This window comes from Bacteroides eggerthii (assembly GCF_025146565.1).
Taxonomy (GTDB): domain Bacteria; phylum Bacteroidota; class Bacteroidia; order Bacteroidales; family Bacteroidaceae; genus Bacteroides; species Bacteroides eggerthii.
In genome coordinates this window covers 2,536,443-2,594,113 of the sequence record NZ_CP102258.1, presented here as the reverse complement: position 1 = coordinate 2,594,113, position 57,671 = coordinate 2,536,443, and the positions used below count along the sequence as shown (strand labels likewise).

General features: G+C 47.8%; 37 protein-coding genes, 2 tRNA genes and 3 rRNA genes (2 of these 42 cut by a window edge). 21 read left to right on the top strand and 21 right to left on the bottom strand.

Annotated features, from left to right (window positions below):
• The 4 genes from carB to glmS all read right to left on the bottom strand — a co-directional run.
• A protein-coding gene (carB, locus tag NQ546_RS10625; RefSeq protein ID WP_004291160.1) for a carbamoyl-phosphate synthase large subunit crosses the window boundary here: on the bottom strand, window positions 1-3,259 show its 5' portion. Its footprint begins 47 nt before the window's first position; 3,259 of the gene's 3,306 nt are visible here — the first part of the coding sequence; the start codon lies at window positions 3,257-3,259; the stop codon falls past the left edge of the window.
• Window positions 3,260-3,302: 43 nt separating this feature from the next.
• Window positions 3,303-4,463, bottom strand: a complete 1,161-nt coding sequence (gene carA / locus NQ546_RS10620; protein WP_004291161.1) for a glutamine-hydrolyzing carbamoyl-phosphate synthase small subunit — start codon at window positions 4,461-4,463, stop codon at window positions 3,303-3,305.
• 117 nt (window positions 4,464-4,580) lie between these two features.
• Window positions 4,581-6,464: an amidophosphoribosyltransferase gene (locus NQ546_RS10615; RefSeq protein ID WP_004291162.1), complete on the bottom strand. Its 1,884-nt coding sequence runs from the start codon at window positions 6,462-6,464 to the stop codon at window positions 4,581-4,583.
• An 80-nt stretch (window positions 6,465-6,544) separates the two neighbouring features.
• On the bottom strand, window positions 6,545-8,389 hold the full coding sequence (gene glmS, locus NQ546_RS10610; RefSeq protein ID WP_004291163.1) for a glutamine--fructose-6-phosphate transaminase (isomerizing): 1,845 nt from the start codon (window positions 8,387-8,389) through the stop codon (window positions 6,545-6,547).
• A 364-nt stretch (window positions 8,390-8,753) separates the two neighbouring features.
• Between glmS and gltB the strand changes: the two genes are divergently transcribed.
• The 10 genes from gltB (at window position 8,754) to NQ546_RS10560 (ending at window position 25,006) form a co-directional block, all read left to right on the top strand.
• Complete coding sequence (gltB, locus tag NQ546_RS10605; protein WP_004291165.1) at window positions 8,754-13,307, top strand: glutamate synthase large subunit; 4,554 nt, start codon at window positions 8,754-8,756, stop codon at window positions 13,305-13,307.
• 59 nt (window positions 13,308-13,366) lie between these two features.
• Window positions 13,367-14,707: a glutamate synthase subunit beta gene (locus tag NQ546_RS10600; protein WP_004291166.1), complete on the top strand. Its 1,341-nt coding sequence runs from the start codon at window positions 13,367-13,369 to the stop codon at window positions 14,705-14,707.
• Window positions 14,708-14,917: 210 nt separating this feature from the next.
• A complete protein-coding gene (asnB, locus tag NQ546_RS10595) occupies window positions 14,918-16,648 on the top strand; it encodes an asparagine synthase B (RefSeq protein ID WP_004291168.1) in 1,731 nt (576 codons plus the stop codon).
• Between the two features lie 105 nt (window positions 16,649-16,753).
• Window positions 16,754-17,518 (top strand): glycerophosphodiester phosphodiesterase family protein, encoded by a 765-nt coding sequence (locus tag NQ546_RS10590; protein ID WP_004291169.1) that lies wholly within the window; start codon window positions 16,754-16,756, stop codon window positions 17,516-17,518.
• Between the two features lie 347 nt (window positions 17,519-17,865).
• Window positions 17,866-18,717: a diaminopimelate epimerase gene (gene dapF, locus NQ546_RS10585; RefSeq protein ID WP_004291170.1), complete on the top strand. Its 852-nt coding sequence runs from the start codon at window positions 17,866-17,868 to the stop codon at window positions 18,715-18,717.
• A 28-nt stretch (window positions 18,718-18,745) separates the two neighbouring features.
• Window positions 18,746-19,978, top strand: coding sequence for an LL-diaminopimelate aminotransferase (locus tag NQ546_RS10580; RefSeq protein WP_004291171.1), 1,233 nt, complete (start codon window positions 18,746-18,748; stop codon window positions 19,976-19,978).
• Window positions 19,979-20,075: 97 nt separating this feature from the next.
• On the top strand, window positions 20,076-20,789 hold the full coding sequence (locus NQ546_RS10575) for a TorF family putative porin (RefSeq protein ID WP_004291172.1): 714 nt from the start codon (window positions 20,076-20,078) through the stop codon (window positions 20,787-20,789).
• Between the two features lie 77 nt (window positions 20,790-20,866).
• Window positions 20,867-21,223 carry a P-II family nitrogen regulator gene (locus NQ546_RS10570; RefSeq protein ID WP_004291173.1) on the top strand — a complete coding sequence of 119 codons (357 nt, stop codon included), beginning with the start codon at window positions 20,867-20,869 and terminating at the stop codon, window positions 21,221-21,223.
• 88 nt (window positions 21,224-21,311) lie between these two features.
• Window positions 21,312-22,760: an ammonium transporter gene (locus tag NQ546_RS10565; protein ID WP_004291174.1), complete on the top strand. Its 1,449-nt coding sequence runs from the start codon at window positions 21,312-21,314 to the stop codon at window positions 22,758-22,760.
• Window positions 22,761-22,816: 56 nt separating this feature from the next.
• Window positions 22,817-25,006 (top strand): glutamine synthetase III family protein, encoded by a 2,190-nt coding sequence (locus tag NQ546_RS10560; RefSeq protein WP_004291175.1) that lies wholly within the window; start codon window positions 22,817-22,819, stop codon window positions 25,004-25,006.
• A 127-nt stretch (window positions 25,007-25,133) separates the two neighbouring features.
• Here the strand turns inward: NQ546_RS10560 and NQ546_RS10555 are convergent, their stop codons facing one another.
• Window positions 25,134-26,465, bottom strand: a complete 1,332-nt coding sequence (locus tag NQ546_RS10555) for a threonine/serine exporter family protein (protein ID WP_004291176.1) — start codon at window positions 26,463-26,465, stop codon at window positions 25,134-25,136.
• 190 nt (window positions 26,466-26,655) lie between these two features.
• Between NQ546_RS10555 and NQ546_RS10550 the strand changes: the two genes are divergently transcribed.
• On the top strand, window positions 26,656-27,438 hold the full coding sequence (locus tag NQ546_RS10550) for a DUF6064 family protein (protein ID WP_004291177.1): 783 nt from the start codon (window positions 26,656-26,658) through the stop codon (window positions 27,436-27,438).
• 63 nt (window positions 27,439-27,501) lie between these two features.
• On the opposite strand, the gene NQ546_RS10545 is transcribed toward NQ546_RS10550, so the two are convergent.
• From NQ546_RS10545 to NQ546_RS10475, 15 genes are all read right to left on the bottom strand, one after another.
• Entirely contained in the window at window positions 27,502-30,066 is a 2,565-nt protein-coding gene (locus tag NQ546_RS10545; protein ID WP_004295199.1) for a glycosyltransferase family 1 protein, read from the bottom strand.
• 35 nt (window positions 30,067-30,101) lie between these two features.
• Window positions 30,102-31,766, bottom strand: coding sequence for a glycogen/starch synthase (locus NQ546_RS10540; protein ID WP_004291179.1), 1,665 nt, complete (start codon window positions 31,764-31,766; stop codon window positions 30,102-30,104).
• Window positions 31,767-32,039: 273 nt separating this feature from the next.
• Window positions 32,040-32,504 carry a V-type ATP synthase subunit K gene (locus tag NQ546_RS10535; protein ID WP_004291181.1) on the bottom strand — a complete coding sequence of 155 codons (465 nt, stop codon included), beginning with the start codon at window positions 32,502-32,504 and terminating at the stop codon, window positions 32,040-32,042.
• A 101-nt stretch (window positions 32,505-32,605) separates the two neighbouring features.
• Window positions 32,606-34,420, bottom strand: coding sequence for a V-type ATP synthase subunit I (locus tag NQ546_RS10530; RefSeq protein ID WP_004291182.1), 1,815 nt, complete (start codon window positions 34,418-34,420; stop codon window positions 32,606-32,608).
• Complete coding sequence (locus NQ546_RS10525) at window positions 34,417-35,022, bottom strand: V-type ATP synthase subunit D (RefSeq protein WP_004291183.1); 606 nt, start codon at window positions 35,020-35,022, stop codon at window positions 34,417-34,419. Before NQ546_RS10525 ends, NQ546_RS10530 begins: the two co-directional genes overlap by 4 nt.
• Before the next feature lie 25 nt (window positions 35,023-35,047).
• A complete protein-coding gene (locus tag NQ546_RS10520) occupies window positions 35,048-36,376 on the bottom strand; it encodes a V-type ATP synthase subunit B (protein WP_004291184.1) in 1,329 nt (442 codons plus the stop codon).
• Between the two features lie 186 nt (window positions 36,377-36,562).
• The gene (locus NQ546_RS10515) at window positions 36,563-38,317 is read right to left on the bottom strand and encodes a V-type ATP synthase subunit A (RefSeq protein ID WP_004291185.1); all 1,755 of its coding nucleotides are present in this window, start codon (window positions 38,315-38,317) and stop codon (window positions 36,563-36,565) included.
• 18 nt (window positions 38,318-38,335) lie between these two features.
• Window positions 38,336-39,175 carry a DUF2764 domain-containing protein gene (locus NQ546_RS10510; RefSeq protein WP_004291186.1) on the bottom strand — a complete coding sequence of 280 codons (840 nt, stop codon included), beginning with the start codon at window positions 39,173-39,175 and terminating at the stop codon, window positions 38,336-38,338.
• A 14-nt stretch (window positions 39,176-39,189) separates the two neighbouring features.
• On the bottom strand, window positions 39,190-39,780 hold the full coding sequence (locus NQ546_RS10505; RefSeq protein ID WP_004291187.1) for a hypothetical protein: 591 nt from the start codon (window positions 39,778-39,780) through the stop codon (window positions 39,190-39,192).
• Between the two features lie 299 nt (window positions 39,781-40,079).
• Window positions 40,080-40,190, bottom strand: a 5S ribosomal RNA gene (rrf, locus tag NQ546_RS10500).
• 93 nt (window positions 40,191-40,283) lie between these two features.
• A 23S ribosomal RNA gene (locus NQ546_RS10495) occupies window positions 40,284-43,166 on the bottom strand.
• A 144-nt stretch (window positions 43,167-43,310) separates the two neighbouring features.
• Window positions 43,311-43,383, bottom strand: a tRNA-Ala gene (locus tag NQ546_RS10490).
• Window positions 43,384-43,396: 13 nt separating this feature from the next.
• Window positions 43,397-43,470, bottom strand: a tRNA-Ile gene (locus tag NQ546_RS10485).
• Window positions 43,471-43,605: 135 nt separating this feature from the next.
• Window positions 43,606-45,129, bottom strand: a 16S ribosomal RNA gene (locus tag NQ546_RS10480).
• Together the 16S, 23S and 5S rRNA genes with 2 tRNA genes alongside form the textbook arrangement of a ribosomal RNA operon.
• A 128-nt stretch (window positions 45,130-45,257) precedes the next feature.
• Complete coding sequence (locus NQ546_RS10475) at window positions 45,258-45,617, bottom strand: hypothetical protein (protein WP_259810575.1); 360 nt, start codon at window positions 45,615-45,617, stop codon at window positions 45,258-45,260.
• A 1,248-nt stretch (window positions 45,618-46,865) separates the two neighbouring features.
• Here NQ546_RS10475 and NQ546_RS10470 point away from each other — a divergent pair.
• Window positions 46,866-47,825: a DUF5106 domain-containing protein gene (locus tag NQ546_RS10470; protein WP_004290108.1), complete on the top strand. Its 960-nt coding sequence runs from the start codon at window positions 46,866-46,868 to the stop codon at window positions 47,823-47,825.
• A gap of 115 nt (window positions 47,826-47,940) precedes the next feature.
• On the opposite strand, the gene NQ546_RS10465 is transcribed toward NQ546_RS10470, so the two are convergent.
• A complete protein-coding gene (locus tag NQ546_RS10465; protein ID WP_004290107.1) occupies window positions 47,941-48,519 on the bottom strand; it encodes an HdeD family acid-resistance protein in 579 nt (192 codons plus the stop codon).
• A gap of 551 nt (window positions 48,520-49,070) precedes the next feature.
• Here NQ546_RS10465 and trpB point away from each other — a divergent pair.
• The 9 genes from trpB to NQ546_RS10420 all read left to right on the top strand — a co-directional run.
• Complete coding sequence (gene trpB / locus NQ546_RS10460) at window positions 49,071-50,252, top strand: tryptophan synthase subunit beta (protein WP_004290106.1); 1,182 nt, start codon at window positions 49,071-49,073, stop codon at window positions 50,250-50,252.
• Between the two features lie 9 nt (window positions 50,253-50,261).
• Window positions 50,262-51,662 (top strand): anthranilate synthase component I family protein, encoded by a 1,401-nt coding sequence (locus tag NQ546_RS10455; protein ID WP_039953181.1) that lies wholly within the window; start codon window positions 50,262-50,264, stop codon window positions 51,660-51,662.
• Window positions 51,663-51,688: 26 nt separating this feature from the next.
• On the top strand, window positions 51,689-52,279 hold the full coding sequence (locus NQ546_RS10450) for an anthranilate synthase component II (protein WP_004290103.1): 591 nt from the start codon (window positions 51,689-51,691) through the stop codon (window positions 52,277-52,279).
• Between the two features lie 8 nt (window positions 52,280-52,287).
• Window positions 52,288-53,283: an anthranilate phosphoribosyltransferase gene (gene trpD / locus NQ546_RS10445; protein WP_039953229.1), complete on the top strand. Its 996-nt coding sequence runs from the start codon at window positions 52,288-52,290 to the stop codon at window positions 53,281-53,283.
• 28 nt (window positions 53,284-53,311) lie between these two features.
• Window positions 53,312-54,154: an indole-3-glycerol phosphate synthase TrpC gene (gene trpC, locus NQ546_RS10440; protein ID WP_004290101.1), complete on the top strand. Its 843-nt coding sequence runs from the start codon at window positions 53,312-53,314 to the stop codon at window positions 54,152-54,154.
• Between the two features lie 27 nt (window positions 54,155-54,181).
• Entirely contained in the window at window positions 54,182-54,817 is a 636-nt protein-coding gene (locus NQ546_RS10435) for a phosphoribosylanthranilate isomerase (protein WP_004290100.1), read from the top strand.
• A 40-nt stretch (window positions 54,818-54,857) separates the two neighbouring features.
• Window positions 54,858-55,628, top strand: coding sequence for a tryptophan synthase subunit alpha (gene trpA / locus NQ546_RS10430; protein WP_004290099.1), 771 nt, complete (start codon window positions 54,858-54,860; stop codon window positions 55,626-55,628).
• A gap of 124 nt (window positions 55,629-55,752) precedes the next feature.
• On the top strand, window positions 55,753-56,793 hold the full coding sequence (locus tag NQ546_RS10425; protein ID WP_004290098.1) for an asparaginase: 1,041 nt from the start codon (window positions 55,753-55,755) through the stop codon (window positions 56,791-56,793).
• 231 nt (window positions 56,794-57,024) lie between these two features.
• Window positions 57,025-57,671, top strand: partial view of an LruC domain-containing protein gene (locus NQ546_RS10420; RefSeq protein ID WP_004290097.1) — the start only. 1,948 nt of this gene lie beyond the right edge of the window; the window shows 647 of its 2,595 coding nt (coding positions 1-647); the start codon lies at window positions 57,025-57,027; its stop codon lies beyond the right edge, outside the window.

Here is a 57,671-nt window from a genome sequence, read left to right as displayed (position 1 = left end):
TCGTGCAGAACGCATTGATAAAGGCACTTGCCAGCCGCGCATTCGTAATCAACGGGATGTTGAGGTCGATAGCTGCCCGGCGTATCTTATAGCCGTTGTCCAACTCGCCTGCGGTGAGGTTCTTCGGAATGTTCACCACCATATCAATCTCTTTTTTATGCAGCATATCGAGTGCCTGCGGCTGCATATCAGGTTCGCTCGGCCAGTAGACGCAGGTGTTCTCCACGCCATTCTCCGTAAGGAACTTACTTGATCCGCCGGTTGCAAACAACTTATACCCTTTCTTCTGAAGCATGCGAGCAGCGGAAAGCATGTCCACTTTCTGCTTCGGTGTACCGGTAGAAAGCAAGATGTTCTTCTGCGGAATACGGTAACCGACGGAAAGCATCGCCTTCAGAATGGCACAGGAAGTATCACTGCCTATGCACCCCACTTCACCCGTAGACGCCATATCCACTCCCAGCACAGGATCTGCCTTTTGCAGACGGTTGAAAGAGAACTGCGAAGCCTTGATTCCTACATAGTCGAGATCGAAAAGGTTCTTGTCCGGCTTCTGTACAGGAATTCCGAGCATCACCTTTGTGGCCAGTTCGATAAAGTTGATTTTAAGGACCTTGCTGACAAACGGGAACGAACGGCTGGCACGCAGATTACATTCGATGACCTTGATGTCGTTGTCCTTGGCAAGGTACTGGATGTTGAACGGACCGGAGATGTTCAGCTCGCGGGCAATCTCGCGACTGATGCGCTTGATGCGGCGTACCGTCTCCACATAGAGCTTCTGCGGCGGGAACTGGATTGTAGCGTCACCGGAATGTACACCGGCAAATTCAATATGCTCGCTGATGGCATACGCTACGATTTCACCGTTCTGTGCTACGGCATCCATTTCTACCTCCTTGGCATGTTCTATGAACTGGCTTACCACTACCGGATGCTTCTTGGATACGTTTGCCGCCAGTTGCAGGAAGCGTTCCAGTTCTTCCTGATTGGAACAGACGTTCATAGCCGCACCGGAAAGCACATAACTGGGACGAACCAGCACCGGAAATCCTACCTTCCCGACAAAATCATTGATGTCCTCCAACGAGGTAAGCGCACGCCATTCGGGTTGGTCCACACCGATACGGTCCAGCATAGCCGAGAACTTATCGCGGTCCTCGGCATTATCAATGCTCTTGGCACTCGTTCCAAGGATAGGCACATTCTGCGCGTCAAGGCGCAAGGCAAGGTTATTTGGAATCTGGCCGCCTGTAGACACGATTACGCCATGCGGATTTTCCAGTTCGAGAATGTCCATGACACGCTCGAAGGTGAGTTCGTCGAAATAGAGACGGTCGCACATGTCATAATCCGTAGATACGGTTTCGGGGTTGTAGTTAATCATGACGCTGCGATAACCTTCCTTGCGGATGGTGTTCAACGCCTGCACACCGCACCAGTCGAACTCTACCGAGGAGCCGATGCGGTATGCCCCCGAACCGAGTACAACGATAGATTTGCGGTCGCCCAGATAATGCACATCATTGGCAATGCCGCTGTATGTCAGATACAGATAATTGGTTCGGGCGGGATACTCGGCGGCGAGTGTATCTATTTGTTTCACTACGGGCAGCACCCCCATGCTCTTGCGCAACGCACGTATGGTAAGTATGCCGTCCTCGCTATCCATATAGCGTTCCAAACCAAGAGCGCGGGCTATCTGCAAATCGGAGAAGCCTTGTATCTTGGCTCTGCGCAACAATTCTTGCGCTGCCTTGTCATTCCGAACGAAGCGGATGATCTCTTCCCCTTGAACTTTCAAAGGAACGGATTCTTCGCTGCACTCCGAACCACAGACGGTTTCTGAATACTCGTGCAGCTCCTTACTGGTATTCATAATGTTCATCAGCTTCTCCAAGAACCAACGGTCTATCTTTGTCAGCTCATGTACCTGGTCTACGGTATATCCGGCACGAAAGGCTTTGGAGATGACAAAGATACGTTTATCCGTAGGCTCACGAAGTGCTTTGTCAATATCGGAGATGACAAGTTCCTTATTCTCCACAAAGCCATGCATCCCCTGTCCTATCATGCGCAGCCCTTTCTGAATGGCTTCCTCAAAGGTACGTCCGATAGCCATAACCTCTCCGACAGACTTCATGCTTGATCCCAACTCTTTGTCTACGCCATGGAACTTGCCCAAATCCCAACGGGGAATTTTACAGACTACGTAATCCAGGGCAGGTTCGAAGAAAGCGCTGGTGGTTTTGGTTACGGAGTTTTTCAAATCGAAAAGCCCATAGCCCAATCCGAGTTTTGCTGCAACAAAAGCCAGTGGATAACCCGTTGCTTTAGAGGCAAGTGCAGACGATCGGCTCAAGCGGGCGTTTACCTCGATGACACGATAATCTTCACTTTCCGGGTCGTAGGCATACTGCACATTGCACTCGCCCACAATACCGATGTGACGGATGATTCGGATGGCAAGTTCACGCAGTTTGTGATAGTCCGTATTACTTAATGTCTGCGACGGAGCAATGACAATGGACTCCCCTGTGTGAATGCCCAGCGGATCGAAGTTCTCCATATTGCAGACGGTGATGCAGTTGTCGAAGCGGTCGCGTACAACCTCGTACTCCACTTCTTTCCAGCCGCGCAATGACTTCTCCACCAATACTTGCGGAGAGAAAGAGAAAGCCTTTTCTACCAGAACATTCAGCTCTTCTTCGTTGTCGCAAAAGCCCGATCCCAGTCCGCCCAATGCATAGGCCGCACGTACAATGACCGGATAGCCCAACTCCGCAGCGGCACGACGGGCGTCTGCCGCATTTTCCACCGCCTCGCTTTTAATGGTCTGCACATTGATTTCATTCAGCTTCTGCACGAATATCTCACGATCCTCCGTATCTATGATGGCCTGTACGGGAGTGCCGAGCACCCTCACGCCGTACTTTTCAAAGATGCCTTCCTTGTAAAGCTCCACGCCACAGTTCAATGCCGTTTGTCCGCCAAAAGCAAGCATAATGCCGTCCGGGCGTTCTTTCTCAATGACTTTCTCCACAAAGTAAGGGGTTACGGGCAGGAAATATATCTGGTCGGCAACGCCTTCCGAAGTCTGTACCGTAGCTATGTTCGGGTTGATAAGGACGGTATGGATACCTTCTTCTTTCAACGCCTTGAGGGCCTGCGAACCGGAGTAGTCAAACTCTCCCGCCTCACCGATTTTCAGTGCGCCGGAGCCAAGCAGCAGGACTTTCTTTATATTGTTTTCTTTCATTTGTCTATCTGTTTATTGAAATGAGTGATAATAATAGAACTCCTTACTTCAGCAACTTCACAAACTCGTCAAACAAGAATTCCGTATCCGTCGGTCCGCTGGCTGCTTCAGGGTGAAACTGTGCAGAGAACCAAGGATTGTGCTTGTGACGGATGCCTTCGTTAGATCCATCGTTCATATTGATGAAAAGCGGTTCCCAATCCTCCGTCAGCGTATTGTTGTTCACTGCATATCCATGATTCTGCGAGGTAATGAAACAACGTTCCGTCCCTACCATGCGCACAGGCTGGTTATGGCTGCGGTGTCCGTATTTCAGTTTGTATATTTTAGCTCCTCCGGCTTTGGAAAGCAGCTGATTGCCCATGCAGATGCCGAAGATAGGGAGCTTCTCATTCTTCATCGCCTTACGGATGTTCTGAACGGCAGCATCACAGGTGTCGGGATCGCCGGGACCATTGGAGATAAACAGTCCGTCGAACTCCAGCCCGTTGAAATCATAGTTCCAGGGAACGCGGATGACTTCCACCCCCCGTCGCAACAAACAGCGGATGATGTTGGCCTTCACACCGCAATCCACAAGGACAACCTTCTTTAATGAAGAATGAGGAATGAGGAATGAAGAATGGGCTGAGCTACGGGTGGAAGTGCCGTCAGGAAGGTAATGTATGATTTCCTTGCAACTCACGCGATCCACGTAGTTTACGCCTTCGTACACCGCTGTCGGCAATTCTTCATCTACCTTTCCTGATTCTTCATTTTTCCCGTCTGATTCTTTATCAAACTCGATTCTCCCCAACATCACTCCATGCTCTCGCAGCACTTTTGTCAGTTCTCGGGTGTCGATACCCGTAATACCGGGCACTTGCTCACGCTTGAGCCAGTCGCCAAGACTTTCCGCGGAATTCCAATGGCTGTAATTTTCGGAATAATCACTTACGATAATGGCTTCGGCATGGATACGCTCGCTTTCCATGAATGTGGGCAATCCGTTCGGTTCAACAGTGAAAGGCGGTACACCATAGTTGCCCACCAACGGATAGGTGAGCGTCAGCAACTGTCCGGCGTACGAAGGGTCGGTCAGGCTTTCAGGATAGCCCGACATGGCTGTGTTAAAGACCACCTCTCCCGCCACCGGCTTTTCATAGCCAAACGACTTACCGCAAAAGCGGCTCCCGTCGTCGAGGAGTAATGTTACATTTCTCATATTTACTACTTGTAAGTGGTTAGCGATTAGTGATTGGCGTTTATCAATTTGAATCGATTGTATTCAGGCATGTATCGCTTTCTAATAAGCATTTCATTAATCACTAACCACTAATCACTAAAATTGATATACTTGTTCTATATAATTAATAAACGCAGTATTCAGCAGTTTCACGCCGCCCGGCGTAGGATAATCACCGCTGAAGTACCAATCGCCCCGGTGCTGCGGACAGGCCTCATGTAAGCCTTCAAGAGGCTGATACACAATCTGCACTTTTGCTCTCGTACCTTTCGGGGTGAGGAGTTCCACCATTTTGGCGGAAATTTCCTCATCGGTAAAGGGGGCATAGATTTCCTTCACGTAATTCACCATCTGCTCTTTGGGCAACCCCACCTGCTCTTTGGACTTGCGGTAAGCCGACTCAATGACATCCCGCATTTCACGTTCTTTCAGCAGCTCAATGGCGGCTTTGAAAGCTATGAACTCACTCATCTTCGCCATGTCAATTCCATAGTAGTCGGGATAGCGCACCTGCGGTGAAGAGCTCACAATCACTATCTTCTTCGGATTGAGACGATCGAGGATACCGATGATACTTTGCTTCAAAGTAGTGCCGCGCACAATGCTGTCGTCTATGATAACCAGACTGTCCACGCCGGGTACAAGACTGCCGTAAGTGATGTCGTACACATGGGCGGCAAGATCATTACGACTGTTACCTTCAGCAATGAAAGTACGCAGTTTGATATCCTTGATAGCCACCTTTTCACTTCGTATGCGACGGGATAAGATACGTTCCAGCTCATCATGGCTGGGATTATGTCCTAAGGCTGCAATCTGCCGGACTTTCTCCTCGTTGAGATAGTTATCCAGTCCCTGCAACATTCCGTAGAAAGCCACTTCCGCTGTATTCGGTATAAAGGAAAAGACAGTGTGGTCTATATCCTTATCAATGGCTTTCAGGATGTTAGGCACTAACTTCTCACCTAATAGTTTACGTTCCTTATAAATGTCGATATCACTGCCGCGGCTGAAATAGATACGCTCGAAAGAACAAGGCTTCACCTCGCGCGGCTTATTGATCTGTACCGTACGAATCTTTCCGAGTTTGTTGATAAGTATGGCCTGCCCCGGTTGCAGTTCCTTGATGCTGCCGGCGGAAACATTGAGTGCGGTCTGTATTACAGGACGTTCGCTGGCAAGTACGGCTATTTCATCATCCTGATACCAGAATGCGGGACGAATACCCCATGGGTCGCGGACGGCAAATGTCTCACCGCTTCCGGTAAGTCCGCACATCACGTAACCTCCGTCCCACTCTTTGCTTGAAGTACGCAATACATTGGCAAGGTCAATGTGGTCTTCTATATAATGCGTAATGCCCATGCCGGCAAGTCCTTCGGCTTCGGCAAGGTTGAAGAGACGTTCCACTTCGCGGTCGAGCCGGTGGCCTACCTGCTCCAGCATGATGTAGGTGTCGGCATACTTGCGCGGGTGCTGGCCGATAGCGGTAATGCGTGCAAAAATCTCATCCACGTTCGTCATGTTGAAATTACCGCAAAGGGCAAGGTTCTTGGCGCGCCAGTTGTTTCTCCTAAGAAACGGATGCACGTACGAGATGCCCGACTTGCCCGTAGTGGAGTAACGCAAATGCCCCATATATACTTCTCCCGCAAAAGGCAACACACGCTTTGCATAACCGGCATCGTGCAGTTGCTCTTTTGTCAGGTCCTTAAAGTTGCTTTGCACCGCATCGAAAATCTCGGTAATGGCTCCCGAACCCAGCGCCCGCTCGCGGAACATATATTCCTCACCGGGATTCGCTTCCAGCTTTACGCAAGCCAGTCCCGCTCCTTCCTGACCCCGGTTGTGCTGTTTTTCCATGAGAAGATAGAGCTTATTCAGCCCGTACATCCACGTACCGTACTTCTCTTCATAATACTCCAGCGGTTTCAGCAGTCGTATCATGGCAACGCCACATTCATGCTTCAGTTGTTCCATATGTATATTTACTAATGAGTAATTATTCCCTTAAAAAAACACATTATTTATCTTTTTAAAACGCATCAGCCGTTTTGTCCTCATTCTACCGTTACCGATTTGGCAAGGTTACGCGGCTGATCCACGTCCATACCTTTACATACGGCTATGTGATAGGCGAGCAACTGCAAAGGAACCGCAGTTATCAACGGATCAAGGCACTCCATTGTTCCGGGAAGTTCGATACAAGTATCGGCAATCTTACTGATAACCTCATCTCCCTTTGTGACAATGGCTATCACTCTGCCTTTACGCGCCTTGATTTCCTGTATGTTGCTCAGCACTTTTTCGTACAGCCCGTTTTGTGTGGCAATGACTACCACAGGCATCTCCGCATCTATCAGTGCAATAGGCCCATGCTTCATTTCGGCAGCAGGATAGCCTTCCGCATGGATATACGAAATTTCCTTCAACTTCAGCGCCCCTTCCAATGCTACGGGATAGCTGTAACCGCGTCCCAGATAGATAAAGTTGCGTGCATAGGTGAAGATTTTAGAAAGCTCCGCTATGCTGTCATTCAACTTCAGCACCTCTTTCATCTTCTCCGGAATCTGTCCGAGTTCCCTGACTATGGCGAGGTATTGCTCCTCATCGACAGTATGCTTCTCGCGTGCCAATGCCAGCGCCAGCATGGTGAGCACAGTCACCTGTCCCGTAAAGGCTTTCGTAGACGCCACACCGATTTCCGGACCTACGTGAATGTAAGAACCTGTATGCGTAGCACGCGGAATGCTCGAACCCACAGCGTTGCATATACCATATATAAATGCGCCGCGACTCTTGGCCAATTCTACGGCAGCCAGCGTGTCGGCCGTCTCACCGCTCTGTGAAATGGCAATCACCACATCACTGCCGTCAATCACCGGATCACGATAACGGAACTCCGAAGCATATTCCACTTCTACCGGAATACGGCAGAAACTTTCTATCAGATGTTTGCCTATGAGCGCAGCATGCCATGACGTACCGCAAGCTACAATTACAAAGCGTTTGGCCGCAAGCAGGCGTTCCTTATAATCGATAATGGCGGAAAGCACTACGTTAGTGCCTTCCAGATTGATGCGTCCGCGCATACAGTCGTAGATGCAACCGGGCTGCTCGAAGATTTCCTTCAGCATGAAATGCGGATACCCGCCTTTTTCCAACTGGCCGAGGTTGAGCGCCACCGTCTTTACTTCGTGCGGACACTCCACATTCTCCAGATTCACCACTTTCAGTTTCTCGCCGCGACGGATAACGGCTATCTCCCCATCCTCCAGATAGACCACCTTGTCCGTATATTCCACAATGGGGGTGGCATCGGATGCCAAGAAGAACTCATCCCGGCCGATACCTACTACCAACGGGCTGCTTTTGCGTGCAGCTATAATCTCGTCCGGATTCTCCCGATCGAGCACAGCAATGGCATACGCACCGATCACTTCCTGCAGAGCCAGTTGTACGGCAGTCAGCAAGTCAATGCGATTCGTAACCTGAATGTATTCGATGAGTTGTATCAGCACCTCGGTATCGGTACTACTTTTAAATGTATAGCCTTTGGCCTGAAGTTTATCTTTGAGGACGGTGTAATTTTCAATGATGCCGTTGTGGATGAGAGCGAGCCTTTCGGAAGAGGAATAATGAGGATGGGCGTTAATGGAACAAGGTTCCCCATGTGTAGCCCAGCGTGTATGTGCAATGCCAATGTTACCGGAAATATCTTTTTGAGTGACGAAAGTTTCCAAATCCGAGACCTTTCCTTTCGTCTTATAGACGTTCAGTTGCCGGTCGTCACTGATTAATGCTACCCCTGCACTATCATATCCGCGATACTCCAACCGCTTCAAGCCTTTGATAAGAATGGGGTAGGCTTTTCTTTGACCTATATAGCCTACTATTCCACACATAATATATCAGTATTTGATTTACGCTGCAAATATATATATTCTTTAGAACATAAAGTTCATCTTTTCCCGATTTATTTACTAAAAGGATAGAAAAATATTATTTCCTTATCAAAAAGACAATGAAAATAATATTTTAAAAGCAAAAGGTTCAATTTACAATCCTAAATCAAACGAATAGAATCTCATTTAAGATTAGAAGAAAACAAGGGGTATTTTCTATCAGATTATAACTTCATCCTCCTATGCAAGTATTTAGCAGGGTAAGAAGCTAAGCATATCTGTATCAAATTGAAATTAAATATCTATTTTTGCCAATCATTTTGTCACATCAACAAATATCATACAAAACTAAAGCAAACCAAAAATGAAGAAAGAAGAGCATTTTAACACCAGCAAAAAAAGGAAACCTGCACAACGACAGCCCATGCAATTGGGCTTGTACGATGCCGCCAACGAGCACGATGCTTGCGGTGTGGGGATGTTGGTAAACATTCATGGCGGTAAATCCCACGAACTGGTTGAAGCCGCATTGAAAGTTTTGGAGAATATGCGTCACCGCGGAGCGGAAGGTGCCGACAACAAGACCGGAGACGGTGCAGGCATCATGCTGCAAATACCGCACGAGTTCATCCTGCTGCAAGGCATCCCTGTTCCTGAAAAAGGGAAGTATGGAACGGGATTGCTTTTTCTTCCGAAAGATGAAAAAGACCGGGCAGCCATCCTGAGCATCATCATTGAAGAAATAGAGAAAGAAGGGCTGACACTGATGCACCTGCGCAATGTTCCTACCTGTCCGGAGATACTGGGTGAAGCCGCACTTGCCAACGAACCCGACATCAAGCAAATCTTCATCACCGGTTTCACAGACAGCGAAACTGCCGACCGCCGCCTTTATATAATAAGGAAAAGAATAGAAAACAGAATACGCCAATCGGATATAGCCTCACGCGGGGACTTCTACATCGTATCGTTGTCTACAAAGAACATCGTCTACAAAGGTATGCTCTCATCGCTGCAGCTGCGTAACTACTTCCCCGACCTGACCAACAGTTACTTCACCAGCGGACTGGCCCTTGTACATTCCCGTTTCAGCACCAACACTTTCCCTACGTGGGGACTGGCACAGCCCTTCCGCCTTCTGGCGCACAACGGCGAAATCAACACCATACGTGGCAACCGCAGTTGGATGGAAGCGCGTGAGAGCGTCCTGTCCTCTCCTGCCCTGGGCGACATCAAAGAGTTGCGCCCTATCATCCAGCCGAACATGAGCGACAGCGCTTCGCTGGACAACGTACTGGAATTCCTTGTCATGTCCGGGCTCAGCCTTCCGCATGCCATGGCGATGCTTGTGCCGGAATCCTTCAACGAGAAGAACCCTATCAGCGAGGAGCTCAAGGCTTTCTACGAATACCACTCCATCCTTATGGAGCCCTGGGACGGACCTGCCGCACTGCTCTTCAGCGACGGACGCTATGCAGGCGGCATGCTCGACCGCAACGGACTGCGCCCCGCCCGCTACCTCATTACACGCAACGACATCATGGTAGTGGCCAGCGAAGTGGGTGTAATGGATTTTGAACCGGATGATATCAAAGAGAAAGGCCGCCTGCAACCCGGAAAGATACTTCTGATAGACACAGAGAAAGGAGAGATATACTATGACGGGGAGCTGAAAAAGCAACTTGCCGAGGCAAAGCCCTACCGCACATGGCTCGCCAATAACCGCATCGAACTGAATGAACTGAAAAGCGGCCGCAAAGTGCCCCACAGCGTGGACAACTACAACAGTATGCTACGCACGTTCGGCTTCTCCAAAGAAGACATCGAGAAGATCATTCTGCCCATGGCATCCAACGGAGCCGAACCCGTCAGCGCAATGGGCAACGACACCCCGCTTGCCATACTTTCCGACAGACCGCAACTGCTCTACAACTACTTCCGCCAACAGTTTGCACAGGTCACTAACCCGCCCATCGATCCTATTCGTGAAGAGTTGGTGATGTCTCTCACAGAGTATATCGGCGCAGTGGGCATGAACATACTGACTCCCAACGAAAGCCATTGCAAAATGGTGCGGCTGCCCCACCCTATCCTGACAAATACACAATTGGATATTCTCTGCAACATCCGTTACAAGGGTTTCAAGACCGTAAAGCTGCCGATGCTGTTTGAAGCAGCCAAAGGACGCGCCGGATTGCAGGAAGCGCTTGCCCGTCTGTGCAAGGAGGCCGAAGAGTCCGTCACCGAAGGCGTGAACTACATTGTACTGACCGACCGCAACGTAGACGCCACGCACGCCGCCATACCTGCATTGCTTGCCGTATCGGCAGTGCACCACCATCTCATCTCGGTGGGAAAACGCGTGCAGACCGCATTGGTGGTGGAAAGCGGCGAGATACGCGAAGTGATGCACGCCGCACTGCTTCTTGGTTTCGGTGCAAGCGCACTGAACCCCTACATGGCATTTGCCGTACTCAACGAGCTGGTTAGCAAGAAGGAGATACAGTTGGACTATGCCACAGCCGAGAAAAACTACATCAAAGCCATTTGCAAAGGCCTGTTCAAGATTATGAGCAAAATGGGCATCAGCACAATCCGTTCCTACCGGGGCGCAAAGATATTCGAAGCTGTCGGACTGAGCGAAGAGCTGAGCAACGCTTACTTCGGCGGGCTGAAGTCGACTATCGGCGGTATCCGTCTGGATGAGGTGGCACGCGATGCCGTTATATTCCACGATGAGGGAGAAGCGATAAAGAATGAAGAAGCGCGGGCAGAGGGGCAGGAAACTCCCCTATTGCCGAACAAAGGGCTGTACGCATACCGCAAGGACGGTGAAAAGCACGCTTGGAATCCGGAGACCATCAGCACGCTGCAAATAGCCACCCGCCTGGGCAGTTACAAGAAATTCAAAGAGTTCACCCGGCTGGTCGATGAAAAAGAAAAGCCTATCTTCCTGCGCGACTTCTTTGACTTCCGCCGCAACCCGATTTCCATAGACAAAGTGGAGCCGGTGGAAAACATACTGAAACGTTTCGTTACGGGCGCCATGTCTTTCGGCGCTATCAGTCAGGAAGCGCATGAAGCAATGGCAGTTGCCATGAACAGGCTGCATGGGCGAAGCAATACGGGCGAAGGCGGTGAAGACTCCGCACGCTTCGGAACGGATATGCGCAGCGCCATTAAGCAGGTGGCATCCGGACGTTTCGGAGTCACTACGGAATATCTGGTGAATTCCGACGAGATACAGATAAAAGTGGCACAAGGCGCCAAGCCGGGTGAGGGCGGCCAGTTGCCGGGCTTCAAGGTGGACCGGATAATTGCCCGCACACGACATTCCATTCCGGGGATTTCATTGATTTCTCCTCCGCCCCACCACGACATCTATTCCATTGAGGACCTGGCACAACTCATCTTCGACCTGAAGAACGTCAACCCGAAAGCCAAGATCAGCGTGAAGCTGGTGGCCGAAAGCGGTGTGGGGACTATCGCCGCAGGCGTAGCGAAAGCCAAAGCCGACCTCATTGTCATCTCCGGTGCCGAAGGCGGCACAGGCGCATCGCCCGCCAGCTCTATCCGCTATGCCGGCATATCGCCCGAACTCGGACTGAGCGAGACACAACAGACGCTGGTGCTGAACGGGCTGCGCGGACAAGTGGTGTTGCAAGTGGACGGTCAACTGAAAACCGGACGCGACATAGTGCTCATGGCCATGCTCGGTGCAGAAGAATACGGTTTCGCCACCGCCGCCCTCATCGTACTGGGATGCGTGATGATGCGCAAATGCAACCAGAACACCTGCCCCGTAGGTGTAGCTACCCAGAACCCGGAGTTGCGCAGGCGTTTCACCGGCCGCAGCGAATACCTTGTGAATTACTTCACTTTCCTTGCCCGCGAAGTACGTGAATACCTGGCCGAAATAGGCGTGGAGAAAATGGACGACATCATCGGGCGTACCGACCTCATCATCCGCAAGCCGGACGACGGCATCAGGAAGCACCAGCTGATCAACTTCGACAAAGTGCTGGCGCGTGTGGACAACGAAGCGGCCCTCCGCCACGTCACCGACCAGCAACATGGCATAGAGCACGTGAAAGATGTGGAAATGCTGCATGCCGCCGCCGATGCCGTAAACGAACAGAAAGAAGTCTCGCTGGAATATACCATCGCCAACACCGACCGCGCCTGTGGCGCTATGCTTTCCGGCGCCATTGCCGCCAAGTATGGTGCAAAAGGCTTGCCCGAACATACGCTGAACGTCAAGTTCAAAGGTTCTGCCGGACAGAGTTTCGGAGCCTTCCTCGTGCCTGGCGTCAATTTCAAGCTGGAAGGTGAAGCCAACGACTACTTGGGCAAAGGACTGAGTGGTGGGCGCATCGCCGTTCTCCCTCCTGTGCGCAGCAACTTCGAGGCAGAGAAGAACACAATTGCCGGAAACACCCTCCTCTACGGCGCAACCGGTGGCGAAGTATATATCAACGGACGCGCAGGCGAACGCTTTGCCGTCCGCAACTCCGGGGCGACAGCCGTTGTAGAGGGCGTGGGCGACCACTGCTGCGAGTATATGACCGGCGGACGCGTGGTAGTGCTCGGACAGACAGGGCGCAACTTTGCGGCCGGCATGTCGGGCGGTGTGGCATACGTCTGGAACAAGGACGGTAACTTCGACTACTTCTGCAACATGGAGATGGTGGAACTGAGCCTCATCGAGGAAGCCTCATATCGCAAAGAGCTGCACGAACTTATCCGCCAACACTATCTCTACACAGGTTCCAAACTGGCACGCATCCTTCTCGACGACTGGATGCACTACGTAGACCAGTTCATCCAGGTAGTGCCTATCGAATACAAAAAGGTGCTGCAGGAGGAACAGATGAAGAAGCTGCAACAGAAGATTGCGGATATGCAGAGAGACTACTAAAGCAAAAAAAGGAGAATCATTTCTTAGTTTTCAATCTTTAAATACTCAATTTATCAGTCATGGGTGATCCAAAAGCATTTCTAAATATTCCCCGCCGGGAAGCGGGCTACCGTCCGATACACGAACGTATCACAGATTTCAGTCAGGTGGAGCAGACACTGAACAGTCACGACCGCAAACTCCAAGCGTCACGCTGCATGGAGTGCGGCGTACCTTTTTGCCACTGGGCATGTCCGTTGGGCAACAAGCAACCGGAGTTTCAAGACGCACTCTATAAAGGAAAATGGCGCGAAGCCTATCAGGTGCTGAACGAAACGAACGACTTTCCCGAATTTACGGGACGCATCTGTCCTGCGCTTTGCGAGAAGTCGTGCGTGCTGAAACTCTCCTGCGATGCTCCGGTAACTATCCGCGAGAATGAGGCTGCCATTGCCGAGGCCGCCTTTCGCGAGGGCTACGTCGTGCCTGCCCGCCCCAAACGCAACGGAAAGAAAATAGCCGTTATCGGTGCGGGCCCTTCCGGACTGAGCGTTGCCGTACGGCTGAATGCCCGCGGCTACGAAGTCACGATATTCGACTCCAAACCGATGCCGGGCGGACTGCTGCGCTACGGAATTCCCAACTTCAAGTTGCCCAAGGAAGTGATAGACCGCCGTATGGATGTGCTGAAAGCCGAAGGCATCCGTTTTGAGATGAGTGTCCCCATCGACGTGCGGAAACTGCCCGCAGGCTTCGACGCTTATGCCGTCTGCACCGGCACACCCGCCGCCCGCGACCTTGTCATCCCCGGTCGTGAACTGAAAGGCATCTATTTTGCGCTTGATATGCTGACGCAGCAGAACCGCATCCTCGACGGAGAAACATTCCCGAAAGAGCAACTTGTCAATGCCAAAGGCAAACGGGTGCTCGTCATCGGCGGCGGTGACACAGGTTCGGACTGCATCGGGACAAGCGTCCGGCAGGGAGCTACGAGCGTGACGCAGATAGAAATCATGCCACAGCCTCCCATAGGCCACAATGATGCTACGCCCTGGCCGCAATGGCCTGTTGTCCTGAAAACGACTTCCAGCCATGAAGAGGGATGCACACGCCGCTGGTCGTTGGCTTCCAACCGGTTCATCGGCAAGAACAGTAAGGTTTGCGGCGTGGAAGTGGAAGAAGTGGAATGGCTGCCGGCTGCCGAAGGCGGCCGCCCCACCATGCGGCCTACGGGTAAGAAAGAAATCATCGACACCGACATGGTACTGCTGGCCATGGGATTCCTCAAACCGGAGCAACCGGAATTTGCAGAGAATGTGTTCGTGGCGGGCGACGCCGCCAACGGTGCAAGTCTCGTAGTACGCGCACTGGCCGACGGCCGCAAAGCAGCCCGGCAGATCGACCTATACTGCAGCCGGTAATCGTGCTACGGCGAAAAACAAATACCAAAGGCTGAAACTATGAGTACCATGCTTTGGTACTCATAGTTTCAAAGGGAGAAACCAGCAGTCTCAAGGCAGGAAACCGGTAGTTCCATGCGGAGAAACAAAATATTCCCCTTAACCGGAGGGAAAGTCTCCCCAAAGGTAATCAATATCATCTCAATATCAATCTCTAAAACAACTACAACCATGTGTGGAATAGCAGGTATTTTCAACATAAAGTCCCAGACTCCGGAACTCAGAAGTAAAGCACTGAAAATGGCGCAGAAGATACGCCACCGCGGACCGGACTGGAGTGGCATCTACGTAGGCGGCTCAGCAATCCTTGCGCACGAGCGTCTTTCCATCGTCGATCCCCAATCGGGCGGACAACCCCTGTACTCGCCCGACCGTAAACAAATCCTTGCCGTCAACGGCGAGATATACAATCACCGGGACATCCGTACGCGTTATGCCGGACAGTATGCCTTCCAAACCGGGAGCGACTGCGAGGTTATCCTTGCCCTGTACAAAGACAAGGGCATCCGCTTTCTCGAAGAACTGAACGGCATTTTCGCTTTCGCCCTCTACGATGAAGAAACGGACGACTATCTCATAGCCCGCGACCCTGTCGGAGTGATACCTCTCTACATAGGCAGGGATAAAGAAGGTCGCATCTACTTTGGCAGTGAGCTGAAAGCCCTTGAAGGCTTCTGCGACGAATACGAACCTTTCCTGCCCGGACATTATTACCGGGGAAGCGAGGGCGAAATGCGCCGCTGGTACACTCGCGACTGGATGCAATACGACGCCGTAAAAGACAACTATGCCACCGTCACATCCGGCTCCGCCCCTGCATCTGCCGGCATCAATGCCGCGGCATACCAAGCCCAGGTTTCCGCCGTACGCAACGCGCTCGAAGCCGCCGTACAACGCCAGTTGATGTCCGACGTACCTTACGGCGTACTGCTGTCCGGCGGCCTCGACTCTTCCGTCATTTCGGCCATCGCCAAAAAATATGCCGGAAAACGCATCGAAACGGACAACAAGTCAGATGCATGGTGGCCCCGGCTCCACTCCTTTGCGGTGGGGCTGAAAGGCGCTCCCGACCTACTCAAAGCTCGTGAAGTGGCGCAACACATCGGTACGGTTCATCACGAAATCAACTACACCGTTCAGGAAGGACTGGATGCCCTCCGCGATGTCATCTACTTCATCGAAACCTACGATGTGACAACAGTGCGCGCATCCACCCCCATGTACCTGCTGGCACGTGTCATCAAAAGCATGGGCATCAAAATGGTACTCAGCGGCGAAGGGGCAGACGAGGTGTTCGGCGGTTATCTGTACTTCCACAAAGCGCCCACGCCACAGGCTTTCCATGAGGAAACGGTGCGCAAGCTCTCCAAACTGTATCTCTACGACTGCCTGCGCGCCAACAAGAGCCTCTCCGCATGGGGCGTGGAAGGACGCGTGCCCTTCCTCGACAAAGAGTTTCTGGATGTAGCCATGCGGCTGAATCCTGCCATAAAGATGTGTCCGGGCAGGGAGATTGAAAAGAAAGTGGTTCGCGACGCCTTTGCGGACATGCTGCCCGAAAGTGTTGCATGGCGTCAGAAGGAACAGTTCTCCGACGGTGTGGGTTACAACTGGATTGATACGCTGAAAGCGGTGACCGCCGCTGCCGTCAGTGACGAACAAATGCGGAAAGCCGCCGAGCGCTTCCCCGTAAACACGCCGATGAACAAGGAAGAGTACTACTACCGCACCATCTTTGAGGAGCACTTCCCCGGTACGAGTGCGGCAAAAAGCGTACCCAGCGTACCGAGTGTAGCCTGTTCCACCGCCGAAGCCCTTGCATGGGATGCTTCGTTTCAGGGAAAGAACGACCCAAGCGGACGCGCAGTGGCCGGCGTACATACGGAAGCATACAAAGATTAAAAAAAGCAATCATACCGCAAATGCAACCGAATTTTAATATGCTTTCTATTTCATATTCGCAACGCTTATGCTATCTTTGAAAAGAATAATCAATTTCTAAAGCCAATGAAACTGAAAAGCCTTATTATCACTTCTGCCCTACTGCTCGCCGCCTGCGGCTGCATACAGGCACAGTCCACCCAAGTTATCGCCCACCGCGGCTTCTGGAAAGCCAACGGCTCGGCACAGAACTCCATTGCCGCATTGGTGAAGGCGGACTCCATCGGTTGCTACGGCTCCGAGTTCGACGTATGGCTCACCACCGACAACCAGCTGGTGGTAAACCACGACGCTACTTTCAAAGGAGTGAACATGCAGAAGTCCACCGCGCAGCAGTGCACCGCTGTGACATTGGACAACGGAGAACAACTCCCCACCCTGCAACAGTATCTGGAGAAAGCCGGACAACTGAAAACGCGTCTCATCCTGGAGCTGAAAGCCCATAAAACACCCGAACAGGAAACACGCGCTGTGAAAAGCATCGTGAAGATGGTCAGCGATATGAAGCTGGACGACCGCATGGAATACATCACATTCTCGCGCCACGCAACCAAAGAGTTCATCCGCCTTGCTCCCAAAGGCACCCCGGTGTATTATCTGGAAGGAGATCTCTCCCCTAAGGAACTGAAAGAATGGGGCTGCGCCGGTCCCGACTACCACTTCAGCGTTTTCAAGAAACATCCCGAGTGGATCAAAGAATCCCACGATTTAGGCATGAAAGTAAATGCCTGGACCGTAAACGATGCCAAAGACATGAAGTGGCTGATAAGCCGGGGCATAGACTTCATCACCACCAACGAACCCGTAGAACTGCAGGAAATACTGCAATAAAAGTAGCAAGTAACAATACATATAGAAAGCCAATACAAACAAACCGCTTCATTTTGCAAACAATGAAGCGGTTTTCTTATTTCAAAAAGGCAGCGATAAGCTGATAATACAATCATTTTTATTATTTTCGCATAAGAAGAAACAACAGTTATATTACAATCCTTATGAATATAGTGCTGCATACTTTTAAATTGAAAGTGAAATCATGTATATTTGCACTGAATGAAAGTTGCAGCAGAAATAAATAGAAAACAGATGCCAATACTGATTAAATATCATCCAAAACGTCGTATATTTGCATTGAAATAAGACAAAAGGATATAATTAACCAACAAAGTGAGTACAAAATGACAAGAATCATAAAGTTTACCAAAATGCATGGCGCAGGCAACGACTACATATATGTAGACACCACCCGCTATCCCATCGGAAATCCGGAGAAGCTCTCGAAAGAGTGGAGCGCACTGCATACGGGAATCGGCAGTGACGGTCTGGTACTTATAGGGCGTTCCGGTAAAGCCGACTTCAGCATGCGTATATTCAATGCGGACGGCTCGGAAGCAAAGATGTGCGGAAACGCCAGCCGGTGCATCGGCAAATATCTTTATGACTACAAGCTGACCTCCAAAACGGAGATAACACTCGATACCTTGTCCGGCATCAAAACCCTAAAGCTGCATGTGGAAAACAACAAAGTGGACACCGTAACCGTCGACATGGGTATTCCTGCCTGCGAACCTGCCTGCTATGACGGCAAGGAAGGCAAACCGATGAAAGAGCACCCCATTGAAATAGACGGGGTGCGATATACGGGTACTACCGTATCTATGGGCAACCCCCATCTGGTGATCTTCGTAAACGATATCACCAAGGTAGACCTTCCCGTCATCGGCCCGAAACTGGAAAACCACCCCTTCTTTCCCGGACGCATCAATGTGGAGTTTGCCCAAGTATTGGGAGAAGGAAGAATAAGGATGCGGGTATGGGAACGCGGTTCGGGCATCACACAAGCCTGTGGAACAGGAGCATGCGCCACCGCCGTAGCCGCTTTTCTCACAGGACGCTCCGGAAGAAAAGCAACCGTCATCATGGATGGAGGAGCGCTTACCATTGAATGGGATGTAGCCACCGGGCACGTCTTCATGACAGGAAACGCAATCCGGGTGTTCGACGGAGAGGCGGAAACGAATGATGAATAAAATGGCTCACACTTAAAACAACAGAGATATGGCATTAGTGAACGAACATTTTTTAAAGCTGCCGGGCAGTTATCTGTTCTCGGACATAGCCAAAAAGATCAATACTTTCAGGATAACGCATCCCAAGCAAGACGTCATCCGTCTGGGTATCGGAGACGTTACCCGCCCACTGCCGCAAGCCTGCATCCAAGCGATGCACAAGGCAGTGGACGAGATGGCCGACGCCAAGACATTTCATGGATACGGCCCCGAACAGGGATACGACTTTCTGATTGATGCCGTCATTAAACACGATTACGCACCGCGCGGCATTCATTTCAGCCCGCAGGAAATATTCATCAACGACGGGGCGAAAAGCGATACGGGAAACATCGGCGACATCCTCCGCCATGACAACAGTGTGGGGGTCACCGATCCCATCTATCCCGTATATATTGACAGCAACGTGATGTGCGGACGCGCCGGCATACTGGAAGAGGACGGCAAGTGGAGCAACGTAACCTACATGCCCTGCACAGCCGCCAACAACTTCATTCCCGAAATTCCGGACAAGCGCATCGACATCATTTACCTCTGCTATCCGAACAATCCTACGGGCACTACCCTCACCAAACCGGAGCTGAAGAAATGGGTGGATTATGCCCTCGCCAACGACACGCTCATCCTGTTTGACGCAGCCTATGAAGCATTTATCCAAGAAGACGATGTGCCCCACTCCATATACGAAATCAAAGGAGCGAAGAAATGTGCCATCGAATTCCGCAGCTTCTCAAAGACGGCAGGATTCACAGGAGTGCGTTGCGGCTACACCGTAGTGCCCAAAGAACTGACAGCCGCCACGCTGGAAGGTGAACGCATCTCACTCAACAAACTGTGGAACCGTCGCCAATGCACAAAGTTCAACGGTACAAGCTACATCACCCAACGCGCCGCCGAAGCGATCTATACTCCGGAAGGCAAACGGCAAATAAAAGAAACCATCGGTTACTATATGAACAATGCCCGTACGATGAAAGAGGGTCTTGAAATGGCAGGCCTGAAAGTGTATGGCGGCGTAAATGCCCCATACATCTGGCTGAAAACACCGAACGGCGTAAGTTCCTGGAAATTCTTCGAGCAAATGCTGTACGAAGCCAATGTAGTGGGAACACCGGGCGTAGGATTCGGACCAAGCGGTGAAGGATACATCCGCCTGACCGCCTTCGGCACGCACGAAGACTGTGTGGAAGCCATGAGGCGCATCCGCAACTGGCTGATATAAAAAGTAAACTACTATTTAATAGTTCAAACGCAATATTGCACAAACAAGCCGGACTGATCATCCGCAATTTTTCTAACTCTAAAAAAGGTAAGAAGATATGAAAACAAGAATTGTAAAATTAGGAGTAATAGCATTATTATCAACAGTAATGCCTTTCACGACAAAAGCACAGGACAAAGTAGAAGCATCAGTAGGCGCCGACATCGTAAGCGGTTACATTTGGCGTGGGCAAGACTTGGGCGGCGTGAGCCTTCAGCCCAGCGCATCAATTGCCTACAAAGGCTTTTCGCTGGAGGCATGGGGATCGGTAGGCATTGAAAAGACAAACGCCGACGGATACGATGCCAAAGAGTTAGACCTGATTCTGGGTTACTCCACCGGTGGTTTCAGCATATCTATCACCGATTACTGGTTCAACACCGGTGCAGGCTACTTCCACTATGGCGCCCACAACACCGCCCATCTGTACGAAGCCCAGTTGGGTTACGACTTTGGCCCGGTAGCAGTAAACTGGTACACAAACTTTGCCGGAGCCGATGGCGTTAAAGAAAACGGTAAGAGAGCCTATTCATCCTACATCTCCGTAGCCGCTCCTTTCAAATTGGGCGGGCTTGACTGGACAGCCGAGGTCGGAGCCACCCCTTGGGAAACGGACTTCTACGGAGCAAGCGGTTTTGCCGTATGCGACGTCAGCCTGGGAGTTGCAAAAGACATCAGAATCACCAATTCATTCTCCCTGCCACTCTTTGCCAAAGCCACTTGGAACCCATGCTCGGAAGGGGCATACTTCGTAGTGGGGCTAAGTTTCTAAGAATGGAAAGGCTCAGATTACATCTGTCCGCCCCGAACGGCAAATGATGAACTGTTTAATAATAAATTAATTAAGGTATGAAAAAGATTGAAGCTATCATCCGCAAAACCAAGTTCGAGGAAGTGAAGGACGCACTCCTCGAAGCGGACATCGAATGGTTCTCCTACTATGATGTAAGAGGCATAGGGAAGTCCAGACAGGCCCGCATCTACCGAGGTGTGCTATATGACACCAGTTCCATCGAACGCATCCTTATCTCTATTGTTGTACGCGACAAGAATGTGGAAAAGACAGTACAAGCTATTATCAAAGCTGCACAGACCGGCGAAATCGGCGACGGCCGTATCTTCGTCATTCCCATCGAAGACGCCATTCGCATCCGCACAGGAGAACGGGGTGACATCGCCCTCTACAATGCCGAACAGGAAAGATAAACGGCAGCACTCAAACCATACTAATTTCATTGGGCGACGTGCCCGGTGACAAGTCAAAAATACAAGTACAACTAAAATCAAAAAGATTATGGACGTATATATGAAACACAGTTTCACAAAACTGTGTACGGCCCTTGCTATACTCATAGCTTGCTGCCTCACAACAGATATTTATGCGCAAACCGCCGTAGCAGATACTGCAACGACAATCACATCCGAAGTTATCACAGCAACAGAGACAACTGTTGAAGAAGGATCGGTAGCCGATACTGTTTCCCAATTAGTATCCGGTGTCAATACGGTCTGGATGTTGCTTGCAGCCATGCTGGTGTTCTTCATGCAGCCTGGGTTCGCGCTGGTGGAAGCCGGCTTTACCCGTACCAAGAACACTGCCAATATTCTTATGAAGAATTTCGTGGACTTCATATTCGGCTCATTGCTCTACTGGTTCGTAGGCTTCGGCATCATGTTCGGCCTGGGCGACTTCTTCGGGACTCCTCATTTCATGAGCCTGTTGTTCGACAGTAACGGTCTGCCCGACCCCACCTCACTGCCCACCGAAGGTTTTCTGGTGTTCCAAACCGTATTCTGCGCCACTTCTGCCACAATCGTTTCTGGAGCTATGGCAGAACGCACAAGGTTCTCCATGTATCTGGTTTATACAATCTTTATCAGCGTACTGATCTACCCCGTTTCCGGGCACTGGACCTGGGGAGGCGGCTGGCTGATGAATAGTGAGGCCGGTTCGTTCATGATGAAAACTTTCGGAACCACTTTCCATGACTTTGCAGGTTCTACCATCGTACACTCCGTAGGCGGTTGGATTGCACTGGTAGGTGCAGCCATCCTTGGCCCCCGCATCGGCAAGTATGGTAAGGACGGCCAGTCAAAGGCTATCCCCGGACACAACCTCACAATTGCAGCACTGGGTGTATTCATCCTCTGGTTCGGATGGTTCGGCTTCAATCCCGGATCACAGCTGGCAGCAGCCACCACCGCCGACCAAGTAGCTATCTCACTCGTATTCCTCAACACCAACCTGGCAGCTTGTGCAGGTGGTTTCTTCGCCCTAAGCATAAGCTGGCTGAAGTATGGCAAGCCATCTCTGTCATTGACTCTAAACGGCATCCTGGCAGGTTTGGTGGGTATTACGGCTGGTTGTGACACAGTATCTCCCTGGGGTGCGGTTGTCATCGGAGCTATCTGTGGCATACTGATGATATACTCCGTAGAGTTCATCGATAAAGTCCTGAAAATTGACGATCCCGTAGGCGCCTCTTCCGTACATGGCGTCTGTGGTCTCACAGGTACAATCCTCACCGGACTGTTCTCCACCAGCGAAGGACTCTTCTATGGTGCAGGCGCAAACTTCCTCGGAGCACAGATCTTCGGTGCGGTGCTCATCGGACTTTGGGCCATAGGCATGGGATTCATCATCTTCAAGGCGCTCGACAAGATACATGGCTTACGCGTTCCATCCCGTATTGAAGAGGAAGGTCTCGACATCTACGAACATGGAGAGTCTGCATACAACTGACAAAAGTTTTTTTACTCCAACATATTTATAAACCAACAATTACAACTGAAGGTATTATGTCAAAATTGAGATTCAGAGTAGTAGAAACGGCGTTCAAGAAGAAACCCGTTGCAGTGGCAGTCCCGACGGAACGTCCGTCAGAGTACTTTGCCAAGTATGTATTCAACAAGGAAAAGATGTTCAGGTACCTGCCAAGCAAGGTATATGCCAAGTTGATCGATGTAATTGACAACGGCGCACCGCTGGACCGCAGCATTGCCGACGAGGTGGCTGCGGGAATGAAGAAGTGGGCGCTCGAAATGGGAGCTACCCATTACACGCACTGGTTTCACCCGCTAACCGAAGGCACTGCCGAAAAGCACGACGCTTTTGTGGAACACGACGGCAAAGGCGGCATGATGGAAGAATTCACCGGCAAGCTGCTTGTGCAGCAGGAACCGGATGCATCCAGCTTCCCGAACGGCGGTATTCGCAATACGTTTGAAGCGCGCGGCTATTCTGCCTGGGACCCTTCCTCTCCCTCATTCATCGTAGACGATACACTCTGCATCCCTACCATTTTCATTGCCTACACCGGAGAGTCACTGGACTACAAAGCACCGTTGCTCAAAGCACTGCGTGCGGTGGACAAAGCAGCAGTGGACGTATGCCACTACTTCAATCCGGATGTAAAAAAGGTAGTCGCCTATCTGGGCTGGGAACAGGAATACTTCCTGGTTGACGAAGGGCTGTATGCCGCCCGCCCCGACCTCCTGATGACCGGACGTACACTGACCGGACACGACAGCGCCAAAAACCAACAGCTCGAAGACCACTACTTCGGTGCTATTCCACCGCGTGTGGCTGCCTTCATGAAAGAGCTGGAAATAGAAGCGTTGAAACTCGGTATCCCCGTCAAGACCCGCCACAATGAGGTTGCTCCCAACCAGTTCGAACTGGCTCCTATCTTCGAGGAATGTAATCTGGCCGTCGACCACAACATGCTCATCATGGCTTTGATGCGTAAGATTGCCCGCAATCATGGCTTCCGCGTATTGCTGCACGAAAAACCGTTCAAAGGGGTCAACGGCAGCGGCAAGCATAACAACTGGTCACTGGGGACGGATACGGGCATCCTGCTCCATGCCCCCGGCAAACTGCCCGAAGACAACCTGCGTTTCATCACCTTTGTGGTGAACACCTTAATGGCCGTTTACAAACATAACGGATTACTGAAGGCAAGCATCTCCAGCGCCACAAATGCCCACCGGCTGGGAGCAAACGAAGCACCGCCCGCAATCATATCCAGCTTCCTCGGCAAACAGTTGAGCCAGGTTCTGGAACATATAGAGGAAAGCACCAAAGACGACCTTGTCAGCCTCAGCGGCAAGCAAGGCATGAAACCGGATATTCCCCAGATTCCCGAACTGATGATAGACAACACCGACCGTAACCGTACCAGCCCGTTTGCTTTCACCGGCAACCGCTTTGAGTTTCGCGCCGTAGGGTCGGAAGCCAACTGCGCCAGCGCCATGATTGCCTTGAACTCCGCCCTTGCCGAACAGCTGACAGAGTTCAAGAAAGATGTAGACGAACTTATGGAAAAGGGCGAACCGAAGATTTCGGCCATCCTCGACGTCATCCGTAAATATATCAAGATATGCAAGCCTATCCATTTCGACGGTAACGGTTACAGCGACGAATGGAAAGCCGAAGCCAAGAAACGCGGTCTGGATTGCGAAACCAGTGTGCCCCTCATCTTCGACAACTACCTGAAACCCGAAAGCATCCGGATGTTCGAATCCGTAAATGTCATGACGCGGAAAGAACTCGAAGCCCGCAACGAAGTGAAATGGGAAACCTATACAAAGAAAATCCAAATTGAAGCCCGCGTACTCGGTGATTTGGCAATGAACCACATCATCCCCGTAGCCACACAGTACCAGACAGACCTGATAGACAATGTTTACAAGATGAAAGACCTGTTTCCGGCAGAGAAAGCGGCAAAACTATCGGCCAAGAACCTCGAACTCATCGAGGAGATTGCCGACCGTACCACCTTCATCAAGGAGCATGTGGACGCCATGATCGAAGCCCGCAAAGTGGCCAACAAAATTGAAAGTGAACGCGACAAAGCCATCGCCTATCACGACAACATCGTGCCAATGATGGAAGAAATCCGTTACCACATCGACAAGCTGGAACTCATCGTCGACAACCAGATGTGGACATTGCCTAAGTACAGAGAACTGTTATTTATAAGATAGAGAAAGACGTTTCGGACATTCCAACTCTGAAACCGGAAATTATCTATTTCTTTTGTTGGTTGTTTTAAGTTTGAAGGGAGAGAAGTGCTGCGACGGCAATTCTCTCCCCCTTTTGTTTCATGTCTACTTACCATTCAAAGAAATTACCTCTCTCCCTGCGCTTCTGCAATTCCTCCCGCAGGAAACGCTGGCGGTCTTTAGCAATGTAACGGCGGGCAAAGATATTAGGAACCGCCACTCCCAATGCAATGCAAAGAATGATCAATGAAGCGTTGATGCCGTTCGATACGGCCACCGTCACCTCGCCTACCACTCCATGCATATTGATCAGGGCAACCAATGCACGATACATCAAGACCCCCGGAATCATCGGAATGACAGAAGGAATGGTGAGCACGTGATTGGGCACATGAAACCAATGGACAGCCTTCACTGCCACCAAGCTCACCACCATGGCTCCTGTGAAAGACCCGATGACCGGACCGAGCCCCAGCTCAAAGTTGACAAAGTTACGCGTACATACGGCAATAATTCCACCTACCGCAACTACCCACAACAAACGACGCTGGATATTGAATATCATGGAAAATCCCATAGCAGATATAGCCGCTGCAATGGCATATATATAGTATGGATCGTGCGGAACCATGCTCAACTCACTGAACTTCTTGTCAATCACCACATCTTCCATCGCCAGCAAACGCATGGCTATCACAATGCCGAAAGCCATGGCGCACACCATCAGCACCGTATTGACAGCACGCACAATTCCCACCTGTATGTAGTTGTCAATCATGTCGTCCACAAAATTTATAATGGGAACTCCCGGTACAATGAACAGCGCACAAGCCAGCAACGGATGATATGGAGTTCCTGACATCCCCGTAAAAGTAGTGACATAAGCAAGGCAGGTAGACACCAACGCTGCAATGGCAATGCTCATATAAAGATTGATGCCGAACTCCACGCAACGCGCACGAACACGAAAACCGGCAAAAGCCGCAATAGAAGCAAACAAAAATGCAATCCAATCACCACCGAACAGCTTACAGAAACCGCCACAGGCGAAACCTGCCCCAACAGCCACAAGATAGGGAGCATAGTTGCGCTTCTTATTCTTTATTTTCTCCAGCTCTTCTTCGTACCGGTCAAGCGAATAATCTTCTTCAATAGCCCGCCAGGAAAGTTTACTGATTTCGGAAATGGCCGTCATGTTGATGCCATGCTTCTCGCACTTCTGGAATTTGGAATAAGAATGCGATTCATCACTCAGGTTCACCACCAGCATAGTATAAGTCACATCAATGTGAAGGTTTTCTTCGGGTAATCCCAAATAGGCTGCAACGCGGTTCATATTGCGCACTATGCGATTGGTATCGGCAGCACTCTCTACTAATATTTTCCCTGTACGAAGCAACAAATCAAGCTTCCTGCGTAAAATAATCTCTTGTTCAACCATTGTTTATCCTTTAAACTATCTACTAATATCCTATCTTGCCCGTTTTCGGAGAGGGGGTGCAAAGATAGGCAAAATATAGAAAAGAATTTCATATCTCACCGGAAACTCATACCTTTGCACGCATTTTTGAAATAAGGAAAAACAGAGGGACTATACTTTCATCATATCTCTAAAAAAGAAGGCTGATTATATGGAAATATTCTGGAATACTATTGCGAAATACAACGAAAACACCTGGTGGGCGCAAATCATCATTACAGCAACAGGCATTGTACTGACCACACTGTTATACCATAAACCCACCGTTCGGACAAAACGCTCCATGAAAGCGTACATGGTGTTCCTCAACGGCTGGATAGCCCTGGTGTACTATATGATGTACTGCAACACACGCAGTTACCACCACATACCCGCCATTTTTTGGGGAATAATAGCCTTGATCTGGTTGTGGGACCTGTTTACGGACTATACCCCATTCGAGCGCAATCCCAAATATCAAATGCTTGTAGGAGTGCTTTATGCAATGCCTTTTCTCTATCCCCTCCTCTCATGGGCGCGTGGAATGGAATTTCCTATGATGACGACAACCGTAATGCCCTGCTCGGTAGCAGTATTTACTATCGGATTGTTACTGGCTTTCTCGCGCAAGGTTAACCTGCTCATTATCCTTTTTCTTTGCCATTGGGCGCTCATTGGTTTCTCCAAAGTATATGTATACAAAATACCGGAGGATCTGTTGCTGGCAAGCGCCACCGTCCCTGCTATCTACCTGTTCTTCAAGAACTACGTGGCACAGAACCTGCATAAAGAAACAAAACTGAGCGCCCGGCTTATGAACTGGGCGCTGGTGTTGATCTGCATCGTCATCGGACTGTTCTTAAGCATTACCCTTTTTCAGGAATTAGGGAAACCGGAAAAAAAACAGACCATCCGTTTACCCGAAACGAATGGTCTGTTTGCACCAAACACATGATGCGTTTACCCTAAACAGATGATGTATTTCCAATGAACACATCATCTGTTTTTTCATATCATCTTAAATGAACCAGCGAACATAGCAGAAGTCCTGACGGTGAGGCAAGTCTGCATTCTTGGGGAACATACGGTAAGCAACTTTGAAGCTACCCGCATTTTCCAACTTATGCTTCACCTGGAATGTATAGAGGTCGCCCTCTTTCTTCACTACATTGAACGGCTCTACGGAGTAAACGTGTTGTTTGCCGTCCTGCGCAGTATAGGTAGTTACCAGTTCCAGGCCGATTGCATCGTTCAATCCCTTCTCGTCAATAACGTAGGTAATGGTGTATTCCTTACCGCTTTCGATAGAACCTTTAACCAGCTCTTCCGTCTTTTCGCAAGATACGACCTCAATGCTATCCCACTTGGAAACAACTTCCTCTTTCCATGCTGCAAGTTCCTTAGCCTTAGCATAGCTATTGGCTGCCAGTGACTTAAAGCGTTTGGCTTCCTTAATGTAGAACTTATTATAGTAATCGTCCAACTGACGCTTCATTGTGTAATGAGGTGCAATCTGAGCGATGGAGTTCTTAATAGTCTTTATCCAGCCTTCAGAATATCCCTTCTTGTTGCGTGCATAGTACAACGGCAGGATTTCCTGTTCGAGGATGCTGTAAATAGTAGCGGCATCCAACTGGTCCTGATATTCCTGATTCTGATAGGTGCGCTTTTCTGTCAATGCCCAGCCGGCACCTTCACGATAGCCTTCCAGCCACCAGCCGTCGAGTACGGAGAAGTTCACCACACCGTTCATCAGCGCCTTCTCACCGGAAGTACCGGATGCTTCGAGCGGACGTGTCGGAGTGTTCAACCAGATGTCTACACCCGATACCAAACGGCGTGCCAACTGCATATCGTAGTTTTCGAGGAAAATAATCTTACCCAAGAACTCAGGACGGCGTGAGATTTCAATAATTCTCTTAATCAGCCCCTGTCCTGCACCGTCGTGCGGGTGAGCCTTACCTGTGAACAAGAATTGTACCGGATAGTCGGGATTGTTCACAATCTTGGACAGACGTTCCAAATCGGTGAACAGCAAATGCGCACGCTTATAAGTGGCGAAACGACGTCCGAAACCAATCAGCAATGCATTCGGGTTGATCTTGTCCAACAGAGACACAACGCGTGAAGGGTCTCCCTGATTATTCAACCATGTCTTGCGATATTCCTTGCGAACATAGTCAATCAGCTTATTCTTCATAGCCATGCGCGTCTTCCAGATTTCTTCATCAGCTACATTGTAAATAGCTTCCCAAATCTTAGGATTGGACTGGTCATACCAGAAGTTCTCATCGAAATGTGCGGCATAAAGCTGTTTCCATTCCGTTGCACTCCATGTGGGGAAGTGTACACCGTTCGTAACGTAACCCACGTGCATTTCTTCCGGGAAGTAGCCTTTCCAGATAGGAGCAAACATCTCCTGAGAGACTTTTCCATGCAACCAGCTTACACCATTCACTTCCTGAGAAGTGTTGCAAGCAAATACGGACATACAGAAGCGTTCGCCCTTGTCGCCCGGATTGTTGCGGCCAAGATCCATAAGGTCATCCCAAGTGATGCCCATTTTGGAAGGATAACCACCCATGTACTTGCCGAAAAGACCTTCGTCGAAGTAATCGTGACCGGCAGGAACCGGAGTGTGTACGGTGTAGAGAGATGAAGCGCGTACCAATTCAATGGCCTGATCGTAGGTCAGCCCTTCGGCTACGTAGTCGCAGATGCGCTGTACGTTGATCAACGCTGCATGTCCTTCGTTACAATGATATACATCTTTCTTGATACCCAGTTTCTTCAGAGTAAGAATACCGCCGATACCGAGCAGGATTTCCTGCTTCAGACGGTTTTCCCAATCACCGCCATAAAGCTGATGAGTGATAGAACGGTCGAACTCGCTGTTCATCTCATTATCCGTATCAAGCAGATAGAGAGAGATACGGCCCACGTTTACTCTCCAAAGGAAAGCGTGTACGTAATAATCCAAATAAGGAACATCCACCACAATCTGATTGCCGTTTTCATCCAATACGCGGTCGATAGGCAACTGACCGAAGTTCTGAGCTTCGTAATTGGCAATCTGCTGCCCATCCATAGCCAAGGTTTGAGTGAAATAGCCGTAACGGTACAGGAAACCGACAGCACACAAATCCACATTGCTGTCAGAAGCCTCTTTCAAATAGTCGCCGGCAAGTACACCCAGACCACCGGAATATATCTTCAATACATGATTCAAACCGTACTCCATGCTGAAATATGCAACAGAAGGACGATTGCTATCAGGTTTCACATCCATGTAATTGCGGAACTTGGAATATACATCTTCCATTCTACGCAAAATAACTTTGTCTTTAGCAAGTGCTTCGAGCTTGGCATAGCTCATACGTTCCAGCAGCAGAACAGGGTTCTGTCCCACTTCTTTCCAAAGTACAGGGTCAAGGTCTTTGAACAATTCAGTAGCTTCATAATTCCATGACCACCAAATGTTACGTGCAAGTTCGGACAATTTCTCCAACTCAACAGGGATGTGAGACTTTACATTCACATCTTTCCAGTTCGGAGTGTTTACATTACTAACTTTAATCTTCATTGTATGATTACTTGATTGATTAATATTTCTTTTCATCAGCCTAACTGACGCTTCATCGCATTGCGCAATGCAATATCGTAGGCCTCATAATAATATTGTATGAAATGTTTCCATAAAGCCTGCTCCGCCACTTGGGCTGCACGCTTACGGATTTCTTTGATTTCCGCATCTGTCTTTGTGGAGAACATAGCTATCGTATCCTTAATGCCGTCTGCCACTTCGGAATAGTTATAGTCCGAACGGTGCAGCACTTCTACCCCGTCGTCGATGCCATGCTGGTTCTTGAGACTATTCACCCAAAGTCCGAAACCGGCAAGATCAGTCGTAATAGTCGGTACGCGAAAAGCCACACTCTCCAACGGAGTGTATCCCCAAGGCTCATAATAGGAAGGATAAACGCTCAGATCCTCTCCCAATATCAAGTCGTAATAGTGCTTGTTGAGAATTCCATCTTTGCCGTCCTGATAGCAAGGAACAAAAATAACTTTCACCTTATCTTCGGGACGGTTGTTCATACCGAGGTATTTCAACATATCCAAGACTTGGTCATGCGTCATATTGTGCAGCCAGTGTGTAATGAAAGGCACTTCCAAAGGAGTGGTATAATGTTCGTCCTTCTTTTTCAGACGTCGCTGCAGGTCCTCACGAGGATCACCCACCCAACTGGGAACGTTGACGAAAGCCAGCACTTTCTTTTTCAGATTCTTATCGCGATTCAGACGGTTCAATGATTCCAAGAACACATCGATGCCTTTATTCTTGAACTCGTAGCGCCCGCTTGTTCCTATAATGAGTGTATCATCATCGAACTCCTGCCCCAAAAGACTATTTGCCACACGCAGCATAACGGCACGTGCGCGCTTGCGCTTACCGGTAAATGTAGCACCTTTAGGAACGAAATCGTCCTCGAAACCGTTCATAAGGATTACATCGGCAGGCTTGTCAAGCAACTCCTTACATTCATTATTGGTAATTTCGCTTACGGTAGTAAAGCAATCGACATAATGGGCGGTCTGTTTCTCAATGGAATGTTTGGACTCCATGTTCAGCTCCTGCGCCATTTGATCGCCATTGTAAGCAAAAAGATAATCGTACAGCGGCTTGTTATTACCCGCAATAGAGCGTCCTATCGAAGTGGCGTGTGTGGTAAATATTGTAGCAATCTCAGGAACGGCAGTCTGCAAATAAAGTGCAGCCATGCCTGTCATCCACTCGTGCGCCTGAAACACCACTTTATCCGTTTCCGTCAAATTATACCGATAGAAACTCTCCACCACCTTTCCGGTGGCATATGCAAACATGGAGGCTTCATCATAGTCACCGTATGCATGCAGGGAGTCCACTTGATAGTGTTCCCACATTTCCGTATAAATTTCATTCTTTTGTGCAAAGAAAGGTTGGAAATCAACCAGTATGACAATAGGCTCACCCGGAATATTCCAGCGGCCTACGCGGACAGAGAGGTTATCTTTTTCAATAGCATATTTTTTCCATGCGGCACAAAGGTTCTGGGACTCGATAAATAAAGGATTCTCTTTCCCTTGCCAAAAATCCGGACCCACAAAAAATACTCTATCGTGAAAGTTTGTCTGCAAAGTGTTTGCTCTGGTAGACAACACTGTATAGATACCGCCCACTTTATTACACACTTCCCAACTCGCTTCGAAGATGTAATCGGGGGTAAGTAGCTCTTTAACCATATATGTTATAATCTCTTTATCATAATTACGGCTGCAAAAGTACGCATTATTCTTTGAAAAATAGCCTTTTAATCGAAAAAACTGATTAAAAGACTATATACAATCGTTTGCATAAATGTTATCGATAACGATGAAAGCCCGTCAAATCAGGGAATGGAGAAAGGACAGCACTGAACGGGAAAAACAAAAGACAAGAATAAAAGTAAAGGATATTGAAAAGCCCCGGAATTTCACTGGGATATTCCGGGGCTTTCAATATCTTTTAATACTTCTTTAGGCGGTCAGCGCACTACCGATCAAGAAAGTAGCAGCCAAAGCTACGATAGCATAAAGTTCAGGGAATACAGCAAGAATCAGCGTATTGCTGAACACATCATGTCCCTGTCCGATAGCAGCGATACCATTGGCACAAACCTGTCCCTGACGGATAGCCGAGAACAAAGCAACCAATCCTAAAGCAATTCCTGCACCAAGAATAGCGGCTGCCTGAATAGCCGTCATGCCCGGAGTAAGAATACCGAAAATAGTCTGGAACATAAAGTAACCGGCGAAACCATACAATCCCTGGGTACCGGGAAGGGCTGTCAACACCAAGAAGTTACCAAACGCGCTATCGTTTTTCTTCAATGCACCAATAGCTGCATTACCGGCAATTGTCACACCATAGGCACTACCAATACCTGACAAACCAATCATCACTGCAATGCCAATATAGGCAATCAATAAATTCATTTCCATAATTTTATTCGTTTTTTATTGTTTATATTTTTATTTATTTCTCTTTATAAAGCCCATGTCATTTCCACACTGCCTTATCTCTCAATTTTAATTCTTAAATTTCATTTTTTAAACGGCTTGTACTCCTTCCCACCGCCTTCATATCCTGAGTTCTTGAAGAATTCCACAAAGGTCAGACGCATAGGATGAACCATCGCACCCAGCACATTCATAAAGATATTGATAGCATGACCTATAACGAATATCAAGACCATTACAATAGGTCCTGCAATAACATTATCAGGGCTCATGCCCACCGCCAAACTATTGAACACGCCTGCCAGGATGCCACCCGAAAGCCCAAGGGCAAACAAGCGCACATACGACAATACATCACCAAGTAAACCGGTAGCCATATTGTAGGAATCCCAAAGCCCAAGTCCGATATTGAGGAATATATTCTTTCCCGGACTGTTGTAGAGGAAAATCATGGCTGCCGCTACACCAAGGATGCACAAATGCACCGTACCACCCAGCGGCATCACTTCCGGTAATAGGGCCCCCATTCCACAGGAGATCAACAGTATGATCCAGCCTATTGTAGCTACGGCATACTTAATTCCGAACTGAATACCCTGGTTTACAGCCTTCAGCACCATACCGAACAAGATCTGTACCACACCGAGTATCAATGACAGCTGGAACATATCATTATTGTCCATAAACAAGGTTTCTTTCATTTTCTGGAAGAAAGGCAGGTCAATATCGTAGATGTTCGCTCCGAAGAATGTACCCGTCAATAATCCGCAGAAGAAAGTGGATGCCGCCAATACTTGTATCAATGAAAGAACAGGCTTCATTGTCGCACTAATATTCTTGGCAAACAGGCGATACAAGGTAGCTCCCAAAAATAAGAACAACCCGTATCCGGAGTCTCCCAGGCACAAACCGAAGAACACCATAAAGAAAGGTGCAAAGAAAGGAGTCAAATCCAACTCATTATACTTAGGCAACATATAGAGCTTGCATATCGGCTCGAACCATGCAAAGAAACCTTTGTTGTTCAACTGTATAGGCACGTTGTCGCCCGGTACGGGGGATGTAACTTCGTAATACACATGCTGTGCATCAAGCCATGTGGAAATCTCTTCAATCCTGGAAGCCGGCGCCCAGCCTTGCAACAACATCAGCTTTTCTCCTGCAGTAGCCTCCGTATTCAGCATTACTTTAGAGAACTCCATATCGGTGTTCACCTCTTTCAAAGCCGCACGTAACGAAGGGAGTTCTTTTTCTGCAAGCCCTTTCAGCTTCTTCTCATTGTCCGCCAAAGCCTGTTCTGTCTCATCACAAAGAACCTGTACACGTTCCAGTGAACAAGACGGCAGCTTTGCCTGCTCCGCATCCAAATCCACACCTTCGGCATTTTTAGTTACCGTAACAAAATAGACACGAGAAGACAGGCGGTTGATAACCATTGCATTATAAGTCTCTTCCCATAGGTCATCGTAATTGCTTTCCGAGCAGCTATAAAAGCCTACCGTCAGTCCGGCATCATGCAGACGTGACAGGCTTGCAGGTTCAAAGTTCCCCCAAGGTTCCAGCGCTGCTTTTTCTTTCTGGTAAGTTTGCAGCAATTGTTGCAACTTATTCTTTTCAGCCTGCAACTCATCCACTTCATTCAACACCTCCAAACCGCGAGCAGCCGAAGCTGCCGTTTCAGTTACCGCTGACTTGGCAGGCTTTAAAGCTTGCAGTAATTTTTCGGTCATCTGCAGACGGCCAGACAGGCGAATACTGTCCTGCAATTCTGTATTGTCGGCAACGCCTTGTTGCTTTTCAGCGACGTGCACCACACCGAGGTCGCGCACACCATTCAGGAATGTCTCGTACTCCTTATGATATACAAGGAACGTGAGCTTCTTCATTTTTGTAATCATGCTTCTGTCTCCTTCCTTTTCTCTTGGTGGGACTTCATGATTTTCTGCGATGACTTGGAGAGGTTCTCCTCATCTTCCATAAATCGTTTGATTTTGCGCAGTGCATCCTGATAGCCCGGAATCTGTACTTTCTCAAAAAGATTCACCTTCTGGGTGGTCTTTTTACGCGCATGTTCCAACAAATTCAGCTTAGCAACGGTAAATTCCCGTTCAATGGCCGTATGTGCCAATTCCTTAAGCAAATGCAGCCCGTCTGCATACCATTTGGGCGCATTAAACAAGCTGTAAGGGCGTATTTCGAAATCTACATTTTCGAGTAACGGCACTCTTACACCGGCAATCTTCTTCACGCCAAGATGAACATCGTTAACCTTTATTAATGAGGCATCAAACTCATTCCAAAGGGCGAACATGGCTTCATAAGCTTGGATTTCCTTTTCCAACCTCGCATCCAATGCAGCCGCATCAGCCTTGCAGCGTTTCACCTCCATACGCAGGGCACTCTCCTTATTCTTAATGATAGGAAGCGTACGCACGCGCACCTTCAGTTGCTTTTCCAGCTGCTGGAGCGATGTTTTATTATATTGAAACTTAATAGCCACTTCGATAATAATTAATGATTAGTGATTAGTTTTCTGATTGAGGCCAAAACTCGTCCACAAGCTCTTTCTTGATGTTCACCTCTTCCGGACGGAAATACTTACCGAACAAACTCCATGCCACATCAAGCATTTCTGTCGTATCGAGGTTTACGTCAATAGCCAGCAATTGATTGGAGTAATCCTTGGCAAAGGCAAGAGTACGTTCATCATAATTCGTCAGGTCGAAACCGTTTTCAAGTTTAGTCTTGGCATTGGCGGCATCGGCATACAAACGTACAGCAGCGTTCATCACCTGCGGATGGTCTTTACGCGTTTTCTTACCGGTAACGAGCTGTTTCAAGCGAGACAACGAACGGAACGGGTCAACAATAACCTTACCGATATCACTGTCACGACGAAGGAATAGCTGTCCCTCAGTGATATATCCCGTATTGTCAGGCACAGCATGTGTGATATCACCACCGGATAAAGTAGTCACAGCAATAATCGTGATAGAACCACCGCTGGGGAACTGCACCGCCTTTTCGTAAATCTTCGCCAAATCCGAATAAAGAGAACCCGGCATAGAGTCTTTAGACGGAATCTGGTCCATACGGTTGGATACAATCGCCAATGCATCCGCATAAGAAGTCATATCCGTAAGCAGTACCAATACCTTTTCATTATTGTTTACCGCAAAATACTCAGCAGCAGTCAACGCCATATCCGGAATCAACAGACGTTCTACGGGCGGGTTTTCGGTCGTGTTCATGAAGCTGACAATACGGTCGAGCGCACCGGCATTAGAGAATACATTCTTGAAATAGAGGTAATCGTCATTCGTCATACCCATACCTCCAAGGATAATCTTATCAGTTTCCGCACGCAAGGCCACATTTGCCATAACCTGATTGAAAGGTTGATCAGGGTCTGCAAAAAATGGAATTTTCTGTCCGGACACTAATGTATTGTTCAGGTCGATACCCGCAATACCGGTCGCAATCAGTTCGGAAGGTTGCTTACGACGGACCGGATTCACAGACGGACCGCCAATCTCCACTTCCTGACCTTCGATAGACGGACCACCATCGATAGGGTCACCAAAGGCGTTGAAGAAGCGTCCGGCAAGCTGATCACTCACCTTAATTGTAGGAGCTTTGCCCAAGAACACCACCTCTGCATTAGTCGGAATACCTTCCGTACCCTCAAAGACCTGCAAGGTCACATCGTCACCGGCAATCTTAACCACCTGGGCCAGCTTGCCGTTTACGGTTGCCAACTCATCATACCCTACCCCCGTAGCTTTCAACGAGCACGTGGCTTTCGTTATCTGAGTAATCTTGGTATATATCTTTTGAAATGCTTTTGTTGCCATTTACTTATTTACTATTTATTCCCTACGGTCATGATACATCTTATATCTTTAACACATAGGAACGTTGACAATTTACTATTTACTATCTAAATCTCCGCTTGACGTTTTCCTATTTCCTACCTGCAACTTCACTTCATGCACCTGCGTCTGCAAGGCCAAATTGCAAATAATATAACAGTTAAACTCTCAGACTTTACGTTCCGCTATCAATTCCTGCAGTTGCTTGTAGAACTTGTCATACTCTTCCGACTTGAACTTCGAATAGTTCATCTGTTTGCAGATATTTATCATCTTCTTGAAGTAATCCATTACCTCGTTGAAGTTATCGAACTCAAATTCTGTATGGCAGATATCAATAATCATGTTCAGAATATCTTCCTGACGTTCCATAGGAGTTACAGCATCAATCTCATCGAAAGCATCCTGCTGTAAGATAACAAAGTCGATCAATTCTGACTTCCAGAAAATTACGTGATATTCCACCGGCACACCGTCGTCACCCAGAATATTGATTTGCTCTGCAATCTCCTTACCACGCTGTAAACGGGTCTTGACCTCATTCACCTTAGTAATCCATTCGCCGTTGATGCGTTTGGCTATATAATCTTCAAATTCCGGATACTCAATATATTTGGAATACGAATCAATCGGATTAACGGCAGGATAACGCTTCTTGTCCGCACGATCTTGTTCAAGAGCATAGAAACAGCGGGCTACTTTCTTAGTATTCTCTGTTACAGGCTCTTTTAAGTTACCACCGGCAGGAGATACTGTACCGATGAAAGTAATAGAACCCGTTTCACCGTTATTCAGTCTCACATATCCTGCACGACCGTAGAAATTGGAAATGATAGAGGACAAGTCCATAGGGAAAGCATCAGGGCCGGGCAATTCTTCCATACGATTGGACATTTCACGCAAAGCCTGAGCCCAACGGGAAGTAGAGTCCGCCATCAATAAGACTTTCAATCCCATGCTACGATAATATTCGGCAATTGTCATGGCTGTGTATACAGAAGCTTCACGAGCTGCCACCGGCATATTAGAAGTATTGGCAATGATGATAGTACGCTCCATGAGCTTGCGTCCTGTATGAGGGTCAACCAACTCAGGGAATTCAGTAAAGATTTCCACAACCTCGTTGGCACGTTCACCACAAGCAGCAATGATTACAATATCAGCTTCCGCCTGCTTGGATATAGCATGCTGGAGCACCGTTTTACCTGTACCGAACGGTCCGGGAATAAATCCTGTACCTCCCTCTACTATAGGATTGACCGTATCAATCACACGTACGCCGGTTTCCAACAATTTGAAAGGGCGAGGTTTTTCTTTATAATTCGTCATGGCACGTTTCACAGGCCACTTCTGAATCATATTTACCTTAACTTCATTCCCTTCTTCATCAGTCAGGACAGCAATTGTATCCTCAATGCCGTAATCACCTTCCTCAACAATAGACTTGACAGTGCATACTCCTTTCTGTTCAAAAGGGACCATGATTTTCAATGGCTGGAAATTTTCATCTACTTGACCCAGCCATGCTGCCGCTTCCACTTGATCTCCGACTTTAGCCAAAGGTACAAAATGCCATTTGCTTTCCTTATCCAACGGATACGTGTACTGTCCGCGTTTCAGAAAAACGCCATCCATCTTGTCGAGGTCATTTTGCAGACCATCGTAGTTTTTAGAAAGCATACCAGGACCCAATGTCACTTCAAGCATGTGTCCAGTAAACTCTGCTTCGGCTCCTACTTTCAATCCGCGAGTGCTTTCAAACACCTGCACATAAACCTGAGTGCCTACCACTTTAATAACCTCCGCCATCAATCTGTCTCCGCCAGTCGAGATATAACAAATCTCGTTCTGTGCCACAGGACCGTCAACGGTGAGGGTTACCATATTAGCTATTACGCCACTAACAGTTCCTTTTGTTGCCATATAATTTTATAATTTATTTTATCTGAATTCTGCGGGTATCTGTACTTCATCCTTTAATGTAGCAATAATACTACGAAACAATTGACTACCCTTTTCTTTATCCAATGAGATCCAACGCTCTATCATTTCAAGCTGTAATAGAAAAACAAACAAACGCTCCACAGTGAAATAATCAAAGAAAGTAGCTTCCTCCATCCAATTCCACCGCAATAGGTCTATTTTTTTCTCCCGCTCCACCAGCTCTTCCGCTTCACTGATTTTCACCAATATATCCAGCCATTCCACTTCACCACTCAGACCGAAATCTCGAGCACCGGATGTACGCAAAGCTTCACAAACTTCCGTATCCCCCACTATCAACGGAGCTACATCCATTTTGAACTTTCGCGCTGTCAATGCGACCAATACATTATTAATCACAAGATTAAAACTAAACCATGCAGACACAAACTTGTTTTTGCACTTCATGGCATAGGCATAATAAAGTGCTGCCAGACGATCTTCATGTAGGAAGTCATCTTCAACAGACATATTGAAATACTCGGAAATAAAAGTAGACAGATAAGACGGAAACATACGCTCAGACACTTCACCACCTTCTTTCAGCAATGAAATGTACTCTGCCAGTTCTTCCGCTGAATAATTCCCACGCGGATCAATAGCTGCATCCTTGTCTTTCAACAGTTTCAAGACATTCGCATTGTCAAATTGAAGATAAAACAAGTCTATCAACATTCTATCTTCCTCTGACAAAGCCGAATACAGTTCCGACTTGAAATCAGCTACCGTATAGCTCAATTTGCTATCCTCCAAAGTGAGTTCTGGCAAACCGGCTACCAAGTAATAATATTTACTCATAATCCTGAAGGGAATTAAAACAGCATCTCCACTAATTGCGGACGCAAGAATTCTTTAAAGTAATTCATAAATTCTTCCTCACCGAAGTTCACTTTATAAGAACCGTCAGCCGGCGAGACAGAGAAAAGTGTCTTGATACCATTCACTTGTTCAATCCTCACACCTTTATCCAATAAATCTTTAGCCTGAACAGCGAAATATTTCTTCAAGCCTTCCGCATCCGGTGTTGAAATTACGATAGGTTCGTTTACGCTCCATTTAGATGCCAATGCAACAATAAAAGCATTAAGAAAATCTTTGTTTGCAGCAAAAGCCTTTACATCAGCACTTACAATCTTATTCGTTACTAAAGTAGCGATTTCAGATTTCAAAGCATTCACTGCTTGGCCAGCAAACAATTTTAACTCTGATTTGGTATTCTCAGCCAACTCATCAGCAGACTTATGAGCAGTAGCTAAAATAGAATCAGCTTCTTTCTGTGCATTTTCTACAATTTTCTTGGCCTCTTCCTGAGCTTTTGTGATGAGTTTTTTGGCTTCTTCATTGCCTTTTTCCACCCCTTCACGATAAATCTTATCGGTTAGCTCTTGAATCTTGTTTTCCATATCTTACAGGAATTATTATATGATTTATTACAATATTAATTGCATGATTATTTTTCCGTTCTTATTAGATTCACGCCAAAATTACGAAAAACCATTTGATATTAGACAAAAAGAATGAAATAAAAGTTGCCCATTTTCCTAAAAAACATCGTTTTTCACCAATTTTGTTCTGTAAAGATAACAATAAGATAACAAAGAAAAAAGAAAGAAGGAGTGAAAACGGAAAAAAGACAGATGAAAGGGTAATATCCGGACACAAAAAAAAGCCCCTGTATCTTCCGATACAAGGGCTTCATCAAAAACGGCGACTACCTACTCTCCCACTGTTACGCAGTACCATCGGCGTGACTGAGCTTAACTTCTCTGTTCGGAATGGGAAGAGGTGGAACCTCAGTGCTATAGTCACCTGAATAAGGTAGACATGATGCAAAAAAAGTAAAGCAACCACCGGCAATACTACGAAAACCGGTACGCTGAACGTATATACCACCCATACTGGGTAAAACCAAAAGTGAACGGGCAATTAGTAATGCTCGGCTATGACATCGCTGCCTGTACACCTGCATCCTATCAACGTCATCGTCTTTGACGACCCTAAGAAATCTAATCTTGTGGCTGGCTTCGTACTTAGATGCTTTCAGCACTTATCCAATCCCGACTTAGATACCCGGCAATGCACCTGGCGGCACAACCGGTAAACCAGAGGTCAGTCCAACACGGTCCTCTCGTACTAGTGTCAGAGCCACGCAAATTTCATACGCCCACGATAGATAGAGACCGAACTGTCTCACGACGTTCTGAACCCAGCTCGCGTGCCACTTTAATGGGCGAACAGCCCAACCCTTGGGACCTTCTCCAGCCCCAGGATGTGACGAGCCGACATCGAGGTGCCAAACCCCTCCGTCGATATGAGCTCTTGGGAGGGATCAGCCTGTTATCCCCGGAGTACCTTTTATCCTTTGAGCGATGTCCTTTCCATACAGAAACACCGGATCACTATGCTCTAGTTTCCTACCTGATCGACTTGTAAGTCTCCCAGTCAAGCGCCCTTATGCCATTACACTCTACCGACGGTTACCAATCGTCGTGAGGGCACCTTTAGAAGCCTCCGTTACGCTTTTGGAGGCGACCACCCCAGTCAAACTACCCACCAAACAGTGTCCTCGCAACGGCGAGTTAGAACTCAAATAATCAAAGGGCCGTATTTCAACAGCGGCTCCACAAATACTGGCGTACCTGCTTCAAAGCCTCCGGCCTATCCTACACATCAATTACCCAAATTCAATGTTAAGCTATAGTAAAGGTTCACGGGGTCTTTTCGTCCCATCGCGGGTAATCGGCATCTTCACCGATACTACAATTTCACTGAGCTCACACGGTTGAGACAGCGTCCAGATCATTACACCATTCGTGCAGGTCGGAACTTACCCGACAAGGAATTTCGCTACCTTAGGACCGTTATAGTTACGGCCGCCGTTTACTGGGGCTTCAATTCAATGCTTCTCTTGCGATGACATCTCCTCTTAACCTTCCAGCACCGGGCAGGTGTCAGGCTGTATACTTCATATTTCTATTTTGCACAGCCCTGTGTTTTTGTTAAACAGTTGCCTGGACCGATTCTCTGCGCCTCACCATCACTGATGAGGACCCTTTATCCCGAAGTTACAGGGTCAGTTTGCCTAGTTCCTTAACCGTGAATCACTCAAGCGCCTTAGTATATTCAACCCGACTACGTGTGTCCGTTTACGGTACGGGTACCGTTAGGATTAAGTTTAGCGGATTTTCTTGGAAGTATGTTTACACGCACTATTACATTGTTCGAAGAACGCTGTATACTATCAGGTTCGACTCTTCCTGCGGATTTGCCTACAGGAATCAACATCTACACCCTTCAACCATCTATTCCGTCAGATGGCGGCGCTGTCACTGCTCCGTCTCCACATCACTCCTAAAGGTAGTACAGGAATATTAACCTGTTCTGCCATCGGCCTCGCCGTTCGGCTGAGCCTTAGGACCCGACTAACCCTGATCCGATTAGCGTTGATCAGGAAACCTTAGTCTTTCGGCGAGGGGGTTTCCCACCCCTTTATCGTTACTTATACCTACATTTGCTTTTCCACACGCTCCAGCAAAGCTCACGCTTCACCTTCGACGCAGAGTGGAATGCTCCCCTACCGATGTTTACACATCCCAAAGCTTCGGTAGAATACTTAATGCCCGATTATTATCCACGCCAAACTCCTCGACTAGTGAGCTGTTACGCACTCTTTAAATGAATGGCTGCTTCCAAGCCAACATCCTAGCTGTCTTAGCAATCTGACTTCGTTAGTTCAACTTAGTATTCATTTCGGGACCTTAGCTGTTGGTCCGGATTGTTCTCCTTTAGGACATGGACCTTAGCACCCATGCCCTCACTCCTGACATAGAACTGACACGCATTCGGAGTTTGTCAAGACTTGATAGGCGGTGAAGCCCTCGCATCTTATCAGTCGCTCTACCTCATGTCAGTATAAGTCAAGGCTGCACCTAAATGCATTTCGGGGAGTACGAGCTATCTCCAAGTTTGATTAGCCTTTCACCCCCACCCTCAAGTCATCCAGAAGCTTTTCAACGCTTATTGGTTCGGTCCTCCAGATGGTGTTACCCATCCTTCAACCTGCTCAAGGGTAGATCACTTGGTTTCGCGTCTACTCCTTCCGACTATACGCCCTGTTAAGACTCGCTTTCGCTTCGGCTGCAGATCTCAAGATCCTTAACCTTGCCGGAAAAAGTAACTCGTAGGTTCATTATGCAAAAGGCACGCCGTCACTCTTGCGAGCTCCGACCGCTTGTAGGCGCATGGTTTCAGGAACTATTTCACTCTTCTGTTCGAAGTGCTTTTCACCTTTCCTTCACAGTACTGGTTCACTATCGGTCTCTCGGGAGTATTTAGCCTTACCGGATGGTCCCGGCAGATTCACGCAGAATTCCTCGTGCTCCGCGCTACTCAGGATACCACTAGGCTTGGGTTGGCTTCGCATACGCAGCTATCATGCTCTATGGCTGTACTTTCCAGAACATTCTGCTCACCAACTTTCATGCCACATCGTGGTCCTACAACCCCACATATGCCGTAACATAGGTGGTTTGGGCTGGTCCCCGTTCGCTCGCCACTACTAGGGGAATCATTATTTATTTTCTTTTCCTGCAGGTACTAAGATGTTTCAGTTCCCTGCGTTAGCCTTCTGCTATGCAGAATGATTGGTCTTCAACCAACCGGGTTGTCCCATTCGGAAATCTCCGGATCAAAGGTTATTTGCACCTACCCGAAGCTTATCGCAGCTTATCACGTCCTTCATCGCCTCCGAGAGCCAAGGCATCCGCCATGCGCCCTTGCTTACTTTTAGTCTTACCGACAACGTATGGTCGATATATACTTTCAGCTTTAACTTTACTTTTTTACGTTACATCATGTCAAAGATCGTTTTATCAGGGATTAACAATGAACTGTCAGCTGTTAAGTGACAACGCCACCGTTAATATGACAAGAGTGGAGAATAACGGATTCGAACCGTTGACCCCCTGCGTGCAAAGCAGGTGCTCTAGCCAGCTGAGCTAATCCCCTTCGTTTCCGAAGTAGTCCCAGGCAGAGTTGAACTGCCGACCTCTACATTATCAGTGTAGCGCTCTAACCAACTGAGCTATAGGACTGTCAGTCAAACCCTCACCCTAAGGCTCGGCTTCTACTTTCTCTTTATATTAATAAACAATCTTCGCAGTACAAGAGGTTCTTATGGAAGCAAACTTCAAGAACCAGCTTCTTTATTCGTAAGAGCGTCGCTCCAGAAAGGAGGTGTTCCAGCCGCACCTTCCGGTACGGCTACCTTGTTACGACTTAGCCCCAATCACCAGTTTTACCCTAGGACGCTCCTTGCGGTTACGTACTTCAGGTACCCCCGGCTTTCATGGCTTGACGGGCGGTGTGTACAAGGCCCGGGAACGTATTCACCGCGCGTGGCTGATGCGCGATTACTAGCGAATCCAGCTTCATGGAGTCGGGTTGCAGACTCCAATCCGAACTGAGAGAGGTTTTCGGGATTAGCATCCTGTCGCCAGGTAGCTGCCTTCTGTACCCCCATTGTAACACGTGTGTAGCCCCGGACGTAAGGGGCGTGCTGATTTGACGTCATCCCCACCTTCCTCACATCTTACGACGGCAGTCTCCATAGAGTCCTCAGCATGACCTGATAGTAACTATAGATAAGGGTTGCGCTCGTTATGGCACTTAAGCCGACACCTCACGGCACGAGCTGACGACAACCATGCAGCACCTTCACAGCGGCCCGAAGGCTGTAATGTTTCCACTACATTCCGCTGCAATTTAAGCCCGGGTAAGGTTCCTCGCGTATCATCGAATTAAACCACATGTTCCTCCGCTTGTGCGGGCCCCCGTCAATTCCTTTGAGTTTCACCGTTGCCGGCGTACTCCCCAGGTGGAATACTTAATGCTTTCGCTTGGCCGCTGACTGTGTATCGCCAACAGCGAGTATTCATCGTTTACTGTGTGGACTACCAGGGTATCTAATCCTGTTTGATACCCACACTTTCGAGCATCAGCGTCAGTTACAGTCCAGTAAGCTGCCTTCGCAATCGGAGTTCTTCGTGATATCTAAGCATTTCACCGCTACACCACGAATTCCGCCTACCTATGCTGCACTCAAGGCGCCCAGTATCAACTGCAATTTTACGGTTGAGCCGCAAACTTTCACAACTGACTTAAGCACCCGCCTACGCTCCCTTTAAACCCAATAAATCCGGATAACGCTCGGATCCTCCGTATTACCGCGGCTGCTGGCACGAGTTAGCCGATCCTTATTCATACGGTACATACAAAGGAGTATGCATACTCCACTTTATTCCCGTATAAAAGAAGTTTACAACCCATAGGGCAGTCATCCTTCACGCTACTTGGCTGGTTCAGACTCTCGTCCATTGACCAATATTCCTCACTGCTGCCTCCCGTAGGAGTTTGGACCGTGTCTCAGTTCCAATGTGGGGGACCTTCCTCTCAGAACCCCTATCCATCGTTGACTTGGTGGGCCGTTACCCCGCCAACTATCTAATGGAACGCATCCCCATCGATAACCGAAATTCTTTAATAGTGAAACCATGCGGAAAAACTATACTATCGGGTATTAATCTTTCTTTCGAAAGGCTATCCCCGAGTTATCGGCAGGTTGGATACGTGTTACTCACCCGTGCGCCGGTCGCCATCGATTGAAGCAAGCTTCAATCATGCTGCCCCTCGACTTGCATGTGTTAAGCCTGTAGCTAGCGTTCATCCTGAGCCAGGATCAAACTCTTCATTGTAAAAGTATTGTTAATCACTCCATAGGAGTGGTTCTTGCTCTGTTCAGGACGCTCGAATTTAAAAAAGCTTTTCAATTACCTATATATTAATAAGTATTGACGGTTCTTTTTTTACCCAGATACATATCTTAAAAAATTAAGAATGTACCTGCTCTTGTACTACTTGTATTGTTTATGTAAATCTGTTCAAAGATCGCTTGTTTTACGATTGCTTTTCTTTTCAAAAGCGGATGCAAAGGTAAGGACTTTATTTCATATCTTCCAAATATTTTCGGAAGTTTTTTTTTATTTTTTTCTTTCTTCAAGTCATCTCTCTTGCGAAAGGAAGAACAAAGAAAAAGAACTGTCGTTACCGCCCGGATTTCAAAAAGATTGTCAAACAACGCTGCTCTCATTTTGAAAGCGGGTGCAAAGGTAAGAACTTTATTTAATATACTCCAAATAAATCTGAAGTTTTTTTCATTTTTCTTTTTAAAGGCGGTATTCATGAAACAAACAGCACCAAATAACAAGAAAAAAGGAAGGGTTCCTACTCCGTTTCTGTCAGAATGTCAAACTATCGCTGCCCCCGTTCTCGAAAGCGGATGCAAAAGTAGCGGATTTGGGAATACGCACCAAATATACAAGGCTTTTTTTATCAGAAATATCAAAACTTTTTCATAAATGACTGATTGACAAACAGGTTGCAGAACATGATTTTTTAAAGGAAAACAAAGGGGGAAGGAAGACACACAATATATATACACACGCACGTACGGGCGGGCGCGTGGGCGGGCATAAGGACGGGCGGTTTCAAGCCGGACATTACCTGTAAAAAGCCACATAACAGCGGTTTAGTCATTACAACCACAAAACGGACACCCAAATAGCCACCCTATTACGCTTGTTATCAGCAACTTGAACAGGCCCAACAACCACCCCTACAACCAACAAACGGACACAATATAAATAATAAGAAGATAAGATATACTATCGTATATCTACCGGGCAACCCAAAAAAGAAAGGAAGAGGCGCGGAAAGGAAGAGAAAATGCAGGGAAAGGAGCATAAAAAAGGGAAAAAACAAAAGGATAATACGTTTGAGGAAAACGGATGATGCGTTTGAAGGAAACAGATGATGCGTTCGGGGCAAACGGATGATGTGTTCGGAGTAAACAGACCATCCGTTTTGCACCGGCACGACGATGCATGACTCTCTGAATTCATTATCTTTGCCAGTCACTTAAATTTATACACACTGCACAAAGCCCTTCACTGCCTTTATCCGCAACGCTTGCGCAAAGATATCGGATGGAAGTTATGCAAGAAAAGTAAATATCTACAGTTATGACAGTGTAAACATCTACCAAGCAATGGATTAAGGACGAAAATGTGTAGTTTCTCACATGATTATACGGAGGAGCAGGAATCATAGCGGAGTCTCACTATGACAATCCTCCTGCCAAGACTTATGCACATAGAGAAAGGCTTTGAGCAGCAAGTCGGAGAACCACCGATTAAATTTAAGGTTAACAAAAAAGATTGGCTGTCTGAGAAGATAAAGTACACACCATATACACACAGACATGCGATATTTATAATAAGCACCCTAATTTTCATTCAGAAAAAGACATTTACAGTTGCCATTTCACCTATTTTTCAATTATCTTTGCGACATTAAATAATAAAGATAATATGCAAGAAAAGTCTCTTTCATAAATCCATTTATTATATTCTCTACAAATTATACTTTATATATGAAAAAAACGAAAATCATAAAGCTGTTACCCGCTTATATATTATTGCCTTTGTTACTGAACACCAACACCGCATGCAGTAACGGGCAAGCAAGTATCAAACAATCAAAAGTGATTGAGACAGATACTATCACTACCCTCACACTCCCCACAATACCTGTTATGCTAAATACTACGGAACAGCGTGCAGACTATCTGGCACGCCACTACTGGGACAATGTGAACTTTGCCGACAGCAACTACATACACCACCCCGAAGTGACAGAGCAAGGCTGGGTGAACTTCATTGACATCCTGCAGTTAGTACCCGCCTCTACTGCCGACATTGCCCTGAAAACCTTACTTACACAGGCAGAAAAAGAAAAGAAATGCTATATGTACCTGACGTCTCTTGCTGACAAATATCTGTATGACCCCAACTCACCGATGCGCAACGAAGAATTGTACATCTCCGTCTTGGACGCTATGCTGAAATCCCCCATTTTGGACGATACAGAGAAAATACGACCGAAAGCACGTCGAGCCCTGGCACAGAAGAACCGCATAGGTACTAAAGCACTGGACTTCACTTATACACTTGCCAACGGGAAACAAGGCACGCTGTACGCCCTAAAAGCGCCCTACACACTGCTCTTCATCAATAATCCCGGCTGCCATGCCTGCAATGAAACGATTAAAGCCTTGAAGCAGAGCCCTACCGTAAGCCAAGCCATTGCGCAGCACAAGGTGAAGGTTCTTTCCCTCTACCCGGATATAGATCTGGCAGAATGGCAGAAGCACCTCTCCGATTTTCCCAGTGACTGGATTAACGGATACGACAAAAAACAGATGATTGATCAAAAGAACCTATACGATCTGAAAGCAATTCCCACTCTGTATCTGCTGGACAAGGACAAAACAGTACTGCTGAAAGATGCCACAGCCGAAGAGATCGAAGAATATTTGCAGAAGAATATTTGAAAAAGAATCCGTCATTCGGGACGCAACAAAGAACCAGCTCTTCATGATAGAAAATAACCTTCTTCGTTGTGCTTCGAATGACGGATAGCAATAAAATTTACGCCTCAGCTACACGCTATTCTATGATTTTTGCATCTTCGATGTCCTCGTCAGAAGTTTTATCGCCGGCAACCGGTGCTTTTGGACGGAGACGGGTAAACTTAAACCAGTTTATCAATTCCGAAACCGCATAAACCAAACTGGTGATCCCTATAATTATAAATGCCGTAGAACGCACTCCGGTAGGATTGAACAAAGCAATCAGTCCGGCAAGCAATATCAACACCGGAACAACATAAAACCCACCCGGTACGGGTGTCCACCGTCGGGCAGCCGAAAGCGATGCTATCTGTTGCACACCGCCCATCACAAGAATAAAGCCCAATACAAACGTCAATAAATCGGCAAAAAAGCCGGGCATAATAATCAGCCATAGCCCGAATAGCAAGCTACCTACTCCCTCTACAGGAAAACGGCGGCGCACCTCGGCTGCCTGAGCATAATATCCTATGATACTGATGAGCGAAGGTACAAGAAAAATTACACCAATCGTTATCACAAAATAATCGCCGGCCTGATCGGGGAACATCACCAATACCAAGCCAATAACCAGCGCACATATCGCACGCAAGAATGAATAACTTAATCCTTTCATGAGTCTTTGATTTTTTGCGAAGATACATTATTTATCCAAACACTCCCGCATGATGATACGAAAAAAATCAATTTACATTGAGCCATGCGTTCAAGTCTTCGGCAATAAAAAGCCAATATAGCAATAATACAATAGCAATAATTGCACCTACGGCAACCAAATGTTTTCGCTTCATAGTCTGTTCCTTTCTTTTAATATAAATAAATAACGGCTGTTAATTCTATAAAGAACAAAAATTCAGAAAGAATGTTCTTACATAAAAAAAGTAAGATTTATTTTGGTAATTAAAACAATCTGTTTATATTTGCCCCCGTTAAAACAAAAAAAGACAATGAAAACAATATTCGTAAATACATATTGGTGGTGGCACCCATTACAACTCCGACAGTCGTAAGGGAGCAGTGCTCGTATGTATATATGTAATATGATAGATATTTAGAAAGAGCCCTGTCGCACCAAGCGACAGGGCTCTTTCTATTTAAATAAAGTTTGTCACTCTCTATGATTTCAACAGTAAATAGTAAATAGTTAATCGTAAAACAGTAAATAACATGGCAAGTTTCTTAGTTGACGAAGAAGGTTATTACGGAGAATTCGGTGGAGCATATGTCCCCGAAATACTCCACAAATGTGTAGAGGAATTGCAAAAAAACTATCTCAGTGTCCTGCAAAGTAAAGATTTCAGACAGGAATATGACTGGCTACTGCGTGACTACGTAGGACGTCCTTCTCCACTCTACCTTGCCCACCGCCTGTCGGAGAAGTACGGCTGCAAGATTTATCTGAAGCGAGAAGACCTGAACCATACCGGTGCCCACAAAATCAATAATACCATTGGTCAGATTTTACTGGCACGCCGCATGGGGAAGCGACGTATCATCGCTGAAACAGGTGCAGGCCAGCATGGGGTTGCCACTGCCACGGTTTGTGCCCTGATGAATATGGAGTGCATTGTATACATGGGCAAGACCGATGTAGAACGCCAGCGCATCAATGTAGAAAAGATGAAGATGCTGGGAGCAACCGTAATCCCCGTAACCAGCGGTAACATGACCCTGAAAGACGCTACCAACGAAGCCATACGCGACTGGTGTTGCCATCCGGCAGATACATACTACATTATTGGTTCCACCGTAGGTCCACACCCTTATCCCGACATGGTGGCACGCTTACAATCGGTCATCAGCGAAGAGATAAGAAAGCAGCTCATGGAAAAAGAAGGACGCGACTGTCCGGATTACCTCGTAGCCTGTGTAGGCGGCGGCAGTAATGCAGCCGGAACCATTTACCACTACATCGATGATGAACGCGTACAGATCGTGCTCGCTGAAGCCGGCGGCAAAGGAGTAGAAACCGGCATGACAGCCGCTACCATTGCCCTTGGAAAACTGGGTATCATTCATGGTGCACGCACCTACGTCATTCAAAATGAGGACGGGCAGATCGAAGAACCCTACTCTATCTCCGCCGGCCTAGATTATCCGGGCATCGGTCCCATGCACGCCAACCTTGCTGCGCAGAAACGCGCCATCGTACTCTCCATAAATGATGACGAAGCCATCCGCGCCGCCTATGAGCTGACAAAACTCGAAGGCATCATCCCCGCACTGGAAAGTGCCCATGCATTGGGTGCGCTGGAGAAGCTGAACTTTAAAACCGACGATGTGGTTGTGCTGACAGTTTCGGGACGGGGAGACAAGGATGTGGAAACATATTTGAATTACAAATTATAAGTTGGAATAATGAAACAGTATAATTATCAGACAGTGAGCCGTACGATGCTTGGCGACCTGCACACTCCCGTAAGCACCTACCTGAAGGTGCGTGACATCTTTCCCCAAAGTGCACTCATGGAGAGTTCCGACTATCATGGCAGCGAGAACAGCCGTTCCTTCATCGGGCTTTGTCCGGTGGCAAGCTTCAGCATAGATCATGGAATCTCTGTATTCCGCTTGCCCGACGGTACGCGTGAAGAGCGCCCCATAACCGAGGAATACCATGTGGAAAATGCTTTGCATGACTTTCTCAATCGTTTCCACGTGAAGGGAGAATACAGTAATTATTACGGTCTGTACGGCTACACATCTTTCAATGCCGTACGGTATTTTGAGAACATCGCTGTCAAAGACAGTCGTGAAGCAACCAACGACGCGCCGGATATGCTATATATATTATATAAATACCTCATCGTCTTCAACGATTTCAAAAACGAGATGCTGTTGTTGGAGATGCTTGCTCCCGGCGAGAAAAGCGAACTGGACAAGGTGCAGAAAGCAATTCACAACCGCAACTACACTACTTATGGGTTTCGCGCTGTCGGCGAAACCACTTCTCCGCTGACGGATGAGGAACACAAAGCCAACATCCGGCGGGGCATAACCCACTGCCTGCGAGGTGATGTTTTTCAGATAGTCCTCTCCCGTCGTTTCGAGCAACGTTTCGTAGGCGATGACTTCAAGCTCTACCGCGCCTTGCGCAGCATCAACCCCTCGCCTTACCTGTTCTATTTCGACTTCGGAGGTTTCCGCATTTTCGGTTCTTCACCCGAAACACATTGTCGCATTGAAGGAACTCATGCCTACATAGATCCCATTGCCGGCACCACCAAACGCACCGGTAATCCGGTACAGGATGCCGTAAATGCACGACACCTGCACGACGACCCCAAAGAAAACGCAGAACATGTGATGTTAGTGGATCTTGCCCGTAACGACCTCAGCCGCAACTGCCATGACGTAAAAGTGGATTTCTACAAGGAAATGCAATATTACAGCCATGTCATTCACCTTGTGAGCCGCGTCAGCGGCACGCTGAACAATGATGCAGACCCTATTAAGACGTTCATTGACACCTTCCCTGCCGGCACACTGAGTGGTGCGCCGAAAGTCCGCGCCATGCAGCTCATCAGTGAACTGGAAACACACAACCGCGGTGCATACGGGGGCTGCATCGGCTTCATCGGCCTGAACGGAAGTCTGAATCAGGCAATCACCATCCGCACTTTCGTCAGTCGTAATGGAGTGCTATGGTTTCAGGCAGGCGGCGGCATTGTGGCCCAAAGCAATGATGAATACGAACTCCAAGAAGTGAACAACAAGTTAGGAGCATTGAAGAAGGCAATCATTATGGCAGAGAAAATGTAAAGAATTTCAAAATAATAAATAACCCCATGGTAGTAATCATAGACAATTATGACTCTTTCACCTACAACCTTGCACATCTGGTGAAAGAACTCGGCGCAAAGGTAGATGTGCTACGCAATGACCAATTCAAAATAGAAGAGCTGGAACAGTACGATAAAATCATTCTTTCTCCCGGCCCCGGCGTACCCGAAGAAGCCGGACTATTGCTAGATGTAATACGCACCTATTCCGGCAAGAAACCCATATTGGGCGTCTGTCTGGGCGAACAAGCTATCGGGCAGGTCTTTGGCGGACGGTTAGTCAACCTCAGCAAAGTGTTTCATGGCGTACAAACCGACATACAACTGACAGAGCCGGATTATATTTTCCGGGGACTGCCCGCAAGAATTCCCGTAGGACGCTATCACTCCTGGGTAGTAGATACGGAAAACTTTCCTGAAACGCTTGCCATTACCGCCGTCAGTCCCGAAGGGCAGATTATGGCATTGAAACATCGAGAATATGACGTCCGCGGTATTCAGTTTCATCCGGAATCCGTACTGACCCCCGACGGAAAACAAATAATGGCAAACTGGTTACAAGGTGATGAAAACATTACATCTCACAAAAGTAAATGACACATCCTATGAAAGCAATATTGACCCGTCTCTTCAACCATGAAGAGCTCACCACAGAGGAAGCCAGACAACTCCTCCTCAACATCAGCCGGGGAATATATCCCGAAGCTCAAGTTGCAGCATTACTTACTGTTTTTCAAATGCGCAGCATTACAGTAGACGAGCTGGCAGGCTTTCGCGAAGCGCTTATGGAAACACGAATCCATATAAACTTCGCACCTTATCGTCCCATTGACATCGTAGGTACCGGCGGAGACGGAAAGAACACGTTCAACATCTCCACCTGCGCCTGTTTCATTGTAGCCGGAGCAGGTTATAAAGTAGCCAAACATGGCAATTACGGCGCTACCTCCGTCAGTGGAGCAAGCAACGTAATAGAGCAACATGGAATCCGCTTCACCAACAACCCCGACACGTTGAAACGAAGTATGGAAGAATGTAACATCGCCTATCTGCACGCACAACTGTTCAATCCGGCAATGAAACTTGTGGCTCCTGTGCGCAAAGCACTGGGAGTACGCACACTGTTCAACCTGCTGGGGCCTTTGGTGAATCCATGCGAGCCCGCGTATCAATTGCTGGGCGTAGCAGATCTCTCACAAATGCGTCTTTACACGAATGTTTTCTATAAACTCGGCATCGACTTTGCCGTTGTAAACAGTCTGGACAACTACGATGAAATCTCACTGACCGATGAATTCAAAGTGATGACACGCAATTATGAGCGCATCTACCGTCCGCAAGCCCTCGGTTTCAGCGCAGTACGTCCCGAAGAACTGTCCGGAGGTATTTGCAAGGAAGATGCAGCACGCATCTTCGACAATGTCCTGAACAATCGTGCAGAAGCCGCCCAGACACAATGCGTCATTGTCAATGCGGCCTTTGCCATTCAGGTAATAGAGCCGGAAAAAGAGATTGAAGAATGCATTGCCATTGCCCGCGAATCACTGGAAAGCGGACGTGCACTGAAAACGTTGAAAAAGTTTATAGAGATCAATCACTAAAATCCTGAAAATCAAATTCAATAATGCCATGGATATTTTATCTGAAATCATCGCCCACAAACGAACAGAAGTAGAGTTGCAGAAACAATCCGTTTCACCGGAACAACTACGCGAGCAAGTGCAGAAACTCATGGAAAGTTCCTCAGTCCCCCGCCATAGTATGAGACAGGCCCTTGCGTCCTCGCCTACGGGAATCATTGCCGAGTTCAAGCGCCGTTCCCCCTCGAAAGGCTGGATATATGAGACCGCCAAAGCCGAAGAAATACCCGCAGCATACGAAACCGCCGGTGCCTCCGCACTCTCTATCCTTACGGATGAAAAATTCTTTGGCGGCTCGCTGCGAGACATCAGCACAGCGCGTCCGCTGGTCGACATCCCAATTCTGCGAAAAGACTTCATTATCGACGAATACCAGCTGTTGCAAGCACGTATCGTTGGTGCGGATGCCGTACTACTGATTGCCGCCTGCCTGACGCAAAAAGAATGTACCACCCTCACCACTCAAGCCCACGCCCTGGGGTTGGAAGTATTACTCGAAATTCACAATCCCTCTGAGCTGCCTTATATAAACAAAGAAGTGGATATGTTAGGCGTAAACAACCGCAATCTCGGCACATTTGTCACCGACGTAAAAAACTCTTTCCGCATAGCCCGACAGCTTCAACAAGCAATAGGATCAAAGAAAGGCGCTTCCGATGTCCGTAATATGCCCATACTCGTTTCGGAAAGCGGCATCTCGCATCCCGAAACAATTCGCAGTCTGCGTGCTGCCGGTTTCCGCGGCTTTCTCATCGGAGAGGCTTTTATGAAAACCGACCACCCCGGAGATACACTGAAAGATTTCATCTCTCCCATCATTTCTCAAAAGTAAATTACCAACCACAAATCATTCAAGAATATGACTCCTCTTAGTATCAAAGTATGCGGCATGACCGAAGCGGAAAACATCCGCGAAGTAGAACAACTGGGTGTAGATATGATAGGCTTCATCTTCTACCCCAAGTCCCCCCGCTGCCTATGCGAATTGCCCGATTATCTGCCTGTCCACGCAAAGCGTGTCGGCGTTTTTGTCAATGAAAACAAAGAAAATATCCTGATGTATGCCGATCGCTTCGCATTGGATTACATACAGCTTCATGGTGACGAATCTCCCGAGTACTGTCGATCACTATGCAACAACGGCCTGCATCTCATCAAGGCATTCTCCATTTCACATCCCAAAGATTTAATGTGCACCTCAGCCTACAAAGGATTATGCGATTATTATCTGTTCGACACCAAAACCCCGCAATATGGCGGTTCCGGCAACCAGTTCGACTGGAACCTGCTGTATCGTTATGGAGGAATGACCCCTTTTCTGCTCAGCGGAGGAATCAACCCGTACAGCACCAAAGCAATCAAAGAGTTTCATCATCCCAAACTGGCCGGCATCGACATCAATAGCCGTTTTGAAACTGTACCGGGACAAAAAGATGTGGAGCGCATCAAAAACTTCATTCAAGAGATAAGAAACGGTGAAACCGCCAACAAATAACATAACCCGTAATAATAAACCTATTAACAGCGAACTCAATATGAACCGAATCAACCTACTCTTTCAAAACAATCCCGGCAACCTGCTGTCTATCTACTTCTGTGCCGGTTGCCCCACGCTTGAGGGTACAGCCGATGTTATCCGCACCCTCGAAAAAAATGGAGTGAACATGATAGAAATCGGTATTCCTTTCAGCGATCCAATGGCCGATGGCATCGTCATCCAAGATGCTGCCACCTGTGCCCTGCGCAACGGCATGTCCCTCCGTCTCCTTTTCGAACAATTACAGGATATTCGTCGTGATGTCCGCATCCCGTTGCTCTTAATGGGCTATCTCAACCCCATCATGCATTTCGGCTTTGAGGCATTCTGCCGGAAATGTGCGGAATGTGGCATTGACGGTGTAATCATACCCGATCTGCCTTTCAGGGATTACGAAAAAAACTATAAGACGATTGCACTGAAATATGACCTACGCGTCATCATGCTCATTACCCCCGAAACCGACGAAAAGCGTATCCGCGAAATAGATGCCCACACCGACGGTTTCATTTATATGGTATCATCAGCTGCTACCACCGGCGCACAAAAGGATTTCGACAACCGAAAACAGGCTTATTTCAAAAAAATTCAAGACATGAATCTGCACAACCCACGCATGGTAGGTTTCGGTATCAGCAACAAACAGACTTTCGATGCTGCCTGCTCCCATGCTTCCGGAGCTATCATAGGAAGCCGTTTCGTAACTCTGCTCAATAAATACAAAGGAGATGCACAGCAAGCCATTACGCACTTGAAAGAAGATTTGTAATGAAAAGGGAGCAAGGAAAGCGAAGATAAACAGAGCCTCGGCATAAAAAATGAATAAATTCATTTCATTCTACTCTCGGTTTGTATTATCTTTGTGCCCGAAAAAGAAGTAAAACGCGATATTTATGAAAGCAGATTATCCCTCCATTCTCTTAATTTACACAGGCGGGACTATCGGAATGATAGAAAATCCCGAAACCGGTGCTCTCGAAAACTTCAATTTCGACCACCTGCTCAAACACGTTCCCGAACTGAAGCGTTTCAATTACCGCATCTCCTCCTATCAGTTCGATCCTCCTATTGACTCCTCCGATATGGAACCTTCCTTATGGGCAAAGATTGTTGAAATCATAAACAGTAATTACACCAACTTCGACGGTTTTGTTATTCTGCATGGCACCGATACAATGTCTTATACGGCATCGGCACTCAGTTTCATGCTTGAGAACCTCGCGAAGCCGGTCATCCTTACCGGTTCGCAACTCCCTATCGGAACATTACGTACAGACGGAAAAGAAAACTTGATTACTTCTATTGAAATAGCTGCCGCCAAACATCCGGACGGCACCGCTGTTGTTCCCGAAGTGTGCATCTTCTTTGAAAACGAACTGATGCGAGGCAATCGGACTACCAAAATTAATGCTGAAAATTTCAATGCTTTCCGGTCTTTCAACTATCCCGCCTTGGCAAAAGCAGGAATCCATATCCGTTACAACGAACATATCATCCGCTGTCCCGATCCCACACGACCGATGAAACCGCATTACCTCTTCGATACCAATGTCGTGGTGCTTACACTGTTTCCCGGCATTCAGGAGAGTATCATTAATTCCGTACTTCATGTACCGGGATTGAAAGCAGTAGTTCTCAAGACATTCGGTTCCGGGAATGCCCCCCAAAAAGAATGGTTCGTCCGGCAGTTAAAGGACGCGACCGAGCGTGGCATCATCATTGTCAACATCACTCAATGCCAAAGTGGAGGCGTAGAGATGGGCCGCTACGAAACCGGGCTGCATCTTCTTCAAGCCGGAGTCATCAGCGGTTATGACAGTACGCCCGAATGTGCCGTTACAAAGCTAATGTTCCTTCTGGGGCATGGACTTAGCCAAACAGAAATTCGTCACCGGATGAATTCGGATTTAGCAGGGGAAATTACAAAAGAGTAATTTCCTCTTTTTTCTCAAAGCCTTTCTCCCCTCTAAGCTGAGCACAATCTACAAGTTTATAAGATCACTTAACCGCCGAATCTTACAAATTCATCTCCTCTATTATTAAAAAATACAATATATATAGCTAAGATATTCAAATAATATAGTATTTTTGCAGCGTAAACAATCAGAAGTTGATTATTTTATCCAAGAGCAAACAAAGCAGTAATAACGTTGATAGATTAGCTTATGAAATTATTCAACCGTTTTTCAGTAATGGCAGCCATTGTCAGCACTTTGGTGCCTGCCGGTTGCACAGACGATGTGTACGATCCCGAAAGAGGAATTCAGACAGTGCCGAAAGAAAATCCGTTAGGAGAAGACTTTTCCGCTCCCGACAGCTTCGACTGGTCCATGATCAATGCCGTAAACTTGAACGTTGAAGTAAAAGATGAGTTTAACGGTCGGTATAAGTATCTTATAGAAGTCTTTACCGATAATCCGATATCCAACGCCAGCGTCACTCCTATCGCAGCGGGTACTGCCAACAAGAACAAAAGCTACAATACAGAAGTCAGTATCTCCAAAGCAACCACAAGATTGTTTATCCGCCAGACAGATCCCAAACAGCGTAAAGAAGTATACGAATATGCAATTCCTGAAAACGGAGGAACAATGAACTGTAAACTGTTTTACGTTTCCACCGGCACAAGGGCGGCAAGCGGAGTTACGAGTAGCTCCAACTCTGCATTCGAAGCAGCCCGGCAAGCGGGAATAACGGAAATTGAGGATAAGGAATATAAGGAATCGGAGGTAATACCGTCTGTTCCAGCCACATCAGACAAGTTTAACGACAACAGCTCCGGAGTGCTCTCCAACGGAGCCAAGTATATTAT

Bases quoted from the DNA above. Each gene is read 5' to 3' on its own strand.
- NQ546_RS10555 (WP_004291176.1), bottom strand. From the start codon at position 26,465: ATGGTTGAACAAGAGATTATTTTACGCAGGAAGCTTGATTTGTTGCTT.
- carA (WP_004291161.1), bottom strand. From the start codon at position 4,463: ATGAGAAATGTAACATTACTCCTCGACGACGGGAGCCGCTTTTGCGGT.
- NQ546_RS10580 (WP_004291171.1), top strand. From the start codon at position 18,746: ATGGCATTAGTGAACGAACATTTTTTAAAGCTGCCGGGCAGTTATCTG.
- NQ546_RS10425 (WP_004290098.1), top strand. From the start codon at position 55,753: ATGAAAGCAGATTATCCCTCCATTCTCTTAATTTACACAGGCGGGACT.
- trpB (WP_004290106.1), top strand. From the start codon at position 49,071: ATGGCAAGTTTCTTAGTTGACGAAGAAGGTTATTACGGAGAATTCGGT.
- asnB (WP_004291168.1), top strand. From the start codon at position 14,918: ATGTGTGGAATAGCAGGTATTTTCAACATAAAGTCCCAGACTCCGGAA.
- NQ546_RS10575 (WP_004291172.1), top strand. From the start codon at position 20,076: ATGAAAACAAGAATTGTAAAATTAGGAGTAATAGCATTATTATCAACA.
- NQ546_RS10455 (WP_039953181.1), top strand. From the start codon at position 50,262: ATGAAACAGTATAATTATCAGACAGTGAGCCGTACGATGCTTGGCGAC.
- NQ546_RS10540 (WP_004291179.1), bottom strand. From the start codon at position 31,766: ATGGTTAAAGAGCTACTTACCCCCGATTACATCTTCGAAGCGAGTTGG.
- NQ546_RS10550 (WP_004291177.1), top strand. From the start codon at position 26,656: ATGGAAATATTCTGGAATACTATTGCGAAATACAACGAAAACACCTGG.
- NQ546_RS10450 (WP_004290103.1), top strand. From the start codon at position 51,689: ATGGTAGTAATCATAGACAATTATGACTCTTTCACCTACAACCTTGCA.
- NQ546_RS10435 (WP_004290100.1), top strand. From the start codon at position 54,182: ATGACTCCTCTTAGTATCAAAGTATGCGGCATGACCGAAGCGGAAAAC.
- NQ546_RS10475 (WP_259810575.1), bottom strand. From the start codon at position 45,617: ATGAATACCGCCTTTAAAAAGAAAAATGAAAAAAACTTCAGATTTATT.
- NQ546_RS10590 (WP_004291169.1), top strand. From the start codon at position 16,754: ATGAAACTGAAAAGCCTTATTATCACTTCTGCCCTACTGCTCGCCGCC.
- NQ546_RS10560 (WP_004291175.1), top strand. From the start codon at position 22,817: ATGTCAAAATTGAGATTCAGAGTAGTAGAAACGGCGTTCAAGAAGAAA.
- NQ546_RS10465 (WP_004290107.1), bottom strand. From the start codon at position 48,519: ATGAAAGGATTAAGTTATTCATTCTTGCGTGCGATATGTGCGCTGGTT.
- NQ546_RS10615 (WP_004291162.1), bottom strand. From the start codon at position 6,464: ATGGAACAACTGAAGCATGAATGTGGCGTTGCCATGATACGACTGCTG.
- NQ546_RS10600 (WP_004291166.1), top strand. From the start codon at position 13,367: ATGGGTGATCCAAAAGCATTTCTAAATATTCCCCGCCGGGAAGCGGGC.
- glmS (WP_004291163.1), bottom strand. From the start codon at position 8,389: ATGTGTGGAATAGTAGGCTATATAGGTCAAAGAAAAGCCTACCCCATT.
- NQ546_RS10545 (WP_004295199.1), bottom strand. From the start codon at position 30,066: ATGAAGATTAAAGTTAGTAATGTAAACACTCCGAACTGGAAAGATGTG.
- trpA (WP_004290099.1), top strand. From the start codon at position 54,858: ATGAACCGAATCAACCTACTCTTTCAAAACAATCCCGGCAACCTGCTG.
- NQ546_RS10535 (WP_004291181.1), bottom strand. From the start codon at position 32,504: ATGGAAATGAATTTATTGATTGCCTATATTGGCATTGCAGTGATGATT.
- NQ546_RS10515 (WP_004291185.1), bottom strand. From the start codon at position 38,317: ATGGCAACAAAAGGAACTGTTAGTGGCGTAATAGCTAATATGGTAACC.
- NQ546_RS10570 (WP_004291173.1), top strand. From the start codon at position 20,867: ATGAAAAAGATTGAAGCTATCATCCGCAAAACCAAGTTCGAGGAAGTG.
- dapF (WP_004291170.1), top strand. From the start codon at position 17,866: ATGACAAGAATCATAAAGTTTACCAAAATGCATGGCGCAGGCAACGAC.
- NQ546_RS10510 (WP_004291186.1), bottom strand. From the start codon at position 39,175: ATGAGTAAATATTATTACTTGGTAGCCGGTTTGCCAGAACTCACTTTG.
- trpC (WP_004290101.1), top strand. From the start codon at position 53,312: ATGGATATTTTATCTGAAATCATCGCCCACAAACGAACAGAAGTAGAG.
- NQ546_RS10470 (WP_004290108.1), top strand. From the start codon at position 46,866: ATGAAAAAAACGAAAATCATAAAGCTGTTACCCGCTTATATATTATTG.
- NQ546_RS10520 (WP_004291184.1), bottom strand. From the start codon at position 36,376: ATGGCAACAAAAGCATTTCAAAAGATATATACCAAGATTACTCAGATA.
- NQ546_RS10565 (WP_004291174.1), top strand. From the start codon at position 21,312: ATGGACGTATATATGAAACACAGTTTCACAAAACTGTGTACGGCCCTT.
- gltB (WP_004291165.1), top strand. From the start codon at position 8,754: ATGAAGAAAGAAGAGCATTTTAACACCAGCAAAAAAAGGAAACCTGCA.
- NQ546_RS10505 (WP_004291187.1), bottom strand. From the start codon at position 39,780: ATGGAAAACAAGATTCAAGAGCTAACCGATAAGATTTATCGTGAAGGG.
- trpD (WP_039953229.1), top strand. From the start codon at position 52,288: ATGAAAGCAATATTGACCCGTCTCTTCAACCATGAAGAGCTCACCACA.
- NQ546_RS10530 (WP_004291182.1), bottom strand. From the start codon at position 34,420: ATGATTACAAAAATGAAGAAGCTCACGTTCCTTGTATATCATAAGGAG.